The following is a 54,017-nucleotide window of genomic DNA, read 5'->3' on the forward strand; positions in this document are numbered from 1 at the left end:
GCCGGCCAGGAGCGGCAGCGCCGACGGCGGCAGCTGCACCATCAGCCCCTGGTCGAAGCCGTGGTAGACGCCCACGCTGCCGACCAGGGCGAGCACCAGCGACAGCGCCCAGCTCCGGCCCGCGCGCCACTTGAGGTGGAACATGAGGAACGCGAACACGCTGATCTGGTAGCCGGCCAGGTCCATGACGGCCGCGAGCACCACCAGGCTGCCGAGCACGGCGGCGGCGTGGCCCACGTCGGTGCGCTCGGCCGGGCCGTCCTCGCCCGCGCGGGCCCGCCTCGTCTGGGCGGCCCAGGCCAGCGCGAGCAGCCCGAGCGCGATGGCCAGCACGAACGGGAAGAACCCCGGCCCGGGACCGAACGAGGTCCACAGGCCGAGCCCCAGGGACTCGACGGCGACGTAGAACGAGAGCGCGACGAGGACCACCTGCGCGCCCGCTGTCAGCCTCGCGCTGGAAGCTCGCGCGGCCGTGACCTGATCGTTCGGGGCGGGGGGATGCTCGGCGAACGCCTGTTCATGGCTCATGGGGGTGTGGCCGCCTTCCAGTCTTTTCACACAGTGAAAAGTCTTTCCATTTCATGACAAGCGTGCTGGGAGGCGTGCGGACATGTCAAGGGTTACGCGGAGGTTTCCAGTGATGACCGGAAGGTGACGTACCGGATCAGGCGACGGAAAGGGCCGCCCAACTATTCATTGAATGTATAGTTCCGATCATGTCCACAGCTCATGTGATGCTCGGGCTGCTCGCAGAGCGCCCGAAACACGGCTACGAGCTCAAGAAGGAGCACGATCACCGCCTGGCCGGCGCCAAGCCGCTGGCCTACGGGCAGGTCTACGCCACGCTGCAGCGGCTGGAACGCGACGGCTTCGCGGAGGTGGCGGAGACCCAGCAGGAGGGCGGCCCCGAGCGGACCATGTACGCGATCACCGGCAGCGGCCGGGAGGAGCTGGCCCGGTGGCTGAACACCGTGGAGCCGCCGGCGCCGTATGTCGCCAGCTCGCTGTTCGCCCGGGTCGCCGTCGCCGGACGCGGTGCCGACGGCTACCTCCTGCGGCAGCGCGAGGCGCATCTGGCCCGCATGCGGGAGCTGACCGCCGCGAAGGCGGCCGGCCCGCCCGCCCAGGTGCTGGCGGCCGACTTCGCGCTCCAGCACCTCGACGCCGACCTGCGCTGGATCGAGACCGCACTGTCGCGGCTGAAGGAGAACAACGATGCTTGAGGCCAGAGGCCTGACGAAGTCGTACGGCAGGACCAGGGCGCTGACAGGCGTCTCCCTCCAGCTCGCGGAGGGCGAGATCCTCGCGGTCACCGGGCCGAGCGGATCGGGCAAGTCGACGCTGCTGCACTGCCTGGCCGGGATCGTCCGCCCGGAGTCCGGCGAGGTCGTCCTGGACGGCAGGCGGATCGACACGCTGGCCGAGGCGGAGCTGACCAGGCTGCGCCGCGAGAGCTTCGGCGTGGTCTTCCAGTTCGGGGAGCTGGTGCCCGAGCTCACCGCGGCGGAGAACGTCGCGTTACCGATGCTGTTCAACCGGCACGGCAGGCAGGAGGCGATGAACGCCGCGGCCGACATGCTGGCCCGGCTGGAGGTGTCCGACTGCGCCGATCAGCGGCCCGGCGAGCTGTCCGGGGGCCAGCTGCAGCGGGTGGCCGTCGCGCGGGCGCTGGTGACCGGCCCGCGCGTGGTCTTCGCCGACGAGCCCACCGGGGCGCTGGACACCCTCGGCGGCGAGCAGGTGATGAGCGCGCTGCTGGGCGCGGCCCGCGCCGGCGGCACCGCCGTGGTCCTGGTCACCCACGACAACCGGGTGGCGGCCTACGCCGACCGCGAGATCGCCCTGCGCGACGGGGCCGTGCTGACGGGGATCAGCCAATGATCACCGTCATGCGCATGCTGAACAGGGGGCGCTCGCGAGCCGAGCGGGCCCGCGCCTGGCTGGTCGCCGCCGGCGCGGGGCTGGCGACGTTCCTGGTCTGCACGGCCGTCAGCCTGGCCGACCTGCGGGACGAGGGCGGCTCGCTGACCGGGCTGGCCCTGGCCCTGCTGGCGCTGCCGGTCGCCGGCCTGGCGCACCAGTCCAACCGGCTCGGCTCGGCCACCAGGGAGCGCCGCCTGGCCGGCCTGCGGCTGGCCGGGGCCACGCCGGGCGACGTGCGCCTGCTAGGCGCCCTGGAGGGCGGCGTGTCGGCGCTGGGCGGCTCGCTGGCCGGCGCCGCGGTCTACGTGCTCACCCATCTCTCCGGGCCGTTGATCCAGGTGCCGGTGGTCATGGCCGTGATGGCGCTGGGCGGGGCCCTGTCGGGGGCACGCGCCGGCCGGCACGTCGTCAGCTCACCGCTGGGCCTGGTCCGCCGTTCGCCCCTGCGGGGGCCGAGAGTGGTGGACCTGCTCCTGGTCGTGGCGGGTGTGGGCCTGTTCGCTCTCGGCGGCGTGACGAAAGGCGGCTTCCCGCTCGCCGGGAAGTACGGGGCGGCTGTGGCCATCACGGCCGGGGTGGTGCTCATCCTGTTCGGGGTGACGCTGGCCACGACGTGGGTGATCAGGGCGTACGCGCGCCGCACCGGCCGCCGGGCCGGCTCCCCCGAGACGCTGCTGGCCGCGCGGCTGGTCGAGGCGGACCCGAGGGCCTGGGCCAGGGCCCTGTCCGTGGTGGGCCTGACGGTGTTCTTCGGCGCGGGCGCCGGCGCCCAGCAGGCGGGCATCGGCTACTCCCACGCCCATGCGCTCGTCGACGCCGCGCTCCTGGTGGCCCTGGTGACGTCGGCGGCCGCCCTCGTGGTCCACCAGGCAGAGGAGCTGCTCGATCACCGCCGCTCGTTCGCCGCACTGGCCGCCTCCGGGGTGCCGGAGCGGGCGCTGGGCGGGGTCCTCGTCCGGCAGGCGGTCATCGCCGCGCTGCCGATCTGCGTCGTGGCGGCGGTCGCGGGAACCGCGGTGGTGATCGTGCCCCTCGCCGGCATCTACCAGGTGGGGTGGCTCGGCTGGGCGGTCGGCAGGGCCGTGGCCATGGCGGGCATCGGGGTTCTGGCCGCGGTGCTCGTGGCCCTGGCGGCACGCCCGCTGCTGCGCGACACGCTCCGCCTGGAGCGGCTGCGCGCCTGACAGAGGCGCCGGCCCTGCTGCCGGGGGGACCCGCCGGATCCCCGGGCACCCGGCCCGGGGGTCCGGCGCGCCGCGTCAGCGTTCGCTGGAGGCCGCGCGGTAGTGCAGGTCCTGCACGTACGGCGTCGCGCTGATCGCGTACGGCGAGACCACCTTCGCCACCACCGCCGAGCTCCTGGTGACCGAGGCCGAAGCGGTGCCCGCCTTCAGCGGGAACGTCCTGGCGGACACCCCGGCGGGCGCGTCGTAGGTCTGCGTCGTGCCGCCGATCGTGACGGACACCTTGCCCGCCGCGGTCAGCATGGTGAGCACCTCGACGGTGTCGCGGGCCGCGGTGCTGCCGGCGCGCAGCTTCATGAGCTTGGTCTGCGCGTACGACGGCTCGGCCGCGACCGGCTGGACCCGGTGGGTCAGGTACGCCGCGTCGTTGGTGATCTTCGGGCAGCCGAGCTTATAGCAGGTCAGGTAATAAGCGTTGATATCCAGATACGTCCAGCCGGCGTTCCTGGAGGGGGCGAACTGGGTGTTCTCCGAGTAGTCGTTCCAGGTGGTGAGCTGCACCCACTCCGCCTTGCCGTCGATGGCCCCCTTCCAGGTGGCCCGCAGGTTCTCGGTGTTGCCCGCCTCGTCGAAGACGCTCTGGTTGGGACGCTCGTCCTGGACGGACACCGGCTGCATCCAGATCTTGCCCATGCCGTGGGCGCGATCGATGTTCGCCTGCAGGCCGGCGTTGGCGGCGGGGCTGCGGCTGCCCCAGTTCGAGAATCCGTAGCTGATGGAGGCGAAGGCGTCGCGGTACCTGTTGAAGTCGACGAACGTGGGCACCAGCGCGACCTTGATGCCGTGCTGCGTCTCCATGGCCTTCATCCAGTCCGACCACCAGGCGGGGGTGCGGGCCTCGGCCTTGAAGGGCGCGACGACGAGGCGGCCGTCGGTGAGCCGGTGGACCGACTTCGAGGCGGCCAGCTTGGCCATGGCGGTGGCGAAGGCGGCGCTGTCCACCGAGGACAGGCCGTTCATGTCCGGCATGAGCACGATCGTGAAGCCGGGGTCCACGGCCTCGGCCGCCTTGACGAGGGTCTGCACCCGCGTCCACTGCGCGCTGGTCACGGAGAGGATGTCGACGGTGAAGCCGTCCAGGCCCGCGGCGATGGCCTGCCGCACCTCGGTCTTGAGATCGGCCAGCGCGTAGTCGCCCGAGATCGGGTCACGTCCCAGCGGCCGGTCGCGCAGCAGCCCGCCGTAGGCGGCGTGCTTGCCGCTCTCGCCGTCCGGCTTGAGGTAGTTCCTGGCGTAGTAGTCGCCGGCCGGAGCCTGGTTGTCGAGGGAGATCGGATAGGGGCTGAAGTAGTGCGCGAACACCTTCTTGGCCGAGGCCCGCAGCGCCGCCGTGCTCGCCAGGGTGAACGGCAGGGGCCCGTCGGTCTGCTCGTCCCCGCTGCCTTCGGTGTAGGTGACCGTGAGTTTCGGTCCGCGGTTCCCGGTCTCGCGCGAGGACATCAGTACGGTCGTGGTGGCGTCGGTCCCGGTGAGGGCGAACGCGTACGTACCGTCGCCCTTGACGGCCGACGAGACGTCCAGCTTGGCCGTGGCGCCGGTGGTGAAGCCGGTGTGCGAGCCGATGACCGGCGCGCTCAGCGCCGGACGGGTGTCCCAGGTGGTGGCGGCCTCGCTCCAGGCGCCCGTCACCGGGCGGACGGAGACGGTGGTGTCCGTCGTTCTGGCCGAGACCACGTCCAGGGTGACCTTGACGTCCTCGGCGTCCTGCGGGATTCCGGTCACCTCGAAGCGGGTCAGTGCGGCGCGCTGCCCCGCGGTGGCACTGCCGCACGCGGTGCCGCAGACGCTCATCCACGTCGCGGTCGCGAAGCTCTTGGCCGGCTCGGCCTGGCTGACGAACACGTCCTCCACCGCGGCGAACGTCACGCTGACGGGGGCGGCTGCGGACGCCTGCGCGGGGGCCACAGCGGCTGCCGCCAGCATGGCGACGCCCGCCGCCGCCCCCGATAACGTCCGAGATCGGTTGGACATGAAACTCCCTTGCCTTACGGTACGGCCCCGCCCAGGCGGGGCCAGCTTGCACGGCCAAGGATGGATCATGCTCAAGCGTCGGATCCACGCTTTCCGGATAACTCACAGGTGCCGGACAGCCGACTGCGTCCCTTTCTCCTCGCGGGAGACGGGACGCAGTCGGCGGCGAGCCGCTTCGCTTTGCGGACCGGCAGTCCGCCCGGAAGCGTCAACGCCGATGTAGGGACATCGTGCCGAGCATGACGCAGGCCAGGCCGCATGCGACGATGACGATCCCCGTGATGACATTGTTGATGATCGTGCCGGCGCTGGCCGCGTGCGGGGGCAGCACCCACGGGGCGATGATCGTCCACACTCCGATGACCGGTACGACGAACGCCAGTCCGTGGATCCGGCCGTACGCCGAGGCTATCCCGGCCGCCAGCAGCGCCAGGGCGATACCGGTGATCAGATTGTTGACGGTCAGGGTCGAGCGCCCGAAGAATCCCACCACCCATGGCGAGATGGCCAGATAGAGGCCGCTCAGGAACGTCAGTCCGCTGACGGACTGCCCCGACCGGCTCTGCGCAGCCATGTCGTATTGAGCTCGCAGGGCCGCTATGTCCGGGTGCTGCCCCATATCGAGTTTCGGATGGAGTGGACTGTCAGCCATGTCCCACACCACCTTCCCCATACCGCGTGGAGGTTTGAATACGTAACCCCTTCCCCCACGGTCACGCCAACGCGCCCACCCCGGTCAACCTTTCCCCAAATCGCTTGGGGCGGCTATGACGGCGAGCAGCAACCGTCCGCGCAGGCGTCCGGCGCGGCGCCGGCGGGCACGGCGCAGCAGGCGTCCCCGCGCCAGGCGTCGCGCCCTTCCTTGACCGCGACCGCGGCGATGACCAGGGCGGCAACCGGGTCGGCCCAGGACCAGCCGAAGGCGCCGTTGAGCGCGAGCCCGGCCAGCAGCACCCCCGACAGGTAGGTGCACAGCAGGGTCTGCTTGGAGTCGGCCACGGCCGAGGCCGAGCCCAGCTCACGACCGGCGCGGCGCTGGGCGTACGACAGGAACGGCATGACGGCCAGGGACAGGGCGGCCAGGATCAGGCCCGGGGTGGAGTGTGCGGCCTCCCCCGCGCCGAGCAGGGCGCGCACGGCGTCGACGGTGATGTAGGCGGCCAGGGCGAAGAAGGAGACGGCGATGACGCGCAGCGCGGCCCGCTCGCGACGTTCGTGGTCGGCGGCGGAGAACTGCCAGGCCACCGCGGCGGCGGAGGCGACCTCGACGATCGAGTCCAGCCCGAAGCCGATGAGCGCCGTGGAGGAGGCGACGGTCCCCGCGGTGATGGCGACGACGGCCTCGATCACGTTGTACGTGATGGTGGCGGCGACCAGCAGCCGGATCCGGCGCCGGAGCGCGGCGCGGCGGGCCGGCGCCGGGCCCAGGTGCTGTGCGGTCACGACCCGGACTCCCCCACCTGGGCGGGGCGCAGGGTGACGGCGTGGCCCGTGGCGGCCAGCAGCTGCTCGGCGGAGGCCAGCAGGTCCATCAGCTCGGGCCGGGTCAGGGAGTAGAACGACTGGCGGCCTTCGGCCCGGTAGTCCACCAGGTCGCAGCCGCGCAGGCAGGCCAGGTGCTTGGAGACCGTGGACTGGGCCAGCCCGAGCTCGGCCGTCAGGTCCACCACGCGCGCCTCGCCCCTGGCCAGGCGCTGCACGATGCGCAGCCGGGTCTCGTCGGCCAGCGAGTGGAACAGCGACGCCGCGGGAGGGACCCCGGCGGCGATGTCGGCGCTGACACAGCGGCCACCGTCACTAACAATCGCCATATGGCGATGATAGCGCATAACCGCGATCATGCCGCCCGGGACATCCCCAAAGGGCCGTGGCCGGCTTGGGCCGCCCGGCCGCGACGCCCGTGACGGCGGGAGGAAGCGGCCCTGGTGGGCAGGGGTTCCCCATGCCGGAACTCCCCGACGTGGAGGGCTTCCGCCAGGTGCTGTCGGAGCACACCGGCGAGCCGATCAGGGCCGTACGCGTTCGCGACCCCGGGGTCCTGCGCGGCGTCGGCGCCGGGCGGCTGGCCGCCGCGCTGCGCGGACACCGGTTCGAGCGGCCGCGGCGGCACGGCAAGTGGCTGATCGCGCCCGCCGGCGGGCCGGTGCTGATGCTGCACTTCGGCATGACCGGCTCGCTGTCCTGGCACTCCCGCCAGGAGCCGTGGCACCGGCATGACCGTGTCGTCTGGCAGTTCGACGACGGCGAGCTGCGCTACCGCGACATGCGCAAGCTGCAGGGCATCCGCCTCGCCGACGACGAGGCCCAGGCCGGGCGGGTGCTCGGCGGTCTCGGCCCGGACGCGCGAGAGGTGTCGTACGCGTGCTTCGGCAGGCTGCTGTCGGGCCGCCGGGGACGGCTCAAGCCCGCGCTGATCGACCAGGCGTTCCTCGCCGGCCTGGGCAACCTGCTCGCCGACGAGATCTGCTGGCACGCCGGCGTCAACCCCCTGCGTGCCGCGGGAGATTTGGACGAGGCCGAGCGCGCCGCCTTGTACCGGGCGATGCGCCGGGTCCTGCGAGTGTCGATCAAGGCCCGATGCGTGCCCGCACGCGACACCTGGCTGACCGGGGCCCGCGACGAGCGCGGCGGCCCCTGCCCGCGCTGCGGCGCCCTCCTGTCCCGCCGCCGCGTCGCCGGCCGCACGACCGTCTGGTGCCCGGGCTGCCAGCCTCTTTTGCGGCCAAGCTGATCGAGTTCGTCGGCGACTCCATCACCGTCGGCACCACCACCCCCAAGAACGCCCTGACCGCGGACGGCTGCGTCGGCCTGGAGGCGCGCTTCCCCCAGCTCAACCCCAACGCCGCCACCCCGGACTGGAACTTCTCCCGCTACCAGGCCGACGCGGGGCGGCGATCTTCGCGCTGGAGACCTTCACCCGGCGGTACGCCGCGCAGACGCGGGCCGCGGTCACCGCCCGCAACTCCGCGGGCGACGCCAAGGCAGTACGATCGTTCGTACTCTTTATCCGGTGGCGTATAGTCGGTGAGAACAGACCTCCCCCCGTGAGGGCGCGGCGTGCCGTGCCGGAATCGAGGGGTTATGGCTCGTGAGGCAGGTCCCCGGCGTCCCGCGACCCCGGTCCCGCGGGTCGCCGTGACGTTGACCGTCAACGACGTCGACCATCGGCTCGACCTGGACCCCCGCGTGACCCTGCTGGACGCGTTGCGCGACAGGCTCGGGCTGACCGGCACCAAGAAGGGCTGCGACCAGGGCGCCTGCGGCGCGTGCACCGTGATGGCGGACGGCCGGCGGGTCCTGTCCTGCCTGACCCTGGCCGCGCAGTGCGAGGGCCGGGCGATCACCACCGTCGAGGGCCTCGCGACCGGCGGTGTCCTGCATCCGGTGCAGGAGGCGTTCGTCCGCCACGACGCCTTCCAGTGCGGCTACTGCACCTCCGGGCAGATCATGTCGGCGGTGTGCCTGCTCGCGGAGGGGCGCGCGGGATCCGACGCCGAGATCCGCGAGTTCATGAGCGGCAACCTGTGCCGGTGCGGCGCCTATCCCAACATCGTCGCGGCGATCCGCGAGGCCCGCGACCGGGTGGGGGCGGGTGGCCGCGATGCGTGAGTTCGAGTACGTCAGGGCGGGCGAGGTGGACCAGGCCGTGGCGACGGTGACCGCCGATCCCGCCGCGTCCTATCTCGCCGGCGGCACCACCCAGATCGACCTGATGAAGGACGGCGTCCTGGAGCCCGACCGGCTGATCGACATCACCCGGTTGCCGCTCGGCGGCATCCACCGCGACGGCGACGTGCTGCGCGTGGGCGCGCTGACCACGATGGAGGAACTGGCCGCCGACCCCACGGTGGCCGAGCGCCTGCCGTTCCTGCGCGAGGCGCTGCTGCTGGGCGCGTCCGTCCAGCTGCGGAACATGGCCACGATCGGCGGGAACCTGTTGCAGCGCACCCGCTGCCGCTACTTCCGCGACCCCACCGTCCCGGCGTGCAACAAGCGCCGCCGCGGTTCCGGCTGCGCCGCGCTACGCGGGGCCGCCAGGATGCACGCGATCCTGGGCGCGAGCGAGCACTGCGTCGCCCTGCACGCCTCCGACATGGCGGTGCCGCTCGTGGCCCTGGACGCGGTCGTCCACCTGCGCGGGACGGGCGGGGAGCGCTCGGTTCCGCTGACCGGGTTCTACCGCGTTCCGGGGGACACGCCCGACGTGGAGAACGTGCTCGCGCACGGCGAGCTGATCACCTCCGTGGACGTCCCGCTGCTCGCGCCGGACGCGCGTTCCACCTACCTCAAGATCCGCGACCGGGTCTCCTACGAGTTCGCGCTCACCTCCGCCGCCGTGGCCCTGCGCCTCGACGGCGGCCTGATCGGCGAGGCACGGGTCGCCCTGGGCGGCGTCGGGACGATCCCGTGGCGCGCGCCCGAGGCCGAGCGGGTCCTGCGGGGAGCGCCGGCGAGCCTGGAGGTCTTCACCGCGGCGGCCGAGGCCGCCGTCTGGGACCCGTTCACCGTGGAGGGCACCGCGTTCAAGGTCGAGCTGGCCAAGCGCACCCTGGTGCGCGCCCTGCGAACCGCCGCCGGAGGTGCGAGATGACGACCGTCGAGCAGGCCCGCCTGGTCGGCGAGGGAGTGGACCGGGTCGACGGCCCCCTGAAGGTCACCGGCGCCGCGCGCTACCCCAACGACTTCGGTTTCCCCGAGCTGGCGCACGCCGCGCTCGTCCGCAGCACCGTGGCCGCCGGGCGGATCAGCCGGCTCGACACGAGGGCCGCCCAGGACTCGCCCGGCGTGCTGGCGGTCATCACCCACCGGAACGCCCCCACGCTGGGACGAGCGCCCGACACGTTCCTGTCGGCCCCGCCGCCGCCGTTGCAGGACGACCGGATCCTGCACTACGGCCAGTACGTGGCCGTGGTGGTGGCGGGCACCGCCGAGGAGGCGACGGCCGCGGCCCGGCGGGTCGAGGCGGAGTACGAGTCGACCGAGCCGGTTCTCGACCTCCACGACCCCAGGGCCGAGGTGCTCACCGACCCGTTCGAGACGGACTCCAGCCGCGGCGACGCCGAGGCCGCCCTGGCCTCGGCCGAGGTGACGTTCGAGGCGACGTACACCACGGCCGCCAACACCAACAACCCGCTGGGTCTCTTCACCACCGTGGCCGCCTGGGACGGCGACGCCCTCACCGTCCACGACTCCACCCAGTGGCCCGGCGGCCTGCGCGCGGCGCTCGCGCGGGTGTTCGGCGTCCCGGAGAGCGGGGTGCGCGTGCTGGTCCCGTTCGTCGGCGGCGGCTTCGGGGCGGGGCTGCGCGTGTGGCCGCACGTCATCCTGGCGGCGCTGGCCGCGCGTACGGTGGACCGGCCCGTCAAGCTCGTGCTGACCCGCCCGGAGATGTTCACCGGCATCGGCCACCGCACGGCCACGGAGCAGCGGGTCAGGATCGGGGCCACCCGCGACGGGCGGCTGGTCGCGCTCGGCCACGAGAGCACCTCGACGCTGCAGATGGAGGGCGACAACTTCGAACCCTGCGCCTCCGGTACGGCTTACGCCTACGCCTGTCCCAACGTCGCCACGCGTGACCGGCAGGTCCGGCTGAACGTCACCTGGTGCAACTCGATGCGCGCGCCCGGCGAGGCACAGGGGAACTTCGCGCTGGAGTCGGCCATGGACGAGCTGTCCTACGAGCTCGGTATCGACCCGCTCGAGCTGCGGCTGCGTAACTACGCCGAGATCCACCCGCAACTCGGCCTCCCGTGGTCGAGCAAAGCCCTGCGCGAGTGCTACGAGGTCGGTGCCGAGCGGTTCGGCTGGTCGCGCCGCCCGCCCGAGCCCGGCTCGATGCGCGAGGGCGACTGGCTGATCGGGTACGGCCTGGCCGGCGTGTCGTTCTTCTGGTTCCAGAAGCCGTGCCAGGCGACCGCGACGCTGCGCGCGGACGGGACGGCTCTGGTGCGCAGCGCGGTGACCGACATCGGAACCGGCACCTACACGGTGATGACCCAGCTGTCGGCCGAGCTGCTCGGGCTGGACCTGCCGCGCGTCACCTTCGAGCTCGGCGACACCGAGCTGCCGCCGGGGGTCGTGGCGGGCGGCTCGGGCCTGACGGCCGGTCTCGGCAGCGCGATCCACGCCGCCTGCCGCAACCTCGTACAGGCCTTCCTGGACACCGTCCGCGACGATCCCACCTCTCCCCTGGCCGGGTGCGCCGCCGGCGAGGTCAGCGTCGGCCGCGGCCGCATCCACCGGACGGGTTCGCCCGAGTACGGCGAGTCCTACACCGACATCCTGGCCGCGCACGGCCTCCCCGAGCTGAGCGCCCGCGGCGCGAGCGCCCCGAACGACCCGCAGGAGCTCGGCCTGGCGCCCGCCGGGGCCTTCGGCGCGCGGTTCGTGGAGGTGCGGGTCGACCCGGAGCTCGGGCTGCTGCGGGTGGCCAGGGTCGTCTCGGTGATCGACGCCGGCCGGATCCTGAACGAGAAGACGGCCACCAGCCAGATCATCGGCGGCACGGTCGGCGGTATCGGCATGGCCATGTTCGAGGACACGATCACGGATCCGGGATCCGGGCGCATCGCCAACGCCACCTTCGGCGACTACCTGATCCCGGTCAACGCCGACGTACCCGACATGCAGGTGGTCTTCGTCGGCCGGCCCGACCGGTTCAACCCCATCGGGGTCAAGGGCGTGGGCGAGATCGGCCTCGTCGGCATGGGCGCGGCCATCGCCAACGCGGTCCACCACGCCACCGGCAGGCGCATCCGCTCGCTGCCCATCACGATCGACCGGCTCCTCTGACGCCGAGCCCCCACCGCGACGGCCGGGACGCTGGAGTCGGATGCCGAGCCCCCTCCGGCGCTCCCCGCCGCGACGGCCGGGACGCTGGAGTCGGAGCCGCGGCCCAACGCGCGGGACCGGCGATCGCGGTCGCTCAGGCGCCGGCCGGATCGTCGTCGAAGCTGGCGTAGTAGGCGGCGGCCATGTCCTCGTCGCCGTGGCCCTGGGCGGCGGCACGGTCGAAGCGTGCGGCGCCGGCGGCGGCGACGTCGAGGCGGACGCCGTGCTGCTCCCCCGCCTCGACGATCAGGTGGGCGTCCTTGGCGGCGGTGGTGACCGCGAAGCTGGGCGGTGTGAGGCGGCCCTCCAGGACCAGGCCGGTCTTGACGCGCAGGTAGCCCATGTCCAGCGGGCCGCCGTCGATGGCGTCGAAGAAGCTCTGCGGGTCCACGCCCAGCGCCTTGGCCAGCGCCAGGACCTCCCCGGCCGCGTTGGTGGCGGCGAGGACCCAGCTGTTCGCGACGAGCTTGAGCCGGGTGGCGCCGGCGTCCGCGCCGTCCTCGCCGGTCCACACGGTGCGGGCGCCGACGGCGTCGAACACCGGCGTCACGGCCTGCCGGCTCTCGCCGGGTCCCGCCGCCAGGACGAGCAGCTGCCCGGCCTCGGCGGGCTGGCGGGTGCCGAGGACGGGCGCGTCGTAGAAGGCCAGCCCGTGCTCGCGGGCGAAGGCGGCCAGCTCGGCGATCGCGTCGAGGCCCGCGGTGGTCGACTGCACCCACGCGGTGCCCGGGCGCAGGGCGGGCGCGGCCTGCCGCATCACCTCCAGCACGGCGGCACCGTCGTAGAGCATGGTGAGGACGACGTCGGCGTCGCGCACGGCGTCGGCGGGGGTGCCGGCGATGTGCACCCCCTCGGCGGCCAGCGGTTCGGCCTTGTCCCTGGAACGGTTCCAGGCGTGCACGGTGTGCCCCGCACGGGCGAGGTTGCGAGCCATCGCGGCCCCCATGATCCCGGTGCCCAGAACGCTCACGGTGAGGTTGTCGGTCATGGCGTCGCCTTTCTTCCTGGTGGTGTCCTCCACCAGCCATGTCTACCGCGCCGCCTCGTTCACCTGCGCGGCGCCCTTGCTCGGGCTCTCCCGCCGCCCGGATCGCGGATCCCCTCGACGCCCCCTCGCCGGGCACACCGCCCCGGGACACCTGGCCGGCCGTGATGGCGCCGTACGTGCCGGGCTCGTCCGGGGTGAGGATCTCCAGGTGCCGGACGTCGCGGAGCGGGCGCACCCAGCGATCGCGCAGGAACCGCAGCCGGGCCTGCTTGACCTGCGCCCCGAGGGCCTCGTGGAAGTCCAGGGCGGCGTCGACGGCGAGGATGGGCGCGACGTTCGTGGTGCCGGAGTGGACGCGCGAGCGGATGTCGCCGTCGGCGTAGGTCTCGTCGGCGTCGAGGTCGGGGAGGGTGAAGTCGAGCTGCCCCCAGGAGTGGGCGGCGTCCACGATCACGTCGACGCCCCGGCCGCGGGCCATGGACACGATCCGGCGTCTCGACACGGTCATGGAAGACTTCACCACCTGACATCAATGGGATGGGAGAATCCCCAGCGTGGGGCCGGCCTGCCGTGGCTGCTCCTGGCCGTCGCGGGGCTGGCCTCCGCCGCGGCCGTCAGGCGGCTGGACCGGCGCGGCCGGCTCGCGCCCGCCTGCCGGACCGCGTCGGCCGGCGACCGGCCGCAGGCGGCATCGGGGCGGTAATCTGCTACCCGGCGCGGAACATGGGCAGGGGGCGACGGTGCAGCTCGGCAACCTGGAGCGATCGGTCATGGAAGCTCTGTGGGAGCATCCGGACGGCCTGTTCGCCCACGTCCTCGCGGCCCGCCTGCCGTCGCAGCCGGCCACCACGACGGTGCTGACCGTCCTGATGCGGCTTTCCCACAAGGGCATGGTCTCCCGCGAGCGCGTCGGCCGGGCACACCTTTACAGGGCCACCGCCGGCAAGGACGCGTTCGTCGCCGAGACCATGCGCGCCGCGCTGGACGAGGCGGGCGACGTCGCGGCGGCCGTGCAGCGCTTCGTCGGCACGGTGACGCCGGAGGTGGCCGCCGCCTTGCGCGAGGCGCTGGGCGAGCGGGACGGATCCGCGCCGTGATCGCCTGGCTGGTCGCGGCCGGGGTCGCGCTGCTGCCGGTGGCGCTGGGCGACCGGGCCGCGCGCAGGCTGGCCGGGGCGGCGTGGACGCACCGCTGCCCCCGCGCGGCGCTGACGCTGTGGCAGGCGATCGGGCTGGGCGCCGGCCTGGGCGCGGTCGGTCTCGGGCTGGTGGCCGCCGTCGCGCCGCTGGCCGCGGTGTTCCCGCACGGGGCGCACACGCTGGCAGGCCAGCTCGTCGGCGGGCATGGCCTCGACGGGCTCGGGCCGGTGCAGCTGCCGGCCCTGGCCTGGTCCGCGGGCCTGATGAGCTGGCTGCTCATCCACACCGTACGCACCACCACCAGGACGATCCGCGAACGCCGCCGCCAGCGCCTGCTGGTCGACGTGGTCGCCGACCACTCCCCGGCGCACGACGCCTACGTGCTGCCCGTGGCCGAGCACGTCGCCTACTGCGTGCCGGGCCGGCACCGGCGGATCGTGCTGAGCCGGGGCACGCTGGAGCTGCTGACCCCGCAGGAACTGCAGGCCGTTCTCGGGCACGAGCGGGCGCACGCCCGCGGCCGCCACGACCTGGCCCTGCTCCCCTTCGTGGCGTTGACGCACGCCTTCCCCTGGCTGGCCTGCGCCCGCACGGCCCGGCAGGCGGTCGCGGTGCTGGTGGAGATGATCGCCGACGATCACGCCAGCCGGGCGCACGGCACGCTGCCGCTGGCCCGCGCTCTCGTCCGGATGGCGGCCTCCGCGTCGGGCCCGGGGCCCGCCTCGTTCGCCCTGGCCGACGCCGGCGTCATCGAACGCCTGCAGCGGCTGCTCAGCGAACGCCGGCCGCCCCGCTGGGTGCCGGCCGCCGCCTACTCGACGGCCGGCCTGCTGCTCAGCGGCCCGATGGCCGTACTGATCGCACCGCTGATCTGCGTCACCTTCTGACGGCGGGGCCAGGCGCCGGCCGCATCGCGGCGGTGGCGGGATGGCCGGGCGCCGCGCCCGGCCATCCGGCTCGCCGTCAGCGCTCGATGAACACCGGGTTGGAGTAGAACCACAGGTCGGCCCACGGGTCGGAACCCTTCGGGTCGGGCTGGGGCTCGAGCTCGTCGGTGTTGGTGCCGCGGACGCGGACGTACATGGGGCCGTCGATGTCGCGCAGCGTGTGACGGACGACGATCTCGTCTCCGTCGCGCCGCCACTGCCGGGGGCCGTAGCGGGCCTCGACCTTGGTGGTGGGGTTGGTGTCGGAGGAGCGGTCCTTGGCCGGGCCGGTGACGCGGCCGGTGATGATGTCGACGCGGTTCACCTGGGGGCGCTCGCCCTTGGCGTTGGCGTTGCGGGGCACGCGGAAGCGGACCTCGACCTCGGCGTCACGGTCGCGGCCGCGCAGCGTGAGGGTCTCGCCGACGCTGACGGTGTTGCCCACGGCCTGGCCCTGCGCCTGGCCCTGCGCCTGCCCGGCGCGGGAGAGCGTGAGGTCGAGCTGGTCGATCAGGTCGCCGATGACGACGAAGATCCGGCCGGCGCGCAGCCCGTCGAGGATGTCGGCGTAGTCCCAGCCGGCGTGCACGTACGTCTTGGAGTACTCGCCCGGCCAGAAGTCGCTGCCGCCGTCGCTGTAGTGCCGGTGGGAGTCGGACGTGGAGGTGATCCACCAGCGGCGCCCCTCGCCGAGCAGCGAGTCCCACAGGCCGCCGAGCCGGGCGGTCATCTGGTCGAAGCCACCCATCGTGGGGTAGTTACCGTAGCCGCCGCGCTCGCCGTCCGGGTCGATGGTGCCGTCCTTCCTGAGCGTGCCGGCCTGGTGGCCGGGGGCGCCCTCGAAGCCGTGCGCGATCTCCGGCGCGGTGTCGTTCCAGTTGCGGAACTCCGCGGGGGTGTCCTGGCCGTAGACGCCCAGCCCGGAGGCGGAGCGGGCGGGGTGGTTGGCGAACAGCAGCGGCTTGTGCGGGAGCTGCCGCATCACGCGCAGCGCCTCCAGCATCTTCTGCTCGGTGTCGAACGACGGGTCCGCCGGGAACGGGTCGCGCTTGGAGAAGCGGCTCTCGAGCTGGAACAGGAGGTCGCGCTCGCCGGCCACCTTCGGGATGATCAGGCTGGAGTGGTCGGCCGCGGGCGTGTCCAGCTCCATGCCGTAGAACTGCAGCACCCGCGGCACCGACTGGCGAGCCTCCAGCAGGCTCGGGTACCTCTGCTCCGCGTCCAGCTTGGAGTGCAGCGGCCCCCCGTGGTCGGTCGACACGATCCAGGCGAGCCCGAACTGCTGCGCGTGCGTGGCGTTGACCGACAACGGGTAGATCGCGTCCCCGCCGATGATCGGTTTGGGCGGGGTGGTGGAGTTGTCGTACCCCACGCTGAACTCGCTGTGCACATGGTGGTCGCCGGGCAGCCAGCGCCGGCGGCCCGCGCCGGGTCGCCGGTCGTCGGCCCACGCCGGACCGGTCAGGCCGCCGACGGCGACCGCGCCGACCAGCCCGCCGGTGACGGCGAGCAACCGCCGTCGTGTCACGAGCTCGTTCTCTGCAGAAGCGGACATCGAGGATGGTTCCTCTCAAAAGGGCGCTATACGTCCGCACGAGTCCATCCATCACACGTGACACGCCATCAACGGATCCTCGGCCCGGAGAAGAACAGTCGGAGACCGGCGACTGCGCGACTCAGGTCTTCCCGAAGGCGGATTTGGCGGTCTACGTTCTCCTATGCCGCCGATTCGGGCAGAATGCACGGATTCCTGCGAGTAAAAGGAGCTTGTATGCGCATCACCTCGCGCCGAGGTGCGTACCGCGTCCTCACCGTGGCCGCGGCGCTCGTCTTACCCCTCGCGCTCGTCCCCGCCGCCGCGCAGGCGGACCCGGCACCGAACGCGGCGCAGAAGAAGCTGATCGACTCCATCACCGCGCCCGCCGTCAAGAAGCACCTGCAGGCCCTGCAGACGATCGCCGACGCCAACGGCGGCAACCGGGCGGCCGGCACGAGCGGGCACGCGGCCTCGCGCGACTACGTCGTCGGCAAGCTCAAGAAGGCCGGCTACACCGTGACCGTGCAGCCGTTCGACTTCGCCTACTTCGAGGAGAAGTCGACCGCCCTGATGGAGCGGACCTCCCCCAACCCGCGGGTCTTCGCCCCGACCCCGCCCGACGGCTCCTCGACCGGCGAGTTCGCCACCATGAACTACTCCGGCTCGGGTGAGGTGACCGCGACCCTGCAGAACGTCGACCTGGTCCTGCCGCCCGGCCCGACGCCCAGCAGCTCGAACTCCGGCTGCGAGGCCGCCGACTTCGCCGGCTTCACCCCCGGCAACATCGCCCTGCTCCAGCGCGGCACCTGCGACTTCCTCGTCAAGGCGAGCAACGCCCAGGCCGCCGGAGCCGCCGCCGCGATCATCTTCAACGAGGGCCAGCCCGGCCGCACCGACACGCTGCTCGGCAATCTCGGCGAGCCCGTGTCGATCCCCGTCGTGGGCACCAGCTTCGCCGTCGGCCAGGAACTGGCCTCGGCCACCACCGTGGTGCATCTCAAGACGGACACCGTCAGCGAGATCCGCACCACCCACAACGTGATCGCCGACTCCAAGTGGGGCGACCCGAACAAGGTCGTCATGTCCGGCGCCCACCTGGACTCCGTACCGGCCGGGCCGGGCATCAACGACGACGGCTCCGGCAGCGCCGCGACGCTCGCGGTGGCCGAGGCGCTCGGCAAGGTCCCCACCCGCAACAAGCTGCGCTTCGCCTGGTGGAGCGCCGAAGAGCTGGGCCTGGTCGGCTCCACCTACTACGTGGACAACCTGCCGGCCGCCGAACTGGCCAAGATCAAGCTGTACCTCAACTACGACATGGTCGGCTCCCCCAACTACGCGTTCAAGATCTATGACGGTGACGACAGCGACGGCGTCGGCTCCCCCGCCGGCCCGCCCGGATCCGACGAGATCGAGAAGCTCTTCGAGAAGTACTTCGACACGCTGCGCCAGGGCCACAACGGGACCGACTTCGACGGCCGCTCCGACTACGGGCCGTTCATCGAGACCGGCATCCCGGCGGGCGGGCTGTTCACCGGCGCCGAGGGCATCAAGACCGCCGAAGAGGCCGCGCTGTTCGGCGGCACCGCGGGCGAGCCGTACGACCCCTGCTACCACCAGGCCTGCGACACCATCGCCAACATCAGCGACAAGGCGCTCGCGCTGAACACCGGCGCCATCGCCACGGCGACGGTGGTGTACGGCTTCACCTCCGACCTGCCCGGCCCCGACACCCGCGCGGCGGCCACCACCAAGCGCGCCGTCACCAGCGCCGGCGCCGACATCCACGGCCGGTCGAAGCGCTGAGCGTAAGGATCTGCCCTGACCCGGCACGCCGGGTCAGGGCCGTCCCCAGGTCGAGCGAGATCGACCTGGGGACGGCGTGGCTGTGGGCGTTGGCGAGGTCCGGCTTGTGGCTGCTCGCGACGGGATGCCGTCACCGAGGCTTCGGAGGAGCGGTGCTGCCGCGGACGATGAGCTCCGTGGCGAATTCGACGCGGTGCCGCGGCAGCGGTGCGCCCTGGGCGAGCGCCACCACCATGCGGGTGGCCGCCATGGCCATCTCGGTGAGCGGTTGGCGGATCGTGGTCAGCGGCGGGACGGCCCAGCGGATCGACGGCAGGTCGTCGAAGCCCACGACGCTGAGGTCGTCCGGGATGCGCAGCCCGAGCTCGTGAGCCGCGCGGTAGACGCCCAGGGCCTCGCCGTCGTTGCAGGTGAAGATGGCGGTGGGCGGGTCGGGCAGGCGCAGCAGCCGGTGGGTGCAGGCCAGGCCGTCCTCGATCTGGAAGTCGCCCCGGCAGATCAGCTCCGGGTCCACGGGCACGCGCTCGGTGTCCAGGGCGGCGCGGTAGCCGTCGAGCCGCGCCCGGCTGGACAGGGCGTGGTCGGGGCCGGTGATGATGGCGATCCGGCGGTGTCCGAGCTCCAGTAAGTGCCGGGTGGCCGAGAGCCCGCCGGTCCAGTTGCCCGCGCCCACGGACGGCACCCGGTGACCGGGCTCGCCGGTCGGATCGAGGAGGACGAGGGGGATCTCGCGGCGGGCCAGCCGCTCCCGCTGGAGGTCGGTCAGGCCGGAGAAGACGGCGATGACGCCGGTCGGGCGGTGGCTGAGCACGCCCTCCAGCCAGTCGCTCTCCGGGACGTGGCTGCCCTGCAGCTCGGAGACCGACACGGTCAGCTGGTGCTCGCGCGCCACCTGCCCGACACCCCTGATGATCTCCGTCGGGTATTCGCCCGCGAGCTCGTGGAAGACCAGCTCCACCGCGGCGGCCGGGTCGACGCGCCGCCGCTGCCTGCGGTAGCCGTGCTCGCGGATGAGGCCCTCGACCAGCGCGCGCGTCTCGGGCGCCACCGCGGAGCGGCCGTTGACCACTTTGGAGACGGTCGCCGCGGACACACCGGCGAGCTGGGCCAGCTCCGCCAACGTCAGCGGCTGCGCGCCGGACGACTCCCCGGTGGCGGTCATGGCCGTTAGTTTAACGGCAAAGGTCCGGGGCGATCTTGGTGAAGCGCGGTGTGGCGGGGTCACGCCGCGCCGCTGACGCATTCTGGAAATGTAGAGGAAGTTCTCAGGCAATCGGCAGGGTGGCACAGCACGATACGAGACGAAGCCGCGTGAGGGACAGGGGGACGTAGTGGCCGAGGCCAAAACTCAGGAGCCGGAGGCCCGGCTGCTGGTGGTGGAGGACAAGCCGGACATCCTGGAGTTGATGTCGGCGGCTCTCCGCTATGCCGGATTCGAGACCATGAGCGCGTCCAACGGGACAGATGCCGTGCAGTTCGCGCGGCGCCATCGGCCCGACCTCATCGTGCTGGACATCCTGCTGCCCGACCTCGACGGTTTCGAGGTGATCCAGCGGCTGCGCGGTAGCGGCGACCAGACGCCGGTGCTCTTCCTGACCGCCCGTGACGCCGTGGAGGACCGGCTGAAGGGCCTGAGCCTCGGTGGGGACGATTACGTCACCAAGCCGTTCAACCTGGACGAGGTCATCGCCAGGATCCGCGCCGTGCTGCGGCGCATGCGGGGCGGCGCCGCCCGGCCCTCGCCCCGGCTCACCTTCGCCGACATCGAGCTGGACGAGGAGAGCCGCGAGGTCCGGCGGGCCGGGCGCGACATCCCGCTGTCGCCGACCGAGTTCGAACTGCTGCGGCTCCTCATGTCCAACGTCGGCCGGGTGCTGTCCAAGCGGCAGATCCTCGACCAGATCTGGCACCACGACTTCCGCGGCGACGCGGCGATCGTGGAGAAGTACGTCTGCGCCCTGCGCCGCAAGGTCGACAACGCCGAGCCCGGACTGATCCACACCATTCGCAGCGTGGGCTACGTACTGCGCCGGCCCGCGTGACGGTCAGCCAGTCGTCAGGACGCATCCGGCCAAGCGGTCAGGGCGTGCAAGGCCAAGGGCGTCACGATGACCCGCCGGGCAACGGCGGCGCGTGGAAGGGCCGCCACCGAGCGGTCAGGAAATGGTCAGTCGCCGCGCAGAGCGCGAAGAGCCCCGGTTGGTTCCATGGCCCGCATGAGAGATCCCGACCTGCTCCGGCGCCGGCTTCTGCAGACCGCGACCCTGGCCTCGGCCGCGGTCGTCGTCGGCGCCGAGACGTCGCGGAGCCGCGACGTCACCCAGACCACCCCCGAGACCACCCCCGAGTACGGTCCCGCCTCGGCGCCGTCGCGTGCGCCCGGCCCCCCGCTGGCGCTGCGCAAGTTCGCCGACCCGCTACGCGTCCCGCCTGTCCTGCGTCCCCGTGGAGACGGGGCGCAACTCACGGTACGGCTGCGCCCCGCGCGGGTGCGGGTGCACTCCCAGCTGCCCGAGGTGCCGATGTGGACCTTCGACGGCCACTTCCCCGGCCCGACCATCGAAGTCTCGAAGGACCAGCTGATCAGGGTCACCTGGAAGAACGAGCTGAGCGGCACCATCCCGCTGGTCGCCGTCGAGGTGCCGCCGGGCGACGCCGAGCGGCCGAAGAACCACCCCGGCCGCGACGGGGCCGACCCGGTCGAGGCCCTGGCCACGCTGCCGCCGTGGGCCGCGGTCCACCTGCACGGCGCCCATACGGGCGGCGGCAACGACGGCTGGGCCGAGAACGCGGTGCTGCCGGGCGCGGCCCAGCTGTCGGAGTACCCGAACTCCCAGCCCGCCACGACGCTGTGGTACCACGACCACGCCATGCACCTGACCCGCTACACGATCATGGCGGGGCTGGCCGGGTTCTACCTGATACGCGACCGCGAAGAGGAGGAAGCGCTCGGCCTGCCGTCCGGCACATACGACATCCCGCTCATGCTGTGCGACCGCAACCTGGACACCGACGCCGACGGGCGCCCCGCCGGCCGGTTGCTGAACAAGGTCGTCCTGCGCCGTACCGAGCCCAAGGTGATCAGTGAGTTCACCGGGCCGTACACCATGGTGAACGGGGTGATATGGCCGTACCTGGAGGTGAAGCCCCGGGCCTACCGCTTCCGCGTCGCCAACGTCTCCAACTACCGGACGTTCCGGCTGATGCTGCTGGACGAGGACGGCAGGCCCGCCATGGACGCCGTCCGGCTGGTCGGCACCGATCAGGGCCTGCTCAAGGCGCCGGTGACGGCGACGGACGCGATCGCGCTGGCCTCGGCCGAGCGGGCCGACCTGGTGATCGACTTCAGCGGCCTGCGCGGCCGGAAGGTCCGCCTGGTCAACGTCCCGCCCGGCGGCGAACCCGGCCAGGCCGACCCCGACGGCGACGTCCCCGAGCCGGACGTGATGCAGTTCCGCGTGGGCGGCGGGTTCCCCGTCGCCTTCTGCACGCCGAAGCGCTCCTCCTCCTTCCGCCGCCTGACCGAGGCCGACGTGCCCGCGGACGCGCCCAGGCGCTGGGTGGTGATCCCGCCGCCGGGAGCCTACCCCGGCCAGCCCGTGAACACCCTGTGGGAGATGGAGGAGGCTGAGCCGGCCTCCCGCGCCGCGACGCCTGCGGGCGTCATTCAGGTCGCGATGGCGGACGGCCACGTACGAACCCTCCGCCGGGCCGCCCAGGCGTACGCCGACCGGACCGGCGTCATGGCGGCGCTCGGGCAGTGGGAGAGGTGGCACTTCCTCGCCCTGACCCGCGAGGTCCACCCGATGCACATCCATGGGACTTCTTTCCAGGTGCTGAGCCGGTCACGCGTCGACCGCGGCGGCTACGACGACTCGACGGGCGGCACCACGACACCGCTCAAGCAACTCGGAGAGGAGCCGCTGGCCGCCTGGGAGCAGGGCTGGAAGGACACGGTGACGGTCACCGGAGGGCAACTGGTGACGGTGGCCGCCCGCTTCGACCACCCCGGGAGGTTCGTCTACCACTGCCACCTCCTGGAGCACGAGATGGACATGATGCGGCCGTTCGTCGTCATGCCGCACCACATCATGATGCTGCAGCATTGACACCATGGGGCTATTGCCAGGCATCGTCCGGCGGGCCGTCGCCGAAACCCCCCTGCGGACCAAGCTCGTCGCCACCGTGGTGCTCATCGCGGTGGTGTCGCTGGCGGCCCTCGCCATCGCCAGCCTGTTCCTCATCCGGCAGCACCTGCTGAACCGGGTGGACGAGCAGCTGATCTCGGTGGCCGAGCAGACCAGGAACCGGGTGTGGGGCGGTGGGAAGGGCGGCGGCCGCGGCGTTCAGATCGCCGGCGACCACACGATCACGGCGCGAGTGCCCAGCGACATCCTCGCCCAGGTGCGCCGGCCGGACGGCACGCTGGTGGCCACCACCCCGCTCGAGGACGTCAAGGGTCCCGGGCCCCGGCTGGACGCGACGGTGCCGGCCGCGCCCCGCGGCATCCCCTTCACCGTCCTGGACGAGGCGGGCGTCGGCCACTGGCGGGTGGTGATGGTGCCGCTCGGCGCGGGGGAGACCGACCTGATCGCGGCCACCAGCCTGGCGGCGGTGGGCGCCACGCTCGACGACTTCATCGTGATCGAGCTGGTGCTCGGCGGCGTCGTGCTGGTGGCGGTGGTGGCGGCGGGCGTGCTGATCGTACGGGTCAGCCTGCTTCCGCTGGCCCACATGGAGCGGGCCGCGCACACGATCGCCGCCGGCCACCTCTCGGCGCGTGTCCCCGACTACCCGCCGCGCACCGAGGTCGGCAACCTGGCGCGCGCGCTCAACACCATGCTCAGCCAGATCGAGGCCGCGTTCACCGCGCGCACCCATTCGGAGAACCTGCTGCGTCAGTTCGTCGCCGACGCCGGCCATGAGCTGCGCACGCCCCTGACCGCGATCCGCGGCTTCGCCCAGCTCTACAAGAACGACCCCAGCCGCGGCGAATGGCTCGTCGACCGCATCGAGCGGGGCGCCGTGCGGATGAGCCTGATGGTGGCGGACCTGCTCCTGCTCGCCCAGCTCGACCAGCGGCGCCCGCTCGACCGCAAGCCCATCGACCTGCTCAGGCTCGTGCTCGACGCCGTCCACGAGGTGCGCGCGGCGGCCCCGGACAGGGAGGTGGATCTGGACATCCAGCCCGACGCCGCCTACCAGGTGCTCGGAGACGAGGTCAGGCTGCGCCAGGTCCTGGACAATCTGCTGACCAACGCGCTCAGGCACACCCCCGACGACAGCCTGATCGAGGTCAGGTTGCGCGGCGGCGAACTGCGGCAAGCGCCGGCGGCGGCGATCGAGGTCACCGACCACGGCCCGGGGCTCTCACCCGAGCAGGCCGAGCGCGTCTTCGAACGCTTCTACCAGGTCGATCCTTCGCGCTCCAAGGGCGGTGGCAGCGGGCTCGGGCTCGCGATCGTGGCCGCTCTGGTCGCCGCGCACGACGGCAGCGTGGAGCTCGAGACCGCCCCGGGCCGCGGCGCGACGTTCCGCGTGCTGCTCCTGCTGGAGGAGTAGCCCCCGCCGGCGAATGTGGTAGGTGATCGGTCAGGTCGCCCGCCTGCAGCGGTCAGCTTCGCCGCCCAGATTGGTCCCGTACCCGAAGGCGAGTGTCCTTCGGGCGGAGGTGATCTGAAGTGTTCGCTCACCGCGCCGCGCTCGTCCTCGGCGCTCTCACACTTGCCGCGGCCCTGGCAGGCTGCTCGGCCGGCCAGGCGGAGCCGCAGGTCGCGTCGCTGCGTAAGTCCGGCGACGCGTCTCCCTCGGCCTCTGCCGGCGCCACCATGAACCAGCAGGACGCCCTGATGCAGTGGGCCGCCTGCATGCGCCGGCACGGTGTGGCCGTCAAGGACCCCGGCACGACCACGGGCCCGCTCATTCCCCAGGGCGGGGTCGGCTCGCAGACCTTGCAGCGGGCGCAGCAGTCGTGCCGCTCCTACCTGCAGGCCGCGGGAGGCAATCAGGACGAGGTCGGCGGGCCCGCCGCTCTCGACAAGTTCCTGGAGCTCGCCACGTGCATGCGCGAGCACGGCGTGCAGGACTTCCCCGATCCCGTGCTCGACGCGAACGGCTCGGTCACGTTCAACGGGAAGATCGACAGGAAGGCCCCGCACTACCAGGAGGCCTCCGACGCCTGCAAGGGCAAGCTGCCCTCCTCGGGCACGTGGGGAGGCTCGCGATGAGGCGCGTCGCCGTCATCGCCGTCGCCGTCGCGCTGGCCGCCGGAGGCGGAGCCATGGCGGTCGTCCTGTCAGGCGGCCTCGCCCTGCCCGGCTCCGGCGCCCCGGCGCAGGCGACCGGCGCCCGGCTGCCCGCCACCGCGGCGGTCAAGCGCGGCGACCTCGTCGACCAGCAGACGGTCTCCGGCACGCTGGGCTACACCGGCGAGCGCACCGTGCCCAACAACGCGGCGGGCACGCTGACCTGGCTGCCCCCCGCGGGCCGGCTGATCGGCCGGGGCGGGACGCTCTACGAGGTGGACCGCCGTCCCGTCGTACTGATGTACGGCACGACCCCCATGTACCGCACGCTGGAGTACGGCGTGTCCGACGGCCCTGACGTGCGGCAGCTGGAGGAGAACCTCAAGAAGCTCGGCTACGGCGACGGCCTGACCGTCGACGGCCACTTCAGCCCGACCACGTCCACGCGCGTCCTGGAGTGGCAGGCTGACGAGGGGCTGGCGGAGACCGGCACGGTGACCTCGGCCGGCGTGGTCTTCCTGCCGGGCAAGGTGCGGGTCAAGCAGGTCGGCGGCGCGAGCGGTGACCCGTCGCGGGCCGGCAAGCCCGTGCTGACGGTCACCGGAACCCGGCGAGTGGTCCATGTCGACCTGGACGTCGCCGACCAGCAGCTGGCGCGCAGGGGCAGATCGGTCACGGTCGAGCTTCCGGGCGGCGCCTCGGCCAAGGGGAAGATCTCCGAGGTCGGGACGGTGGCCCAGCTGCCGAGCGCGAGCGGTCAGCAGGCCGACCCGCAGGACGCGACCATCACCACCGAGATCACGCTGAGCGATGCCAAGAAGACGCGCGGCCTCGACCAGGCCCCGGTCAGCGTCGACCTGCAGAGCGAGACGCGCGAGAACGTGCTGTCCGTGCCCGTCGAGGCGCTGCTCGCGCTGCGCGAGAGCGGCTACGGCGTACAGATCGTCCAGGACAGCACGGTTAAGCTGGTGCCGGTCCAGATCGGCATCTTCGCCGGCGGTCGGGTCGAGGTGAGCGGCGGCGGGCTGGCCGAGGGAATGAAGGTCGGGGTGCCCACGTCATGACCCTCGTCGTCGACCTGAAGGACGTCGTCAAGCGCTACGGCGGCTCGGTGACGGCGCTCAACGGGGTGTCCCTGCGGATAGCGGCGGGCGAGATGGTGGCCATCGTCGGCCCGTCCGGCTCGGGCAAGTCCACACTGCTGCACATCATGGGCACGCTGGACCGGCCCACGTCCGGAACGGTCAGGATCGTGGGCCGCGACGTGGGCGCGCTGCCGGACCGCAGGCTCTCGGCGCTGCGCGCCCGCCGCATCGGGTTCGTCTTCCAGCAGTTCCACCTGTCGCCCGGCCTGTCGGCCGTCGACAACGTGGCGGACGGCCTGCTGTACGCGGGCATCTCCCGGCGTGAGCGCCGCCAGCGCGCGGTGCGGGCGCTGGAACGGGTGGGGCTCGGGCACCGGTTGGAGCATCGGCCGTACCAGATGTCGGGCGGCGAGCAGCAGCGCGTCGCCGTGGCTCGTGCGGTGGTCGGCGAGCCGCCGCTCCTGCTGGCCGACGAGCCGACCGGCAACCTGGACTCAGCGGCGGGGGGCGAGGTGCTGGAGCTCCTGCACGACCTGCACGACGCCGGGACCACCGTCGTGATCGTCACTCATGACGCCGAGGTGGCGGAGATGGCCCAGCGGCGGGTGCGCGTCCGGGACGGGGCCGTGCTCAGCGAGGGGAGCGACTCGTGACGGGTGACGTTCCGCAGGACACGATGCGCCCGGCCAGGCTCACCCCCGGCGACGTCCTGCGGGTTGGCGCGGCGGGCCTGCTCGGCCGGCCCACAAGGGTCGTGCTGTCGGCCCTGGGCATCGCGATCGGCATCGCCACCATGATCGCTGTGGTCGGCATCTCCTCCTCCAGCCAGGCAGAGCTGCTGCGGCAACTCGACCGGCTCGGCACCAACCTGCTGACGGTCAAACCCGGCCAGAGCGTCTTCGGTGACAACGCCAGGCTACCGATCGAGTCGGTCAGCATGGTCCGCGGCCTCGCGCCGGTCCACGCGGTCAGCGCCACGGGCACGGTCTCGGCCACGGTCCGGCGCACCGACAGGATCCCCGCTGACCACACCGGGGGGATCTCCGTACGGGCCACCTCGCTGGATCTGCTGAACACGTTGCAGGGCAAGGTGGTCAGCGGGAGCTGGCTCAACCCCGCGACCGAGCGGTATCCCTCCATGGTCCTCGGCGCGGTGTCCGCGCGGCGGCTGGGCATCACGCAGGCGGGTACCCGGGTCTGGGTAGATCACCGCTGGTTCACCGTCGTGGGCGTCCTCGACTCCCTGGACCTGGCGCCCGAGATCGATCGCAGCGCGCTGGTGGGCTGGCCGGCGGCGCAGAAGCTGTTCGGGTTCGACGGGCACCCGACCATGATCTACGAGCGTTCCTCCGACGCCGCCGTCGCCGACGTGGCCGCCGTGCTGGCCAGAACGGTCAACCCGGAGAATCCGGAGGAGGTCGAGGTCAGCCGTCCCTCCGACGCGCTCGCGGCGCGTACGGCGGCGGCGGGCGCGTTCACCGACCTGCTGCTCGGCCTGGGCGCGGTCGCGCTCCTGGTGGGCGGCGTCGGCATCGCGAACACAATGATCATCTCGGTGCTGGAGCGGCGAAGAGAGATCGGGCGGCGGCGGGCCGTCGGCGCTACCCGCGGCCAGATCCGGCTGCAGTTCCTCACCGAGTCGCTGCTGCTGTCCGGGCTGGGCGGAGTGGTGGGCGCGGTCCTCGGGGCGGCCGTGACCTTCGCCTACGCCGCCACGAACCATTTCCCTGCCGTAGTGCCACCCTGGGCCTTCGCCGGCGGGCTGGGCGCTACGCTCGTGATCGGGATGATCGCCGGGATCTACCCGGCGGTCCGGGCGTCGCGGCTGTCGCCGACCGTGGCGCTGGCGGCCACCTGAAAGAGCACGGCCGGCCCCGGTCCGGCAACCCGCAGCCGGCCGTGCCCGATCCGTCGGCGGGCGGGCGTGAGCCGCTGAAGGGCCGGCGGGTTCCAGGTGGGGACATGGTGAGCACCGCGACGTCGTGCCAACAAAACCCGCATGAGGCTCATCCAACAGAGCATGCAGCGATTCAAACGTGCCGGATCGGCGATGACGGCGGCCGCACTGCTGACCTTGGCCGTGTGCGGCCTCCCGGCGTCCAATGCGGCCACCGCGGTCAGCGCGCAGGGCGCGACGACCACGAGCATCGGCTTCGCGGCGGCCTCCGCCCGCGGAGAAGCGTCGGCGCCCAAGCGCTGCCGCACCGACGCCCTCTCGGCGCACCTCGGGCGGCAGGATCCGGGGGCGGGAAACGTGTACGCGCCGCTGGTGCTGACCAACACCTCCGCCCGGACGTGCTGGGTGTACGGCTTCGTCGGGCTGGTCATGTTCGACGGCAACGGCGATGCCTTGCGTACACGGGTGCGCAGGGAGAGCGTCCGGCCCCAACGGGTGGTGCTGAAGCCGAACGCCTCCGCCCATGCCCGGCTGCACTGGGTGATGGTGGAGACCGGGGCCGAGAAACGATGCCCGGCCTCGGCCCGCCTGATGATCATCCCGCCGGACGAGGTGGCCCACCTGGAGATCCCGTTCACGGCGAGGGCGTGCGACGACGGCCGCATCGACGTCCGGCCGCTCGCCCCGGGCGCGCGCCCCTGACCCCTCCTCGGGGCCGGCTGTTCACCCTGGGGGCCAGTGTCGGCCGCCGCCGCGCGAGTGAAGCATCCGCCGTGACCGCCGCACCACTCACCCCCGACGACCCTCCCGTCCCGCACGCCTCCCCCGGCGTGCCGGTACGACGTACCGTTCGGAGCGGTTCACGCCGCTTCTGCGGCTTCTCCGGCTTGCTGCAGGCCGGGGTGGCGGCGCTGGCTGGCCAGCAGGTGGCCGATGCCGACGATGCCCACGACGGGCCACTCCACGATCTCCAATATCCCCAGAGAGACCAGGACCGCGTAGAAGGCGAGGTGCTGGGGCTCCGGCAGGGGCACCGTACCGACCACGGGCAGGGCGATCTGCCTGCCGTGCTCGCTCTTGGTGGGCTTGTCGACCATGATGTCCCCTCCTTCGGTCAACGACTCACCTGCCCTCCGCCGGACCCGGTAACCCGCTCAGCCCGGCAGGGTCTCCCCGCCGATGGGGGCCAGGACCTCGCCCGTGTAGTACGACGAGAGGCGCCCGGCCGCGAAGAACACGTACGACGGGGCGATCTCGTCGGGGTCGGCGGCCCGCTGCATCGGGACCTGCTTGCCGAACTGCTCCACCTTCTCCTCCGGCATGGTCGCCGGGATGAGAGGGGTCCAGACGGGGCCCGGGGCCACCGCGTTGACCCTGATGCCGCGCTCCACGAGGCTCTGCGCCATCGAATAGGTGAAAGCGTTGATCGCGCCCTTGGTCGTGGCGTAGTCGATGAGCGCCTTGTTGCCGCGCAGCCCGTTGACCGATGACGTGTTGATGATCGCCGAGCCCTCGCGCAGGTGGGGCAGCGCCGCTTTGGTGATGCGGAAGTAGCTGTGGATGTTGACGTCGAAGGTGTGCTGCCACTGCTCCTCGGTCAGCACCTCCAGCGATTCGACGGGCTGCTGGTAGGCGACGTTGTTCACCACGATGTCGAGGCCGCCCAGTTCCGAGACCGTCCGCTCGACGACGGAGGCGCAGTGGTCGCGGTCGGCGAGGTCGCCCGGGATCAGCACACATCGCCGATTTTCCGCCTCGACCAGTTTCAGCGTGTGCGCGGCGTCCTCGTGCTCGCTCAGGTACGCGACGGCGACGTCAGCGCCCTCCTTGGCGAAGGCCACGGCCACCGCCCGGCCGATCCCGGAGTCGCCTCCGGTGATCAGGGCGCGTTTGCCTTCCAGCAGTCCGCTGCCGGTGTAGTGACGCATCTCGTCACGCGGCTCGGGCTCCATGCGGTCGGTGTGTCCGGGGTATGGCTGTTGCTGTGCGGGTGGCGTACTGTCCGGTCGTTCTGGCATGGCTCGCGCATGCCCGAACTCACCCGGGATTAACGTCCGGGAATCGCGGCGATGTGCGGTCGTCCCGCAGCGCCGACTCGATCTGCCTGGCCAGGGCGAGTGTCTGTGCCGGGCTCAGCGCCCTCAGGCCGGTGGCGGTCACCTGCACCTCGGGTCCGTCCTTGCGCCGCTTCAGGGTGATCTTCACATCGGTCCTGCGGTACCGCAGCCAGGCGATCACCATGCTCGCCACGGCCGCCACCACCTCCGGCGCGTCGGCCAGCACCTGCACCGCCTCGGCCACCGGCCCCAGCGCCCCGTCGGGAGGCGGCTTCTCGACCAGCCGGAGCGCGGCGCGCAACTCGGGCTCCCGGCGCAGCCAGGCGTACAGGTCCCGCACCTCGTCCGGCGAGTCCGCCACCAGCAGCGCGCCCCAGTCACCGCCGCCGTCAGGTCGTTGCGCCATCATGGCCCCTTCCAGGCTCGCGTGCGCGGCCCCCGCACCACGACCGGTATCCGGATATCGCCCCGCCCGGGCGCTTCGCTACCGGCGGGCGGGGCGCGGGACGGTCCCGCAGGCTCGTCATGGGGCAGCCGGACGCCGCCGCCGTCGCGAAGGACCTGGCCGAACTGCGGGCACGCCGCCACGAGTACACCGAAGAGGAGTACCGGGCCCGCCTGGCGCGCCTGCCCGGCCGGTTCGACATCGAGGTCGAGGCCACTCCCGGCCACACCGTCGGCTCCAGACCAGGAGCTTGCGGGTCTCGCCCTGGTGGACGACGGGAACGATGACGTGCATCTGCCCTTCGGTGTGGCCGGGAGCGAGACGCCGCCGCCCAGTACGCCGTCTCCGCCGACGACGTTCAGGGCCTGGCCGGTCTGGAGGGCGCGGACACCTTCATCAACACCCACGCCTACCAGGGCGGCGTCTTCAGTCACCTACGCGCCCTCAAGGCGATCAGGGGTCAGCGCGCCGGCCGACCCGGAGCGTGGCAGGTCAGGGGCCAGCGCGCCGGTCGATGCCGAGCGTGGCGACGAGATCTTCGTGGAGTTCGAACCAGACCCGATGGCAGGAGTCGACGTCGGTGCGGTCGACCCAGTCGCCCTCCCCGGCCCGGGCGCGCACCAGGGCCGCCGTGAATCGCGTGTCGTACCCGCAGAACCGGGTCAGGACCCTCCCGAGCCGGTCCACGAGCGGCGCGAGTGCGCGGTCGATGCCCGTGAGCTCGTAGAGGATCCGGGCGTCCCAGGCGAAATCGGAGTGGTCGTTGACGGCGAGCCGGTCGCCGCCGGCCGGCCGGAGCTGCCAGTCGGTGCAGGCTCGTAGCAGGAGGGCGTTCAGCGGGAGGAACTCCCGGTAGACGTCATGGACCTCGTCGGCGCCGCCGACGCGGGCGAGCTCGGCCGCGAGCCGGCGCTCGTTCTCGGCCCGGCCCGATTCGGTCAGCGACCAGCCTTCGGTGCCGGCGAAGGCGGTGTGCTGAACCCAGCCCCGCGCCTCGGCGTCGAGCAGCGCCTCTTTCGTCTCGGCCGCGTCGAGCCCGTACCGGCGGGCGATCACCGGGGTGTCCCCGAACCCGGTGATGCGTACGGCGTGCAGGACCAGCAGATCGAGCGGCGAGTCCCGCGTCATGAGGCGTCGTCCTGCCGGGCCGCCAGGCGGTTGAAGTGCTGCTGGCACGCCTGCGGCGAGTTGAACCCCATCGCCTGCGCCATCTGCGCCCACGTCAGCCCCGCGCTCCGGGCCATGAACAGCAACCCGGACTCGAGCCCTTCGACCTCGGCGCGCGCGGCGGGCAGGAGGGAGAGCGCGCTCAGGATGTCCTCCGGGCCCAGGTCGGTGTGGCGCCAGACGGCGAACTGCAGGAGGTCGACCGCCGACGGCGGGGCGGGATGGGGCCGCCACGGGCGGGCGTCGAGCGCATCCGCGCCCAGGCCCAGAAGACGCTCACTCGCGTCCTGCTCACGCCGGGCCTGGACGTGGTCGGCGTCCCGGGTGTGAGCGATGTCGTCCTTGCGTACCATGCGACTCATGATGCAGAATCAACAAAACGTTGTCAATAATTTGTTGAAGGGGCCGAACGGTTGATCACACCCCTGGCGGAGGCCGTCTCCGACACGTGCGGAGGCAAGGCGGGCGCGCTCGGCGCGTTGCTCCGCGCGGGCCTGCCGGTTCCCGACGGCTTCGTGCTCTCGTACGCCGCCTACCTCGCCGCCGTCCGCGACCTGGACCTCGGTGGATCGGACGATCCCGACGCGATGCGGCAGGCGATCGAGGCCCGCCCGGTCCACGCCTCCATGATCGACGCGCTGGGGCGGGCGCTCGACGGGCTCGGCGATCCCCCCGTGGCGGTGAGATCGTCGGCGTCGAGCGAGGACACCGGTCAGGCCTCGGCGGCCGGCCAGCACGAGAGCTTCCTCGCCGTGCGCGGGGCCGCCCAGGTCGCCGATGCCGTACGCGCCTGCTGGGCCTCGCTGTTCTCGCCACGCGCCATCGACTACCGCCGCGACGACCGGCCGCCGGACGGCCTGGCGATGGCCGTCATCGTCCAGCGCCATCTGGACGCCGAGGTGTCCGGGGTCATGTTCACCCCCGCGGACGCGTACGGCACGACCGAGATCGAGGCGTCCTGGGGCCTCGGCCCCAGCATCGTCGGGGGCACGGTCACCCCCGACGCCTACCGCGTCGCCGGGGACGGCTCGGTCACCCGCACCATCGCCGACAAGCGGACCCGCCTCGACCGGCACGGCACGCGGCTCGTCGTTCGCGACGTCCCCACCTCTGCCCGGGCCCGGCCGGCGATCGACGACGCGACCGCCGCGCGGCTCGCCGGGCTGGGCGGACAGATCGCCGCCGTACTCGGTGGACCGCAGGACGTCGAGTGGGCGATCGCCGTCGGCCGCACCTGGATCCTGCAGGCCCGGCCGGTCACCGCCGCGCCCCCACCCCCGCCCCCGCCCCCGCCTTCCGGCGCCCTCACCGGGACGCCGGGCAGCCGCGGGAGCGTGACGGGCACCGCGCGGATCGTCCGCGGCCCCGGCGACTTCGCGCGCGTCCGCCCGGGCGACATCCTCGTCTGCCCCTTCACCGACCCGGCGTGGACGCCGCTGCTGCGCATCGCCGCCGGCGTCGTCACCGAGACCGGAGGCGTGCTCTCGCACGCCGCGATCGTCGCCCGCGAGCTCGGCATCCCCGCCGTTCTCGGCGTCCAGGACGCGACGACCAGGCTCCACGACGACACCGTCATCACCGTGGACGGCGCCACCGGCGCGGTCACGGCGACGGACGCCTGACCGATCACCTCACCGGAAGGAGACGGGAAACGGGCCCGTACGGGCGCCGCCCCTCACCACACATGGCAACTCGACACCTCTACCTGGCACGCCACGGCGCGGCCGACGCGTTCGGGAAACTCACCGACATCGGGCACCAGCAGTCGAGCCTGCTGGGCGAACGGCTCGCCGGCATCCCGGTCGACGCCGTGTGGCACTCCCCCCTGCCACGCGCCACGGCGAGCGCGCACGAGCTCGCCCGTCATCTACCGGACGTCCCCGTGACCGAGGCCGCCGAGCTCATCGACCACGTCCCCTACGTTCCCGGCCCGGCCGAAACGCCCCCGTCCTGGGCCGGCTTCTTCGACGGCTACGACGAGGCGGAGGCGGCCTCCGGACAGAGGCTCGCCGAGGCCCTGGTCGCCCGGTTCGCGAACGTCCCCGGCCATGGTCCCCGGCCCGACACCCACGAGGTCCTGGTGACGCACGCCTACCCGATCGCGTGGCTGGTCCGGCACGCGCTGGACGCGCCGCCGTCCCGGTGGCTCGGGCTGGAGAGCGCCAACACCGCGCTGACGGTCATCGAGTACCGCGACGGCCTGCCGCCCACGATCGTGATGTTCAACGACATGAGCCACCTGCCGCCCGGCCTGCGCTGGACGGGGTTCCCCGGCAGCGTGCGGCCGTAGCGACAGACGATCGACCCTCTTCGCGATAAATAATTCTTCGCCAATTAGCCGCTGTCAACGCGGCCACCCAGGCAAACAAATTCGCTTGACAGGAGTGGCGGTCCAGTTTCAGAGTGTCCGTGGCGCTTGGTAGCGAAAAATTTTCTCACACGAAGGGTCGGCCTGTGATGACCGATCACGTCACGGACGATCGTTGGACTCTCGGAGTGCTGATACGGACCTGGCGCGAGCAGGCACTCCTGACGCAGGACGAACTGGCCCACCGGGCGGGGCTCAACGCCCGTACCATCCGCAGGCTGGAAGCCGGCGAAGCGCATCGCCCCCGCGGCACCTCCATCTCCACGCTGGCCGAGGCGCTGGGGCTGGACGCCGCGGAGCAGGCGCGCCTGGTCACGGCGGCGCTCAGGACCTCCACCCGGCCGGCGCGCGCGGGAGCGAGCGGGCCGCCGCGCGCGACGACGGTGCCGTGCCAGCTCCCCACCGGCACCCCGCATTTCGTCGGCCGCCGGAAGGAGCTCTCCCAGCTGGACGGCGCGGCGGGCGGACCGGCCGCGGCTCCCAGGGTGCTGGCCGTCCTCGGGGGCGCCGGGATCGGCAAGACCGCGCTGGCCGTCCACTGGGCGCACCGCGTCGCGGGCCGCTTCCCCGACGGTCAGTTGTACGCGAACCTGCGCGGATTCGAGCCGGGCGCGCGGCCCGCCCACCCCGCCGAGGCGATCCGGGGCTTCCTCAACGCGCTGGGCGTTCCCTCGCGCCGGATCCCCGCCGGCACGGACGCCCGGGCCGCGCTGTTCCGCAGCACGGTGAACGGCAGGCGGCTGCTGATCGTCCTCGACAACGCTCGCGCCGCCGGCCAGGTCCGGCCGCTGCTGCCGGGCGCCGGGGGCTGCCTCGTCATCGTGACCAGCCGTGACCAGCTGACCGGCCTGGTCGCGGCGGGCGCCGCCCCGATCGTCCTGGACCCGCTGCCGACCTCGGACGCCGTACGGCTGCTGGCCCGGCGGCTCGGCCCCGCCCGCGTGGCGGCATCGCCGGAGGCCGCCGGCAGGATCGCCGCGCTGTGCTCGGGACTGCCGCTCGCGCTGGCCGTCGCGGCGGCCCGCGCGTCGACCCATCCGGGTTTCAGCCTCGACGACCTGGCCGCGGAACTGCACGGTGCGGGCAACCGGCTGGACGCGCTCGCCGACGAGGATCCGTTCGCCGACGTCCGGACTGTTCTGTCGTGGTCCTACCGCACCCTCGGAGCCGAGGCCGCCCGCGCGTTCCGGCTGCTGGGGCTGCACCCGGGACACCACATCGGCGTCGCGGCGGCCGCCGATCTGTGCGGCCTGCCGGTACGCCGGACGCGCGCGCTGCTGGCGGAGCTGCACCGCGTGCACCTGATCGCCGAACCCACTCCCGGCCGGTACGCGCAGCACGACCTCGTCCGCGCCTACGCCGCCGAGCTGGCCGAGACCCACGAGTCGCCCGCGGAACGCCATGAGGCCGAATGCCGGCTGTTCGACCACTATGTCCGCACCGCCGCGAGCACCGGACGCTTCTCACACTGCGGATAATTCTGCTTTATCGGCCCGTGCCATCGAGAGGAGCCGGCATGTCATCCAGTCCGCCGCGCGGCGACGTCATCCAGCGGATGCGCGAGTTGCTGCCCACGATGCCGGAGGCCCAGCGATCGCTGGCCGAGCTGGTGCTGGACGATCCGGCGGCCGCGGCGCGGATGACCATCGTGGAGCTGGCCGAGCAGTGCGGGGTGTCCACGGGCACGATCACCCGCTTGTGCCGGGCGCTGGACCTGGACGGCTATTCGGCGTTGCGGATCGCGCTGGCCTCCGACAGCGGGCGGGCCGATGTCCGGGGCACCTGGGCCGCTCACATCGGTACGGATCTGACCAAGGGCGACGACATCCGCCATGTCGCCAACGTCATCTCGGCCAACATCGGACACGTCGTCGCCGAGGCGCTCGCCCGCCTCGACCTGGACCTCGTCGAGCGGGCGGCCGGCCTGCTGGCCGCCACCCGCCGCGCGGTGATCTACGGGATCGGCGGCAGCGGGGCGACGGCCATGGAGTTCCAGCAACGGCTGTACCAGATCCGCGTGCCCGCGTGGACCTACACGGACGTGCACGTCGCGCTGACCGGCGCCGCGTTGATGGGACGCGGTGACGCCGTGGTCGCCATCTCGCACACCGGACGGACGCAGGAGGTGTGCGACCTGGTCACGGAGGCCCGCTCGCGGGGCGCGACGACGATCGCCATCACCAACGACCTCACCTCCCCGCTCGCCGGCCGGGCCGACCTGGTGCTCGCGACCGGGGTGCGCGAGCTGGGCTTCAGCACCGAGACGATCCTGGCCCGGCACGCCCAGCTGGCGGTGCTGGACGTGCTGTACATCGCCATCGCGCAGCGCACGTACGAGCAGACCAGGGAGGCGATAGCCGTCACGACGAAAGCGGTGAGCTCGCACCAGCTCGGCGGGGCGGGCGACACCGCTTCCGGGCCGCGCAGAGACCTCTAGCGGCGGGAGCCCCCGCCGGCGTCCGCAGCAGCATGCCCGCCCGCAGCTCGTCGGCGCGCACCCGCTCCCCGCGCTCCGCCACCCACAGCGGGTGGTTGTCCGTGGCGACCAGCACGCCGCCGGCCACGCTGATCCTGACCAGGGTTTTGGCCCCGGCGCTGGCGAGCGTGCCCACGACCGGCTGCGGGCCGCTCTCCCCCGTCTCGGGGTCGGTGGCCAGGACGCGGTCGCCGACCTTGACGTCCTCGATGGGCTTGTCCGTGCCGTCGGCCATGCGGACCCTGGTGCCGGGCAGGAAGCTGCTCCGTGCGGCAGTCAGTGCCGACGCTCTCCAGAACGTCGTCGCCGTACCTGCCGAACCGGACGAACTGGGTGCCGCCGAAGACGCGACACCGACACCTTGGTGCGGTCGGTGCCGTAAGAGCGTCACCGTGGCCCGTGTGGCGACACCTGGGCGACGGCGAGCGTGGCGGGGGCCGTGACGGTACGGGCGGGTTTCGGGGGTGTCTCCGCCCTGGCGGGGCTGGTGGCGCCGGGAATGAGCCCGGCGAGGAATTCCAGTGCGGCTTCCCCGGGCAGGTGGGCTTGACTCTGACACCGTGTCAGGCGGCACGGTGCGGTCATGTCTGTCATTTATGTCGGCTCCGGGCCGTACTGCTACGCCAACTCCCTCGCCATGCTCCTCGGTGACGAGGCGCCGCCGCCGGCCGTGATCGAGGTCCTGACGGGCTCCCCCTACGGCATGGAGCTGATCGGCGGGCGCCTTCCGCTGTTCGACCCGTTCGGCTGGGATCCCGGGATCGGGCTCGACGCCGCGATCGGCCTGCTCGGCTGGGAGTGCGAGAGCGTGGACGGGGGGACGGCCGCGGCGGCGCTCGACCGCCTGCGCCGGGCCTGCCAGGACGGTCCGGTGCTGGCCGGGCCGCTCGAGCTCGGTCTGCTGCCCTACCAGCCCGGGTCCGGCAAGGCGATCGGCGCCGACCACTACGTGGTGGTGCTGGAGGTGGACGACGGCACCGTGCTCGTACACGACCCAGAGGGCTACCCGTACGCCACGCTGCCCGTCGACGCCTTCGCCGAGGCGTGGCGCGGAGAGCTGATCTCCTACCTGCGGCGGCCGTTCCGGATGCGGTACGGGTTCACGCGGCGGGAGCCGGTCACTCCGGAGGAGGCGCTGCGCCGCTCGCTGCCCGCCGGGCTGGCCTGGCTGGCCGGCCGGACGGACGTGGAGGTCCCGCCCGGGACGCTGGGGCAGGGGGAGGCCGCCGAGCGCACCGCCCGGCTGGTCGAGGAAGGGCTGGATCCCGAGGTCAGGATGTTGTGGCAGGAGTTCGCGGTACGGGTGGGCGCCCGCCGCCTCAACGACCTGGCCGCCTGCCTGTCGTCCCTCGGCCTCGACGCGGGCGCGGCCGTCGCCGTGGAGCAGGCCCGCATCGTCGGAGGGTTGCAGGGGCCGCTCGTGTCGGGCGACGACGTGGCGCTCGCGGCCGGCCTGCGCCGGCTGGCTCCGACGTACGAACGGCTGCGCGCCGCCCTGATCGCCGGCGAGGGGGCGTTCCCGGGATCTGGAACGCCCTCGTGAAGGGTTGACCGCGCTCCTACTGCTGCGGTGTCGTCGGCTCCCTTGGTCGCGTGCTGCCCTCACCAGTCCGACAAGAACCGCCTCACATTCCGGGGGGTTGTGCTGTCGGGATCAGTGAGACACCGTCCGGCAGGCGGACAGCGGCCACCGGCGGATCGCCTCCGCGGGCCGTCTCGTGGTCCCCACCAGGTCCTCGCTCAGATGGAGAAGGGAAACCTCGCCATGTCCACACCCGAACACCCCAGCACCCTCAACAAGGTCGTCGTCATCGGCGGCGGTTACGCCGGGACGCTGGCGGCCAACCATCTGCGGATGCGCGCCGACGTCGGCATCACCGTGGTCAATCCCCGCCCGGAGTTCGTGGAACGAGTCCGGCTGCACCAGTTCGTGGCCGGCACCAGGGAGGCCACGGTGGACTTCGGCACGCTGCTCGGCGAGGGCATCCGGCTGGTCGTCGACAGCGCCACGCACATCGACACCACCACCCGTACGGTGCGGCTGGCGTCGGGCCGGGCGCTGGACTACGACTACGTCATCTACGCCGTCGGCAGCACCGGGGCGATACCGTCCTCGGTGCCCGGGGCGGCCGAGTTCGCGTTCGACCTCGCCGAGTTCGAGCCCGCGCAGCGGCTGCGTGCCAGGCTGGCGGAGCTGCCCCTCGATGCTCCGGTCACCGTGGTCGGCGGCGGGTTGACCGGCATCGAGACGGCCGCCGAGCTGGCCGAGCGAGGGCGCGCGGTCACGCTGGTGTGCGGCCGGGCCCTGGCGCCGTCGTTCGGCGCGCCCGCGCGCCGGGCCATGTCCACGTGGCTGTCCCGGCACCGGGTCGAGGTGGTGGAGGACGACATGGTGCGCGAGGTCCGGCCGGACGCGGTCGTCCTCGCCGGCGGTGGGGTACGCGCGAGCGCGCTGACCATCTGGGCGGGCGGTTTCGGCGTGCCGCGGTTGGCGGCCGCGAGCGGGCTGCGTACCGACGAGCTCGGCCGGCTGCTCACCGACGAGACGCTGACCAGCGTCGATGACGACCGCATCGTGGCGACCGGCGACGCCGCCGCGCCGTCCGGCCGGCCGCTGCGGATGAGCTGCTACGCCGCCGGCCCGCTCGGGGCGCAGGCCGCCGACACCGTGCTGAGCCGCATCGCCGGGACCGAACCGGCGGTGATCAGCCTGGCCTTCTCGGGGGCGTGTGTCAGCCTCGGCCGGCGCACCGGCATCCGGCAGCTCGCCCGCAAGGACGACACCGCCGTGAACCTCTACGTCGGCGGCCGCATGGGCGCGGCGATCAAGGAGGTGACCTGCAACTTCGCGGTGAAGAGGATCCGCCGGGAGGCCCGGAGGCCGGGTTCCCTCATCTGGGTGAAGGGCGGCCCGCGTCCCGAGCAGCCGGCCCCCGGTCCGCGAGGGGTCACGACCCCGTGAGCCCCGGCGAGCGGCCGGATCGCGTCCGGCCGCTCGCCGGGGCTCAGAGCCGGTTCGTGTCCGGCTGCTCGCGGGAACTCAGCAGCCGGGTCGTGTCCGGTGCCGGTCGCCCGCCGGCTCCTGCCGATCGTGCGGGCGGGGGCGGGTCGGCGCCGGGCGCGGCCTTATGGGGCTGGGCGGCCCAGCAGGTGGTCCGCCCGTTCCGTACGCAGGTGAAGCGCCGTTCGGCCCTTACGCTGCGTCGACACGAGACCCGCCCCGCGCAGCGCGCCCAGATGCTGCGAGACCGCGCTCGGGGTGATGCCCAGGCGGGCGGCCAGGGCCGCGGTCGTCCGGGGTTCGGCCAAGGCGGCGAGCAGCGCCGTCCTCGTGTGCCCCAGCACCGGGGCCAGGCCCGCCAGTGCCGGCGGGGGCTGCTCCCAGAGCAGGCCGACGCCCACCGCCGGGTAGCGGATCGACGCGGCGGCGACGGGGGACTTGTCGACGCCCACGTTCGGCCAGTTGAAGATGCTGGGCAGCAGGACCAGGCCCTGCCCGCCGGTGTCCACCGTGTAGACGGCATGCGAGGTGCGCCGGCCGTGCACCACCAGCTGGCCGCCGTCCCAGGCGATGTCCCGGTGCAACTCGGCGAACAGCGCCTGCACCCCGCCGTCCACCAGGGTGAGCGCCCGCTTGGCGACGTCGGCGTCCAGCACCGCCTGCATCCGGCCCCACTGCGGCGCGATCAGCAGCTCGTGGCAGCGGTGGAGCGCCTGCGCCAGCCGCGGCAGCACCGATGCCGGCTCGGGGACCTCCTCGGCCGGCACGCCGGCAACCGCTCCGTACTCGCGCCGGAAGAAGTGCTCCTCCGTGGCCCGCAGCAGCTCCAGCTCCATGGCCAGGGAAGGCAGCCGCTCCTGCGGCACCGGGAACAGGAACGACGGCATGGGTCCCGCGACGAGCGCCCGCAGCAGCGGCAGCTCGCGCTCGTCCGCGATCAGCGGGCGTGCCCCGCGCACCCAGGGCCGGTGCACCGCGTGCCCGCCCGTGCCCAGCAGGATTCGGAGCGCGAGCACCGTCTCTCCCAGCGGTGAGACGGCGAAGCGCACTCTGGCCACCGACGCCGCGGTGAACCTGATCTCGACCGCCATCCGTCCCGCCCATCATGTAGCCGTGGCTAAACGATAGCCATCACCGCCGCCGCCCCCCAGGCTGCGGGGCATGGAATTCCTCACCTCGTACGACGGCACCAGGCTGAGCTACCACGTGTCCGGGGACGGCGCGCCGGTGGTCTGCCTGCCCGGCGGGCCGACGGCCGCCGCCTACCTCGGGGACCTCGGCGGCCTGTCCGCGCACCGGCAGTTGATCATGCTGGACCCGCGCGGCACCGGCCGGTCCGCCAAACCCGGGGACGCCGCGTCGTACCGCTGTGATCGGCTCGTCGCCGACGTGGAGGCCCTGCGCGTACACCTGGGGCTGGACCGGATGGACCTGCTCGCGCACTGCGCCGGCGCGAACCTGGCCGCGCAGTATGCGACCCGCCATCCGCGGCGGGTCGGCAGACTCGCGCTGATCACACCGAGCGTCCGGGCCGTCGGCATCGCGATCTCAGGTGACCTCCGGCGCGAGACGGCTCGGCTGCGCCGGGACGAGCCGTGGTTCCCGGAGGCGTACGCGGCCCTCGAAGCGATCGTGGCGGGCCAGGCCACGAACGCCGACTGGCAGGCCATCGCGCCGTTCTCCTATGGCCGGTGGGACGAGGTGGCGCGGGCCCATCACGCGGCGGACGCGGAGCGGCAGGACCCGGAGGTCATGACGGCCTTCGGCGCCCAGGGCGCCTTCGACCCGGACGCCACGCGCGCCGCGCTCGCCCGGTTCGCGGCGCCCGTGCTGCTGCTCGCCGGGGAGGTGGATCCGGCAGCGCCTCCTGCGGCCATGGCCGAGTTCGCCGGGCTGTTCCCGGACGCCGCACTCGTCGTCCAGCCTGGAGCCGGGCACTTCCCATGGCTCGACGACGCCGGCCGGTTCAGGTCCACCGTCGCGGCGTTCCTGGAGTAGGTGACGACCGACCCGGCTGGCGTCAGGGGCCGGCCGGGACGAGGGCGGTTGCCGTACCGTTCAAGGTGAGCCTGAGGATCGGTGCGATGGTGCCGCCGAAGCCGGCTCGCGCCTGCGCGGCCTGCGCGGATCGGAGATCCACGCCCGGGACCGATCGGTAGTTGGCGAAGCTGACCACGTGGAGGTCCGGCAGCACCAGCCAGGCGTAGGCCTGGTCCGGTTCGGCGCGGGGGTTCCGGAGGACGAGCCCGGACCCGTTGAGCGGCTCGTACGGTCCCGTCAGGCTGGGGGCGGCGAAGCCGTAGAGCCCGGTGGGCGCCGAGCCCTCCGGGTGGAAGCTGTGGCGCTGGGTGGAGAAGAAGAGGTAGTACCACGACTCGTGGACGATGATGTGCGGCCGTTCCAGCTCGTGGTTGATGCCCTCGGCCACGACCAGGGGCGGCAGCAGGGACCAGGCGCCGTCCCGGGCCTCGGCCAGGGCGATCGCGCCGCCGAACCGGTCGGCTGCTGCGACGGACGCGGCGATGAGCAGGTATTCGCGCCCGTCCGCCGGATCGCGGAACCAGCCGGGATCGCGAAATGCCCGGATACGTCCCGGCGCCCCGGTGATCTCCTCGGCCGGCAGGTACATGCGGCCGTCCGAGCGCAGGAGCTCACGGTGCTCGGCGCCGGGGTCCAGCAGGATGCGCCGGCCGTCGGCGACCAGGGCGGGGCGGGCCTCGACGACGCGCTGCCGGAACGTCGGGGGCGTCTCTCCTCGCCGTCCGGCGGCCGTGTAGAACACCGACACGGTGTCGTCGGGGCGGCGGATCGCCGATCCCGACCATTCGCGGCTGCCCGGCGAGGCGCCGTCGGCGAACGCGTGCCCCAGGTCCGTCCACCTGTCGCCGTCCTTGGCGAGCAGCCGGATGCGGGCCCGGTCGTGGCGCTCCTCGGGGTGGCCGAGGATCGGCGCCGACAGCGCCATCCACAGCTCCTGTCCGCTGATCACGCAGGTCGAGCCGTCCTCCTCCTGGACGGGCCACAGGTCCCACAGGTCGTGGTCGGGCAGGATCCGGGGCATGGCCGCGGGGTCGATGACGGGTGCCGTGGTCGCGGCGGCGTCGGCGAGCAGCTCCAGGTGGTTCCGCGTCCAGCGCGCCGGTCGGCCGGCGCTCATGCGGCTCCCCACCCACGGCGCGGGCCGGGATCCGCCGGATCCGGCGCGGCGTTCAGTCGCCCTGGTGTGGGCATGCGTACAACCTTCCTTTCAGCGGTGGTGTCGCGCTCATGGCCGTCAGCCCTTCAGCGAGCCCTGGAGCAGGGCCTTGACGAAGTGCCGCTGGAAGATGAGGAAGATCACGAGCGTGGGGGTCAGGATCAGCAGCGACCCGGCGCACAGCAGCGGGATGTCGGTCCCCCACTGCCCCTGGAAGGCGCCCAGGGCCCCGGACATGGTGCGCTTGGCCGGGTCGTCGACCAGGACGATGGCCAGCAGGAACTGGTTCCAGGTCCACAGGAACAGCAGGATGCCCAGGGACGAGATCGCCGGCATGGCCAGGGGGACGTGGATGCGCCGGAACAGCTGCCAGACGTTGGCCCCGTCCATCCGCGCGCTCTCCGACAGCTCGCCCGGCATGTTGACGAAGTGCGCGCGCATCCAGAAGACGGAGAACGGCATGAACAGGCCGATGAGCGGCAGGATGATCGCCCAGCGGGTGTTGAGCAGTCCCATGTCGCGGATCTGGTAGTACAGCGGCGTGATGATGCCCTCGAAGGGCAGGGTCAGGCCGAGCACGAACAGCAGGAAGATCACGCGGCCGCCGATGACGCGCAGGTGGCCGATGGCGAAGCCGGCCATCGTCGCCAGCACGATCGAGATCGGGACCACGCCCAGCACGATGAGGACGCTCGACTTCAGCAGCTCGCCCATGTTCGCGGCGCGGAAGGCGGCCAGGAAGTTGCCCCACTGGGGGTCGGCCGGCCAGGCCAGCCCGGCCGGGTAGGTGCCCGACGGGTGCAGGGCGGTGACGAACAGGCTGAGGAACGGCAGGATGGTGATCGCCATCATCGCGATGAGCAGCAGCCTGCCGGTCCAGGACTCCCGCCACGAGGTGATCATCGGTTGCCCTCCTTGGTGAACCACTGGATGGGAAGGGCGCAGGCGATCACGAGGACCATGAGCACCAGGGCCAGGGCCGAGGCCATGCCGACCTCGCGTTCGGAGAAGGCCAGGTAGTAGATCTGCAGGCCGGGCACCATGGTCGTGTTGCCGGGGCCGCCCTGGGTGGCGATGTAGATGATGTCGAAGCTGGCCAGGGCCGCGATCACGGTCACGGTGACGCAGACCGCTATCTCCTGCCGCAGGCTGGGGACGGTGATCGAGACGAACTCCCGCCACGGGCCGGCGCCGTCCAGCCGGGCGGCCTCGTACAGCGCCGGGTCGATCTTGCTCATCCCGGCCAGGAGCAGCAGCGTGCACAGGCCGAGGAGCACCCAGGCGCCTATCATCCCCACCGCCGGCAGGGCGGTGGAGAAATCGCCCAGCCAGGCGCGGGTGATCCCGCCGAGGCCGACGAGCGAGAGCAGCTGGTTGATCACGCCGGTGGAGGCCAGCAGCCAGCTCCAGGCGATGCCGGCGGCCACCAGCGGGATGACCTGCGGCAGGAAGAGAACGGTCCGCGCCACCAGGGCGAGCCGGCTTTCGGCGATGCGCCGGATCGTGGCGGCGATGGCCAGGCCCAGCAGGACCGGGAGCGCGCTGAAGAAGACGATGAGCTTGACGGCGTTGATCAGCGAGTCGTACAAATCCGGGTCGGTGAAGACCTTCCCGAAGTTGGCCAGACCGACCCAGGTGGACGGCCCGATGCCGTCCCACTCGTACAGCGAGTACTGGAACGTCAGGGCGATCGGGCGCAGGACGAAGACCGCGTAGAAGGCGAGCGCCGGCGCGACGAACAGCCAGCCGACCAGGCCGCGCGCGTCGCGCAGCCGGGCCGCGGGCCGCCGCCGGTGCGGGGATCGGGCCCCTGCGGAGCGGGTCACCACCTGCTTCAGTTCCCTTCGAGCTGGGCGGCGTAGTCGGCCTGGACCGCCTTCAGCAGCTCCTGCGGCTTCTGCTGTCCGGCCACCAGCTTCTGCAGCTGGGGCGTCCAGCTCTTGGCGTAGATGGCGCCGGTGGCGTTGGCGATGAAGTCCATCGCGCCGTTGTCCTTGGAGATGTCCGCTCCGGCCGCCAGCGTGGCGGCGGTGACCTTGTCCGCGGCCACCTCGGGCATGTACGCGTCGGCGGGACCCATCGGACGCGATCCGCCGACCTCGACGCCGATCTCACGGGCCCGCTTGTCGGTGGCCACCCAGTTGAGGAAGAAGGCGGCGCAGTCGGCGTTCTTGGCGTTCGCGGCGATCCCGAAGGTGAGGGGCGCCGACATGGCGGCCCGCTTGCCGCCCTGCTGCGCCGGCGGCATCAGGGAGAAACCGACGTCGCCCGGCATCTGCTTGTCGAGGTTGCCCGACTCCCAGTCGCCGTTGAACATGAACAGGCCCTGGCCGTCGATGAAGCGGCTCATCATCGTCGCGTAGTCGACCGCGTTGACGTCCTTCTGGAAGTATCCCGCCTTGATCCACCGCTCCAGGTGCTGGACGGCCCGCAGGTTCGACGGGGTGTCGATGGTGGCGCCGGGCTTCTGGAAGATCCAGTCGTTGATGGGGGCGGCCGGGCCGTAGGAGGCCATGAGGTCCTGCAGCGGGAACGCCAGGCCGCCGGTGGCGCCGCCGTTGAACTGCACGATGGGCGTGATGCCCGCCTTCTTGGCCTTGTCGAGCAGCGCGTCGAGCTCGGCCAGCGTGGCGGGCGGCGCGGACATCCCGATCTTCGCGGCGAGCTTCTTGTTGTAGAAGATCCCGGTCATGCTGGAGTTGAGGCCCATGGCGTACAGCGAGCCCTCGCCGCGCGGCCGCCCGCCGGGGCCGAGGCGCAGCTGCTCGAGCTGCGAAGCCGGCCACTTGTCCCAGCCGAACACCTTCGCGTAGCCGTCGAGGTTCTTCAGCAGGTTGTCCTTGACCAGCTCGGAGACCTGGGGAAGGCGCATCAGGTCGGGCGGGTTGTCCGCCAGCACGCGCGGGGCGTTCTGCGTGATCACCGCGAACTGGTCCTCGCGGATGTTCCACGTGACGTTCGGGTGCTGCTTGGTGAACTCGGTGGTCAGCGCCTTGGGCAGCGGGAAGCCGGTCTCGAAGTAGCCGTTCATCGTGATCGGCGCCGTGCCGCAGGTGGGCGCCGCGGACGGGGCCGACGCGCTGGTGGCCGCGGGCTGCGGGCTGTTGCTGCCGGGAGCCGCGCAGGCGGCGGCCAGCGTCCCCATGGCGATCACCAGCGCGGCCCCGGAGCGACCTCGACGAGCCATGTGCATCTCCTCTGTTGCCTGGGACAATCGGCACGGGCTGATGTCCCGACTCCGTTGCTAAATCGGGTTAGCGCCCGTTAGTCTCACGGTGCGCGTCGCGCGATGTCAACCCCCCGTAACGCACTCTTGACGATCGGAGGTTCTGGGTGAGCCCACGACGGGTCACCTTGGCGGATGTGGCCAAGGCTGCCGGTGTCTCTCGCACGACCGCATCGCTTGTCCTGTCCGGCCGCGGGCGTGAGCTGCGCATCTCTCAGGACGTCGAGCAGCGGGTGCTGAAGGCGGCCGACGAGTTGCAGTACCGGCCCAACATCGTCTCCGTCGGCCTGCGCACGGGCACCACCCGGACGATCGGCTTCATCTCCGACACCGTCGCCACCTCGCGGCTGGCCGGTGACATGATCAAGGGAGCGCTCGAGGCCGCCCGTGACCGCGGCTTCATGCTGTTCATCGGTGAGACCGAAGGCGACGCCGAGCTCGAAGGCCTCCTGCTGCAGGCCATGCAGGACCGCCAGGTGGACGGGCTGGTCCTGGCCTCGATGTTCACCCGGACCATCAAGGTGCCCAAGCCCATCACGGCCACGCCCGCCGTGCTGCTCAACGCGCTGCCCGAGCAGCCCACTCCCCTGCCCGCCGTCCTTCCCGACGAGGTCGAGGCCGGCCGCCGCGCCGCCCGCATCCTGCTCGAGGCCGGCCACCGCGACGGCATCTACCTGATCGGCGCCGGTCCGGGCCTGCGGGACGTGCCCGCCGAGAGCCTCGCGGCGGTGGAACGGCTCGTCGGCATCCGCGAAGCGCTCGGCGAGATGGGGGTCACGGTGGCGGGCGCTCGCACCTGCCCCGACTGGCAGCCCGAATACGGCCTGGCCGCGACGCGCGACCTCCTGCGCACCGCCCGGCCGCGCGCGCTGATCTGCTTCAACGACCGCATCGCCATGGGCGCCTACCAGGCGCTCGACGATGTCGGGCTCAAGGTGCCCGCCGACGTCTCCATCGTCTCCTTCGACGACCATCCGATCGCGTCGTGGATGCGTCCCAAGCTGACCACCGTGGCGCTGCCCCACTACGAGCTGGGCCGCAAGGCCGTCGACGTGCTGTTCACCGAGATCGACCGCGACCGCGCGGACAGCGACCGGGTGGGCGAAGTGCACCGGGTCCCGATGCCCGTACGCGGCCGCGAATCCGTCGCACCGGCCGCCCCGGAGCCCTGACCGCGGCGGGCGTGGACGAGCGCGGCGGCCGCACCCCCCGACAGCAGGGGCCGTGCCGCGGACCCCGGGGTCAGCCGAGAACGATCGTGGTCAGGGCGCGCGGACGGAGCGGGATCGCCCCGTCCGTCACGGGGACGGGGCCGAGTGAGGCGTCCTCGTCGGTCAGGTAGGCCGCGACCTCGCCGCCCACCCCCTCCCAGGTCACGGGGGCCATGCCAGTGTTGAGGACCTCGACGACCCGGGAACCGTCGGGGTTGCGGAACGCGGACACCTTCAGGGCGGGCTTCGTGACCGCCGTTTCGAGCCTGACCGCCCCGGGCCTGACGAACCGGCTGTAGGCGGCCAGCGCCCACAGCCGCTTGGAGACCCGGTAGGTCTTGGCCGCCTCGTCGATCAGCAGCAACGCCCGGGTGTTCCCGGTGGAGGCGCCCAGCCAGTACAGATAGCCGGAGACGTGGCCGAGGGTGAGCGCGTCGTGGACGGCCAAGGCGATCGTGAAGCCGTCGGAGCCGCTGCCGTCGTACCAGTTCTCGTTCCAGCTGGTGCCGTTGGGATGCCACTCCGACATCCACGTCGGCCGTTCCGTCGGCAGCGGGGAGTCCACGGGGGTGGCGTAGCTGTGCCCGGTGTGGACCTTCACCCAGCGGCGGGCCTCGGCGTCGGCCTCGATCGCGGCCGTGTACGCCCTGGCCTCCGTCCAGCCGACCGACTCGCAGCACACCAGCCGCACGCCCGAGGCGATCGGCCCGAGCACCTTGACGAACTGGGCGGCCTCCTCGGGGGTGAAGCGCATGGAGGCGTACGGGGCCGTCCAGTCGGGCTCGTTCGCGAACCCCAGGTCGGTGATCTGAATGCCTTCCTTGGCGTAGAACCTCGTGTACTGCATCAGGTAATCGGCGTAGGCCCGCCGCCACTCCGGCTTGAGCCTGCCACCGTTCCGATCCTGGCCGGTGTCCTTCATGTAGCCGGGCGCGCTCCAGGCGACGGCGAAGAAGCGTCGCACGCCGTACTCCTGCGCGGCCTTGGCCAGCCACACCTGGCCGTTGTCGTCGCCGTCCCAGACGTACTCGGGCGGGGCGTCCGGGCCGCCGGGGTCCTCGGGCTGGATCGACACCATCTCGTCGTACGGGCTCCCGGCCGGGGCCGAGCCGATGCCGAGGCGCAGGATGCTCAGCCCGGCGCCCTTCTCGCGGCTGAACCACAGGTCGAGGATCTCTCGCTGCCTGTCCTCCGGGAGGGCCCTGACCAGTTCGTTCCGCCGGAAGGCCATGGAGACCCCGAACCCGTCGATGGTCTGGTGCCGGACTCGATCGTCGATCGTGATCGCCGGTGGATCGGCCGACCGGGGTTCGTTCATCACTGGAACTCCGAGCATGTGACTGCGACGGGCTTGCTGGCAACCATCCTGCCCGACCCCCGGAGCCGGTGCGGCCGCACTATTAGTGATCGATCACTCTAGCATCAACGCTAGGCTGTCCCGCAAGGAGCGAGGAAAGGGGGTCCCCTTGGGCGAGTCCGAGACGCCGCGCGTCACGATCCACGAGGTGGCCCGGCGTGCGGGCGTTTCCCACCAGACGGTCTCTCGCTACTTCCGCCACAACGAAGGCCTGAAGCCGGAGACCCGCAGGAAGATCGACCTGGTCGTCCAGGAGCTCAACTACCGGCCCAACCTGGTCGCGCGCTCCATGCGCACGCGGCGCACGAACCGGCTGGCGATCGCCCTTCCCGCCTCCACCTACCTGTGGCCGGTACGCCTGCTCCAGGCCGCCTCCATCACCGCTCACGCCGAGGGCTTCCAGCTGGAGGTCGTCAGCATGGAGGGCGACGCCCGCGCCAGGGCGGAGCGGATCCTGGAGCTCGCGGGCTCGGGGCAGGTCGAGGGCATCCTGTCCTTGACGCCCCTCGAGATCGGCCCCGGGGCGTCGCCGGTCCCCATCGTCGTCACGGGCGACTACGACGACAACCTCCGCAGCGTCAACGAGCTCGCGGACGCCTCTCCGGTCCGCGAGATCATCGAATACCTCGCATCGCTGGGGCACAGGGTCTTCTTCCACATCGCCGGCAAGCAGAGCTTCGCCTCCGCCCGCAATCGCAAACTGCTCTACGAGGAGACGATCAAGCACCACGGGCTCACGTCGTACGGCATCGCCCTCGGGGACTGGAGCCCCCAGTCCGGCTACGACGCCGTCCGGGGCCTGCCCGAAGGGAGCGGCGTGACCGCCATCGTCGCCGCGAACGATCACGTGGCCATGGGCGCCGTACGAGGAGCGCTCTCCCGGGGCTGGCGCGTTCCCGGTGACGTCAGCGTGTTCGGCTGGGACGACGAGGAACTGGGGCGCTTCGCCACCCCGTCGCTCTCCACGGTGGCCGTCGATCGCGAGGTTCAGGGGCGGGAAGCCATGGCCAAGCTCATCGCGGAAGTCCGGGGGGAGCCGGTGCCGCAGTCCCCCTCACGGTCGATCAATCGCGTGATCGTGCGCGAGACGGTGGGACCACCCCCCGGCGGCCTCCCGGACCAGGATTAACCTCTCGTTATGGGTACGCCGCCCCCGCCGAGAACGAGGCCGCCACGCCCCAGGAGAGCGCCGAACCCGACGAGGGCACCAGCGAAGACGAGCAGGGCCAGGAGTCCGAGGCCGAGGACGGCAACGACGACCAGGCCGAGGCTGAGGACGGCCAGGACGACAACGGCCAGGAGGCCGGTTCCGAGGCTCAGGAAGGCAAGCAGGGCCAGGCCGGCGACCAGAACGAGCAGGAGGGCAAGGGCGACGCCGCCGAGCCCGAGGACGACTGAACCGAACGCCGGGCGCCCCGTGCCGGGGTGCCCGGCCCGGTCGTGAGCGTACGGTGCCCGACAGGAAGATCTTTACCTGTTTTCGCGCGTTCGGAGTGTGCCCGCAGTGGCGGGCGCGACATCATGCCACATGCCGAACGCGCAGCTCAGGAGCCGATTTCCCGCCGAAGTAGGGCGTAACGGGTTGCTGGTCATCGCGGCCCGCGCACTGCGGACCTTCGGGTACGGATGCACCAGCGTGCTCCTGGCCGAGTTGCTCGCCCAGGACGGCGACGCACCCTGGCAGACCGGCCTGCTGCTGGCCGTGGCCGCCGCCGGTTCGGTGTTCGCGAGCCTGATGCTGGGCCTGTTCGCCGACGTGTGGGGACGGCGGCGAACGCTGATCGCGTGCGGCTGCCTGATGGCGGTGACCGGCGTCGTGTTCGCGCTCAGCGAGTCCTACCCCGTGCTGGTCGCCGCCGCCTTCATAGGGACGATCTCGCCCTCCACCAACGACAACACCCCGTTCTCCGGCGTGGAGCAGGCGATCCTCGCCCAGAGCTGCCCCCCGGCCCGCCACACGGCCATCTTCACCTGCTACAACGTCACCGCCATGGCATCCGGCGCGCTGGGCGGGCTGGCCGCCGCCGCCCTCGGGCTCCAGACGTGGACCTCGGCCCCGGACGCCGCCTTCGCCCTGTACGCGGTCCTGGCGGCCGGCACCGTGACGCTGTTCTGGCGCCTGTCGCCGCAGGCCGAGGCCCCCGGGACCGTACGACCTGACCGGAGCGGGCACCGCGGGCGGGTGCCGGGCCAGGTCCGGCTGCTGGCCGGGCTGTCCGCCCTGGACGCCCTGTCCGGCGGGCTGGCCGTGCAGGCCGTGCTGGCCTGGTGGTTCGCCCACCGCTACGGCGCCACCACCACGCAACTGGGCCTGGTGTTCTTCGCCGCCAACCTGCTACCGGCCCTGGCCCAGCTCACCGCGCCGCTGCTGGCGCGCCGGCGCGGCCTGCTGGCCACCATGCTCCTCCCGCACACGGCGGCCAACCTGCTGCTGGCCTGCCTCCCGTTCGCCCAGAACCTCGCCACCGCCGTCACCCTGCTGCTGCTCCGCCAGACGGTCTCCAAGATCGACGTACCGGCCCGCCAGGCCTTCACGGCCGCGGTCGTCCCCTCCGCGCACCGCACGGCCGCCGCCAGCCTGACCAGCCTGGCCCGCAGCGTCGCCGTCTCGGCGGCACCCCTCGCCGCCACCACCCTGCTGACCGGCACCCTGGCCGCGCTGGGAGCCCCGCTGCTGCTCGGCGCGGCCCTGGGCCTCGGCTACGACCTCGCCCTCTGGCGCGCCTACCGGGGCGCGCCCCTGCCCGAAGGCTGAGCGGCCGCCCAGCCGGTCCGGGTCACAGGAGGCGGCGGACGAGGGGCGGCCTGGTCCGGGTGAGCAGCGCCGCCGCACTCGCCAGAACGGGCAGCCCCACCACCACGGCGAGGAGAAACGGCCACGGTATCGCGATCGTGGCGGGATCTCCGGCGCCGTGCGTCGTCATCGGCCGGGTCAGGGCCAGGCCCGTCACCGTCCCCGCGAGCAGCCCCACCAGCGCGCCGAGCCCGGCGATGTAGAGGGCCTGGCCGGCCACGAGCACCCGCATCATCCTGGGCGGGGCGCCGATGGCCACCATCGTCGCCTGCTCGGGCCGCATGTCGGCGGCCGCCAGGCGAGTGGCGGTCAGCGTGCCGCCGACGACGAGGACGAGGGCGCCGCCGAGCCAGCCCCACAGGCCGGGCTCGGGCACGTTGCGATAGCCCTCCTCGGAGGCGACCGTGACCCGTGGGGTCACCTTGGCCAGATCACGCCCCAGCGTCGAGCCCGCCGACGGCCGGTACATGGCGTAGAGCTGGCGCTCCGCCGTCGCGAAACCGGCCTGCTCCACCAGGGCACGCGGCAGCAGGGCGCCGCCCTGGTGCTCGTCCGCGGGTGTGGCCAGCACCGCGGGCACGTCGAGCCTGCGCGCGGGGCCGGACGTGGAGCTCGCCCGCAGCGCGAGCTTGCCGTCCCGCAGCGCGGCCGCGTCGAACACCACGGCCTTGCCGCTCGCCAGCGCCGCGGCCGCCCGCGGATCATGGCGCCCCTGCAGGAGCGTGAGCAGGCTCTGGTCTCCGATGGCCGCCGTACGGCGCGTTCGGATGCCGTTCCATCGCACCGTGTACCGCAACGCGTAGCGGTGGCCCTGGGCGTCCCTCGCCTGGTAGCCGGCGGCCAGCGGCACGCCCGGCAACTGGCGGGCGGCTTCGGCGCGGAGCCTGCTCCAGGCGGGGTCGCCGATGTTCCCGGCCCAGATCGCCAGCATGCCGGTCGGGCGCGCCGAGGTGTAGGCGTTGCGCTGGTCCATGTACTCGCTGTAGGCGCCGATGCCCAGCGCCACGACCGCGGCCGTAACCGCCATGACGGCCGCCACGGCGCTCGCCGTACGGGATCGGTGGCGGACCGCGTCACGTACGGACAGCCGCAGCGGGAGCCGCAGCCGCGCGGCCGGCCGGCCCGTGGCGCGGACCAGCCACGGCGTCAGCACCACCAGCCCGAGCAGGACCAGCACCGCGGAGGCGAGCACCCACGCCGAGCCCGGCTGGCGCCGCGCCACCACGGTCGCCGCCAGCCCGGCCAGCACCAGCGCTGCCCCTACCAGCGGCCATCCCGGCCGGTCGGCCACCGCGGGCGCCCGGCCGGCCAGCACCGCCGCGCTGTTCTGCCGAGCCGCCTGTACGGCCGGCACCAGCGCCGCCACGATCCCGGCGAGCAGGCCCAGCGCGGCGACGGCCAGCACCGGCGGCCACGGCACCTCCGGCGGGCCGGAAGTGCCTCCCCATCGGGCCACGATCGGGGCGCCGAGCGTTCCCGCCCCGATGCCCAGCACCGTCGCCACGAACGCGGCGGCGCCGCCGAGGACCAGCCCGTCGGCCAGCACGATCGTCCGCAGCTGCGCGGCCGACCCGCCCTGGGCGGCGATCTCGGCCAGTTCCCGGCGCCGCCTCCTGAGCCCGACCGCGAAAGCGGGTCCGGCCAGCAGCACAGTCTCCAGCACCACCATGATCACCATGGTGCCGACCCCGACCGTGTTCTGGACGTCGGAGGCCGGGGCACGAGCCCACGAGCGAGGGTCCGTCATCATGGCGCGCGAGGTGACGTACAGTCCGGCGCCGTTCAGCGCGGACACGCCGGTCCAGGACACGGGCGCGGCGGTGTCGGCCAGCCAGCCGGTGCCGTGCTCGCCCGGGGACCAGAACTCCTCCACCGACGCCAGCGGGAGATCGGGGCCGACGACCTGCCGGAGAGAGGGCCGGAACGGGTGCTCGACCACGCCCACCACCGTCAGCGGCGCCGCGCCGGACGGCCGCAGCTGATCGCCGGGCCGCAGGCCGAACGCGGAGGTCACCACGGCCTCGCGGGCGGCCGCGGGCAACCTGCCCTCGCTCAGCGTCCACATCCCCTTGGTGAGGGGATCGCGCAGGTCGGTCCTCAGCGCCTCGACCCGCTCGCCGCCCAGTTGGAGCACACCGGTATCGAAGGGGATCAACCGGGTGCCCGGTCCGAGCAGCGCCCCCACTTCGGCGGCGCTGCGCCCGGGCGCGGTCGCCCCGTCGCCGCCCGTGCTCCAGCTCGTCCCGTTCGGCCGCTGGCGCAGCACCGTACCGTCGGGTACCCGCATGAGGCGGGCGTCGGCCGCGCCGAACTCGGCCACCAGCCCCTCCCGCGGGCTGACGTTCATGGTCGCGTTGAGGGTGAGCACCGCCGTGATCGCCAGGACCGGCAGGCCGATCATCACCATGATGAGCGCGCTCCGCCCCCTGGCACGCCACGCGGTGCGGCGGGCGATGCGCAGCGCGACCGGAACGGCGCTCATCGGGCACTCTCCAGCGGCACGTCCGTGGAGTCCGCGACCATCCCGTCACGGAGGAACACCACCCGATCGGCCCAGGCGGCGTAGCGCGGCTCGTGGGTGACGAGCAGCACCGCCGCGCCCGCGTCGCAGCGGGCGCGTAAGACCTGCAGGATCTCGTCGCCGGTGCGGGTGTCGAGCGCACCGGTCGGCTCGTCGGCCAGCACCAGGCGGCGCTCGCCCACCAGGGCGCGGGCGATCGCCACCCGCTGGCGCTGGCCACCGGACAGCTCGTCGGGGAAGCGGTCGGCCAGCTCTTCCACGCCGATCTCCGCCAGCACGACCATGGCCTCCTCGCGGGCGCGGCGCGGGCGCACGCCGTCGAGCTCGCGCGGCAGCATCACGTTCTCCACCGCCGTCAGCGACGGGATCAGGTTGAGGTCCTGGAAGACGTAGCCGACGCTGCGACGCCGTAACGCCGCCAGATCGCGTACGGCGGCCAGGTCCTGGTCGTCGATGTGCACCGTGCCCGACGTGGGCCGCTCCAGCCCGCCCACGAGGTTGAGCAGGGTCGACTTGCCCGACCCGGACGGGCCCATGACCGCGACCAGCTCCCCCGCGCCGACCTCCAGGCTCACGCCCTTGAGAGCGTGTACGGCTGTCGCCCCTTCG

Annotated in this window: 53 protein-coding genes (2 of these 53 cut by a window edge); 31 read left to right on the forward strand and 22 right to left on the reverse strand. The window is 72.6% G+C overall.

Annotated elements, in window-relative coordinates:
- On the reverse strand, positions 1-558 hold the 5' portion of the coding sequence (locus HD596_RS55085; protein WP_185077370.1) for a tripartite tricarboxylate transporter TctB family protein. 12 nt of this gene lie to the left of the window's left edge; 558 of the gene's 570 nt are visible here — the first part of the coding sequence; its start codon is at positions 556-558; its stop codon lies off the left edge, out of view.
- A 158-nt stretch (positions 559-716) separates the two neighbouring features.
- Between HD596_RS55085 and HD596_RS55090 the strand changes: the two genes are divergently transcribed.
- From HD596_RS55090 to HD596_RS55100, 3 genes are read left to right on the forward strand one after another with little or no spacing between them, the layout of a single operon-like run.
- Positions 717-1,223, forward strand: a complete 507-nt coding sequence (locus tag HD596_RS55090; protein ID WP_185077371.1) for a PadR family transcriptional regulator — start codon at positions 717-719, stop codon at positions 1,221-1,223.
- Positions 1,216-1,881 (forward strand): ABC transporter ATP-binding protein, encoded by a 666-nt coding sequence (locus HD596_RS55095; RefSeq protein WP_185077372.1) that lies wholly within the window; start codon positions 1,216-1,218, stop codon positions 1,879-1,881. The genes HD596_RS55090 and HD596_RS55095 overlap by 8 nt, the downstream gene beginning before the upstream one ends.
- On the forward strand, positions 1,878-3,107 hold the full coding sequence (locus tag HD596_RS55100; protein ID WP_185077373.1) for a hypothetical protein: 1,230 nt from the start codon (positions 1,878-1,880) through the stop codon (positions 3,105-3,107). Before HD596_RS55095 ends, HD596_RS55100 begins: the two co-directional genes overlap by 4 nt.
- Before the next feature lie 75 nt (positions 3,108-3,182).
- Here the strand turns inward: HD596_RS55100 and HD596_RS55105 are convergent, their stop codons facing one another.
- The 4 genes from HD596_RS55105 to HD596_RS55120 form a co-directional block, all read right to left on the reverse strand.
- Positions 3,183-5,138 (reverse strand): glycoside hydrolase family 71 protein, encoded by a 1,956-nt coding sequence (locus HD596_RS55105; protein ID WP_185077374.1) that lies wholly within the window; start codon positions 5,136-5,138, stop codon positions 3,183-3,185.
- Between the two features lie 208 nt (positions 5,139-5,346).
- On the reverse strand, positions 5,347-5,790 hold the full coding sequence (locus tag HD596_RS55110) for an SPW repeat protein (RefSeq protein ID WP_185077375.1): 444 nt from the start codon (positions 5,788-5,790) through the stop codon (positions 5,347-5,349).
- Positions 5,791-5,903: 113 nt separating this feature from the next.
- Positions 5,904-6,581 (reverse strand): cation efflux transmembrane domain-containing protein, encoded by a 678-nt coding sequence (locus HD596_RS55115; RefSeq protein WP_185077376.1) that lies wholly within the window; start codon positions 6,579-6,581, stop codon positions 5,904-5,906.
- Positions 6,578-6,949, reverse strand: a complete 372-nt coding sequence (locus HD596_RS55120; RefSeq protein WP_185077377.1) for an ArsR/SmtB family transcription factor — start codon at positions 6,947-6,949, stop codon at positions 6,578-6,580. Before HD596_RS55120 ends, HD596_RS55115 begins: the two co-directional genes overlap by 4 nt.
- 131 nt (positions 6,950-7,080) lie before the next feature.
- Here HD596_RS55120 and HD596_RS55125 point away from each other — a divergent pair, with 131 nt between their 5' ends.
- From HD596_RS55125 to HD596_RS55145, 5 genes are read left to right on the forward strand one after another with little or no spacing between them, the layout of a single operon-like run.
- Entirely contained in the window at positions 7,081-7,869 is a 789-nt protein-coding gene (locus HD596_RS55125) for an Fpg/Nei family DNA glycosylase (protein WP_185077378.1), read from the forward strand.
- Positions 7,833-8,159 (forward strand): hypothetical protein, encoded by a 327-nt coding sequence (locus HD596_RS55130; RefSeq protein ID WP_221520053.1) that lies wholly within the window; start codon positions 7,833-7,835, stop codon positions 8,157-8,159. Before HD596_RS55125 ends, HD596_RS55130 begins: the two co-directional genes overlap by 37 nt.
- Before the next feature lie 60 nt (positions 8,160-8,219).
- Entirely contained in the window at positions 8,220-8,747 is a 528-nt protein-coding gene (locus HD596_RS55135) for a (2Fe-2S)-binding protein (protein WP_185077379.1), read from the forward strand.
- Entirely contained in the window at positions 8,740-9,729 is a 990-nt protein-coding gene (locus tag HD596_RS55140; RefSeq protein WP_185077380.1) for an FAD binding domain-containing protein, read from the forward strand. The genes HD596_RS55135 and HD596_RS55140 overlap by 8 nt, the downstream gene beginning before the upstream one ends.
- Positions 9,726-11,930 (forward strand): xanthine dehydrogenase family protein molybdopterin-binding subunit, encoded by a 2,205-nt coding sequence (locus tag HD596_RS55145; protein ID WP_185077381.1) that lies wholly within the window; start codon positions 9,726-9,728, stop codon positions 11,928-11,930. Before HD596_RS55140 ends, HD596_RS55145 begins: the two co-directional genes overlap by 4 nt.
- Before the next feature lie 133 nt (positions 11,931-12,063).
- On the opposite strand, the gene HD596_RS55150 is transcribed toward HD596_RS55145, so the two are convergent.
- The gene (locus tag HD596_RS55150; RefSeq protein WP_185077382.1) at positions 12,064-12,957 is read right to left on the reverse strand and encodes an NAD(P)-dependent oxidoreductase; all 894 of its coding nucleotides are present in this window, start codon (positions 12,955-12,957) and stop codon (positions 12,064-12,066) included.
- Here HD596_RS55150 and HD596_RS55155 point away from each other — a divergent pair.
- From HD596_RS55155 to HD596_RS55165, 3 genes are read left to right on the forward strand one after another with little or no spacing between them, the layout of a single operon-like run.
- Positions 12,956-13,660, forward strand: a complete 705-nt coding sequence (locus HD596_RS55155) for a hypothetical protein (protein WP_185079481.1) — start codon at positions 12,956-12,958, stop codon at positions 13,658-13,660. The two genes, HD596_RS55150 and HD596_RS55155, sit on opposite strands and share 2 nt — an antisense overlap.
- Positions 13,661-13,697: 37 nt before the next feature.
- Entirely contained in the window at positions 13,698-14,054 is a 357-nt protein-coding gene (locus tag HD596_RS55160; RefSeq protein ID WP_185077383.1) for a BlaI/MecI/CopY family transcriptional regulator, read from the forward strand.
- Positions 14,051-14,983: a M56 family metallopeptidase gene (locus HD596_RS55165; RefSeq protein ID WP_185077384.1), complete on the forward strand. Its 933-nt coding sequence runs from the start codon at positions 14,051-14,053 to the stop codon at positions 14,981-14,983. Before HD596_RS55160 ends, HD596_RS55165 begins: the two co-directional genes overlap by 4 nt.
- A 76-nt stretch (positions 14,984-15,059) precedes the next feature.
- On the opposite strand, the gene HD596_RS55170 is transcribed toward HD596_RS55165, so the two are convergent.
- Positions 15,060-16,577: a CehA/McbA family metallohydrolase domain-containing protein gene (locus HD596_RS55170; protein WP_185077385.1), complete on the reverse strand. Its 1,518-nt coding sequence runs from the start codon at positions 16,575-16,577 to the stop codon at positions 15,060-15,062.
- Between the two features lie 216 nt (positions 16,578-16,793).
- On the opposite strand from HD596_RS55170, the gene HD596_RS55175 reads away from it, so the two are divergent.
- On the forward strand, positions 16,794-18,362 hold the full coding sequence (locus HD596_RS55175; protein ID WP_185077386.1) for a M28 family metallopeptidase: 1,569 nt from the start codon (positions 16,794-16,796) through the stop codon (positions 18,360-18,362).
- 130 nt (positions 18,363-18,492) lie between these two features.
- Here the strand turns inward: HD596_RS55175 and HD596_RS55180 are convergent, their stop codons facing one another.
- The gene (locus tag HD596_RS55180) at positions 18,493-19,524 is read right to left on the reverse strand and encodes a LacI family DNA-binding transcriptional regulator (RefSeq protein ID WP_185077387.1); all 1,032 of its coding nucleotides are present in this window, start codon (positions 19,522-19,524) and stop codon (positions 18,493-18,495) included.
- A gap of 169 nt (positions 19,525-19,693) precedes the next feature.
- Between HD596_RS55180 and HD596_RS55185 the strand changes: the two genes are divergently transcribed.
- The 8 genes from HD596_RS55185 to HD596_RS55220 all read left to right on the forward strand — a co-directional run bounded on the left by HD596_RS55185 (position 19,694) and on the right by HD596_RS55220 (position 28,291).
- Positions 19,694-20,404 (forward strand): response regulator transcription factor, encoded by a 711-nt coding sequence (locus tag HD596_RS55185; protein WP_313047165.1) that lies wholly within the window; start codon positions 19,694-19,696, stop codon positions 20,402-20,404.
- A gap of 174 nt (positions 20,405-20,578) precedes the next feature.
- Positions 20,579-22,471 (forward strand): multicopper oxidase family protein, encoded by a 1,893-nt coding sequence (locus HD596_RS55190; RefSeq protein ID WP_185077388.1) that lies wholly within the window; start codon positions 20,579-20,581, stop codon positions 22,469-22,471.
- Between the two features lie 4 nt (positions 22,472-22,475).
- The gene (locus tag HD596_RS55195; protein WP_185077389.1) at positions 22,476-23,924 is read left to right on the forward strand and encodes a sensor histidine kinase; all 1,449 of its coding nucleotides are present in this window, start codon (positions 22,476-22,478) and stop codon (positions 23,922-23,924) included.
- Between the two features lie 119 nt (positions 23,925-24,043).
- Entirely contained in the window at positions 24,044-24,589 is a 546-nt protein-coding gene (locus tag HD596_RS55200) for a hypothetical protein (RefSeq protein WP_185077390.1), read from the forward strand.
- Complete coding sequence (locus HD596_RS55205; RefSeq protein WP_185077391.1) at positions 24,586-25,671, forward strand: peptidoglycan-binding protein; 1,086 nt, start codon at positions 24,586-24,588, stop codon at positions 25,669-25,671. Before HD596_RS55200 ends, HD596_RS55205 begins: the two co-directional genes overlap by 4 nt.
- Complete coding sequence (locus tag HD596_RS55210) at positions 25,668-26,345, forward strand: ABC transporter ATP-binding protein (RefSeq protein ID WP_185077392.1); 678 nt, start codon at positions 25,668-25,670, stop codon at positions 26,343-26,345. The genes HD596_RS55205 and HD596_RS55210 overlap by 4 nt, the downstream gene beginning before the upstream one ends.
- A 23-nt stretch (positions 26,346-26,368) precedes the next feature.
- Complete coding sequence (locus tag HD596_RS55215; RefSeq protein WP_185079341.1) at positions 26,369-27,550, forward strand: ABC transporter permease; 1,182 nt, start codon at positions 26,369-26,371, stop codon at positions 27,548-27,550.
- Positions 27,551-27,712: 162 nt separating this feature from the next.
- A complete protein-coding gene (locus HD596_RS55220; RefSeq protein ID WP_185077393.1) occupies positions 27,713-28,291 on the forward strand; it encodes a DUF4232 domain-containing protein in 579 nt (192 codons plus the stop codon).
- A 158-nt stretch (positions 28,292-28,449) separates the two neighbouring features.
- Here the strand turns inward: HD596_RS55220 and HD596_RS55225 are convergent, their stop codons facing one another.
- The 3 genes from HD596_RS55225 to HD596_RS55235 are packed head-to-tail and all read right to left on the reverse strand — an operon-like array spanning position 28,450 to position 30,055.
- Positions 28,450-28,686 carry a hypothetical protein gene (locus HD596_RS55225; protein ID WP_185077394.1) on the reverse strand — a complete coding sequence of 79 codons (237 nt, stop codon included), beginning with the start codon at positions 28,684-28,686 and terminating at the stop codon, positions 28,450-28,452.
- Between the two features lie 57 nt (positions 28,687-28,743).
- Positions 28,744-29,607: an SDR family oxidoreductase gene (locus tag HD596_RS55230; RefSeq protein WP_185077395.1), complete on the reverse strand. Its 864-nt coding sequence runs from the start codon at positions 29,605-29,607 to the stop codon at positions 28,744-28,746.
- A gap of 19 nt (positions 29,608-29,626) precedes the next feature.
- On the reverse strand, positions 29,627-30,055 hold the full coding sequence (locus HD596_RS55235; RefSeq protein ID WP_185077396.1) for an effector-associated constant component EACC1: 429 nt from the start codon (positions 30,053-30,055) through the stop codon (positions 29,627-29,629).
- A gap of 116 nt (positions 30,056-30,171) precedes the next feature.
- On the opposite strand from HD596_RS55235, the gene HD596_RS55240 reads away from it, so the two are divergent.
- Positions 30,172-30,378, forward strand: coding sequence for a hypothetical protein (locus HD596_RS55240; RefSeq protein WP_185077397.1), 207 nt, complete (start codon positions 30,172-30,174; stop codon positions 30,376-30,378).
- A 205-nt stretch (positions 30,379-30,583) separates the two neighbouring features.
- On the opposite strand, the gene HD596_RS55245 is transcribed toward HD596_RS55240, so the two are convergent.
- Both HD596_RS55245 and HD596_RS55250 read right to left on the reverse strand, forming a co-directional pair.
- Positions 30,584-31,219: a transcriptional regulator gene (locus HD596_RS55245; RefSeq protein ID WP_185077398.1), complete on the reverse strand. Its 636-nt coding sequence runs from the start codon at positions 31,217-31,219 to the stop codon at positions 30,584-30,586.
- Positions 31,216-31,611, reverse strand: a complete 396-nt coding sequence (locus HD596_RS55250) for a DNA-binding protein (protein WP_185077399.1) — start codon at positions 31,609-31,611, stop codon at positions 31,216-31,218. Before HD596_RS55250 ends, HD596_RS55245 begins: the two co-directional genes overlap by 4 nt.
- A gap of 60 nt (positions 31,612-31,671) precedes the next feature.
- Here HD596_RS55250 and HD596_RS55255 point away from each other — a divergent pair, with 60 nt between their 5' ends.
- The 4 genes from HD596_RS55255 to HD596_RS55270 all read left to right on the forward strand — a co-directional run bounded on the left by HD596_RS55255 (position 31,672) and on the right by HD596_RS55270 (position 36,063).
- Positions 31,672-32,880, forward strand: a complete 1,209-nt coding sequence (locus HD596_RS55255) for a PEP/pyruvate-binding domain-containing protein (protein ID WP_185077400.1) — start codon at positions 31,672-31,674, stop codon at positions 32,878-32,880.
- Between the two features lie 62 nt (positions 32,881-32,942).
- Positions 32,943-33,548, forward strand: coding sequence for a histidine phosphatase family protein (locus tag HD596_RS55260; protein WP_185077401.1), 606 nt, complete (start codon positions 32,943-32,945; stop codon positions 33,546-33,548).
- 206 nt (positions 33,549-33,754) lie between these two features.
- On the forward strand, positions 33,755-35,104 hold the full coding sequence (locus HD596_RS55265; RefSeq protein WP_221520055.1) for a helix-turn-helix domain-containing protein: 1,350 nt from the start codon (positions 33,755-33,757) through the stop codon (positions 35,102-35,104).
- Between the two features lie 38 nt (positions 35,105-35,142).
- Positions 35,143-36,063 (forward strand): MurR/RpiR family transcriptional regulator, encoded by a 921-nt coding sequence (locus HD596_RS55270; protein WP_185077402.1) that lies wholly within the window; start codon positions 35,143-35,145, stop codon positions 36,061-36,063.
- Here the strand turns inward: HD596_RS55270 and HD596_RS55275 are convergent.
- Entirely contained in the window at positions 35,987-36,337 is a 351-nt protein-coding gene (locus HD596_RS55275) for a Hint domain-containing protein (RefSeq protein ID WP_185077403.1), read from the reverse strand. The two genes, HD596_RS55270 and HD596_RS55275, sit on opposite strands and share 77 nt — an antisense overlap.
- A 348-nt stretch (positions 36,338-36,685) precedes the next feature.
- Here HD596_RS55275 and HD596_RS55280 point away from each other — a divergent pair, with 348 nt between their 5' ends.
- Both HD596_RS55280 and HD596_RS55285 read left to right on the forward strand, forming a co-directional pair.
- A complete protein-coding gene (locus HD596_RS55280; RefSeq protein ID WP_185077404.1) occupies positions 36,686-37,645 on the forward strand; it encodes a YobF C-terminal domain-containing protein in 960 nt (319 codons plus the stop codon).
- A 222-nt stretch (positions 37,646-37,867) separates the two neighbouring features.
- A complete protein-coding gene (locus HD596_RS55285; RefSeq protein WP_185077405.1) occupies positions 37,868-39,064 on the forward strand; it encodes an NAD(P)/FAD-dependent oxidoreductase in 1,197 nt (398 codons plus the stop codon).
- 164 nt (positions 39,065-39,228) lie between these two features.
- Here the strand turns inward: HD596_RS55285 and HD596_RS55290 are convergent, their stop codons facing one another.
- On the reverse strand, positions 39,229-40,194 hold the full coding sequence (locus HD596_RS55290) for an ArsR/SmtB family transcription factor (protein ID WP_185077406.1): 966 nt from the start codon (positions 40,192-40,194) through the stop codon (positions 39,229-39,231).
- A gap of 70 nt (positions 40,195-40,264) precedes the next feature.
- Between HD596_RS55290 and HD596_RS55295 the strand changes: the two genes are divergently transcribed.
- Positions 40,265-41,101: an alpha/beta fold hydrolase gene (locus HD596_RS55295; RefSeq protein ID WP_185077407.1), complete on the forward strand. Its 837-nt coding sequence runs from the start codon at positions 40,265-40,267 to the stop codon at positions 41,099-41,101.
- A gap of 22 nt (positions 41,102-41,123) precedes the next feature.
- Here HD596_RS55295 and HD596_RS55300 read toward each other — a convergent pair whose 3' ends face one another.
- The 4 genes from HD596_RS55300 to HD596_RS55315 form a co-directional block, all read right to left on the reverse strand.
- A complete protein-coding gene (locus tag HD596_RS55300) occupies positions 41,124-42,260 on the reverse strand; it encodes a glycoside hydrolase family 68 protein (RefSeq protein WP_185077408.1) in 1,137 nt (378 codons plus the stop codon).
- A 117-nt stretch (positions 42,261-42,377) separates the two neighbouring features.
- Positions 42,378-43,202 carry a carbohydrate ABC transporter permease gene (locus HD596_RS55305; RefSeq protein ID WP_185077409.1) on the reverse strand — a complete coding sequence of 275 codons (825 nt, stop codon included), beginning with the start codon at positions 43,200-43,202 and terminating at the stop codon, positions 42,378-42,380.
- A complete protein-coding gene (locus HD596_RS55310; protein WP_313047177.1) occupies positions 43,199-44,125 on the reverse strand; it encodes a carbohydrate ABC transporter permease in 927 nt (308 codons plus the stop codon). Before HD596_RS55310 ends, HD596_RS55305 begins: the two co-directional genes overlap by 4 nt.
- An 8-nt stretch (positions 44,126-44,133) precedes the next feature.
- Complete coding sequence (locus HD596_RS55315) at positions 44,134-45,486, reverse strand: ABC transporter substrate-binding protein (protein ID WP_185077411.1); 1,353 nt, start codon at positions 45,484-45,486, stop codon at positions 44,134-44,136.
- A gap of 176 nt (positions 45,487-45,662) precedes the next feature.
- Here HD596_RS55315 and HD596_RS55320 point away from each other — a divergent pair, with 176 nt between their 5' ends.
- Entirely contained in the window at positions 45,663-46,697 is a 1,035-nt protein-coding gene (locus HD596_RS55320; protein WP_221520056.1) for a LacI family DNA-binding transcriptional regulator, read from the forward strand.
- Positions 46,698-46,767: 70 nt separating this feature from the next.
- On the opposite strand, the gene HD596_RS55325 is transcribed toward HD596_RS55320, so the two are convergent.
- Positions 46,768-48,054: a glycoside hydrolase family 30 protein gene (locus HD596_RS55325; RefSeq protein ID WP_246555483.1), complete on the reverse strand. Its 1,287-nt coding sequence runs from the start codon at positions 48,052-48,054 to the stop codon at positions 46,768-46,770.
- A 148-nt stretch (positions 48,055-48,202) separates the two neighbouring features.
- Here HD596_RS55325 and HD596_RS55330 point away from each other — a divergent pair, with 148 nt between their 5' ends.
- Both HD596_RS55330 and HD596_RS55335 read left to right on the forward strand, forming a co-directional pair.
- The gene (locus HD596_RS55330; RefSeq protein WP_185077414.1) at positions 48,203-49,222 is read left to right on the forward strand and encodes a LacI family DNA-binding transcriptional regulator; all 1,020 of its coding nucleotides are present in this window, start codon (positions 48,203-48,205) and stop codon (positions 49,220-49,222) included.
- 399 nt (positions 49,223-49,621) lie between these two features.
- The gene (locus HD596_RS55335) at positions 49,622-50,848 is read left to right on the forward strand and encodes an MFS transporter (RefSeq protein ID WP_185077415.1); all 1,227 of its coding nucleotides are present in this window, start codon (positions 49,622-49,624) and stop codon (positions 50,846-50,848) included.
- Positions 50,849-50,870: 22 nt separating this feature from the next.
- Here HD596_RS55335 and HD596_RS55340 read toward each other — a convergent pair whose 3' ends face one another.
- Both HD596_RS55340 and HD596_RS55345 read right to left on the reverse strand, forming a co-directional pair.
- Positions 50,871-53,369, reverse strand: a complete 2,499-nt coding sequence (locus HD596_RS55340) for an ABC transporter permease (protein WP_185077416.1) — start codon at positions 53,367-53,369, stop codon at positions 50,871-50,873.
- Positions 53,366-54,017, reverse strand: partial view of an ABC transporter ATP-binding protein gene (locus HD596_RS55345; RefSeq protein WP_185077417.1) — the 3' portion only. Its footprint extends 41 nt past the window's final position; only the last 652 of its 693 coding nucleotides appear in the window; its start codon lies beyond the right edge, outside the window; its stop codon occupies positions 53,366-53,368. The genes HD596_RS55340 and HD596_RS55345 overlap by 4 nt, the downstream gene beginning before the upstream one ends.

The sequence above is a fragment of the Nonomuraea jabiensis genome, assembly GCF_014204795.1.
Classification (GTDB): Bacteria; Actinomycetota; Actinomycetes; order Streptosporangiales; family Streptosporangiaceae; genus Nonomuraea; species Nonomuraea jabiensis.

Bases quoted from the DNA above. Each gene is read 5' to 3' on its own strand.
- HD596_RS55090 (WP_185077371.1), top strand. From the start codon at position 717: ATGTCCACAGCTCATGTGATGCTCGGGCTGCTCGCAGAGCGCCCGAAA.
- HD596_RS55095 (WP_185077372.1), top strand. From the start codon at position 1,216: ATGCTTGAGGCCAGAGGCCTGACGAAGTCGTACGGCAGGACCAGGGCG.
- HD596_RS55100 (WP_185077373.1), top strand. From the start codon at position 1,878: ATGATCACCGTCATGCGCATGCTGAACAGGGGGCGCTCGCGAGCCGAG.
- HD596_RS55105 (WP_185077374.1), bottom strand. From the start codon at position 5,138: ATGTCCAACCGATCTCGGACGTTATCGGGGGCGGCGGCGGGCGTCGCC.
- HD596_RS55110 (WP_185077375.1), bottom strand. From the start codon at position 5,790: ATGGCTGACAGTCCACTCCATCCGAAACTCGATATGGGGCAGCACCCG.
- HD596_RS55120 (WP_185077377.1), bottom strand. From the start codon at position 6,949: ATGGCGATTGTTAGTGACGGTGGCCGCTGTGTCAGCGCCGACATCGCC.
- HD596_RS55125 (WP_185077378.1), top strand. From the start codon at position 7,081: ATGCCGGAACTCCCCGACGTGGAGGGCTTCCGCCAGGTGCTGTCGGAG.
- HD596_RS55135 (WP_185077379.1), top strand. From the start codon at position 8,220: ATGGCTCGTGAGGCAGGTCCCCGGCGTCCCGCGACCCCGGTCCCGCGG.
- HD596_RS55140 (WP_185077380.1), top strand. From the start codon at position 8,740: ATGCGTGAGTTCGAGTACGTCAGGGCGGGCGAGGTGGACCAGGCCGTG.
- HD596_RS55145 (WP_185077381.1), top strand. From the start codon at position 9,726: ATGACGACCGTCGAGCAGGCCCGCCTGGTCGGCGAGGGAGTGGACCGG.
- HD596_RS55155 (WP_185079481.1), top strand. From the start codon at position 12,956: ATGGCGTCGCCTTTCTTCCTGGTGGTGTCCTCCACCAGCCATGTCTAC.
- HD596_RS55150 (WP_185077382.1), bottom strand. From the start codon at position 12,957: ATGACCGACAACCTCACCGTGAGCGTTCTGGGCACCGGGATCATGGGG.
- HD596_RS55170 (WP_185077385.1), bottom strand. From the start codon at position 16,577: ATGTCCGCTTCTGCAGAGAACGAGCTCGTGACACGACGGCGGTTGCTC.
- HD596_RS55175 (WP_185077386.1), top strand. From the start codon at position 16,794: ATGCGCATCACCTCGCGCCGAGGTGCGTACCGCGTCCTCACCGTGGCC.
- HD596_RS55180 (WP_185077387.1), bottom strand. From the start codon at position 19,524: ATGACCGCCACCGGGGAGTCGTCCGGCGCGCAGCCGCTGACGTTGGCG.
- HD596_RS55190 (WP_185077388.1), top strand. From the start codon at position 20,579: ATGAGAGATCCCGACCTGCTCCGGCGCCGGCTTCTGCAGACCGCGACC.
- HD596_RS55195 (WP_185077389.1), top strand. From the start codon at position 22,476: ATGGGGCTATTGCCAGGCATCGTCCGGCGGGCCGTCGCCGAAACCCCC.
- HD596_RS55205 (WP_185077391.1), top strand. From the start codon at position 24,586: ATGAGGCGCGTCGCCGTCATCGCCGTCGCCGTCGCGCTGGCCGCCGGA.
- HD596_RS55210 (WP_185077392.1), top strand. From the start codon at position 25,668: ATGACCCTCGTCGTCGACCTGAAGGACGTCGTCAAGCGCTACGGCGGC.
- HD596_RS55215 (WP_185079341.1), top strand. From the start codon at position 26,369: ATGCGCCCGGCCAGGCTCACCCCCGGCGACGTCCTGCGGGTTGGCGCG.
- HD596_RS55220 (WP_185077393.1), top strand. From the start codon at position 27,713: ATGCAGCGATTCAAACGTGCCGGATCGGCGATGACGGCGGCCGCACTG.
- HD596_RS55225 (WP_185077394.1), bottom strand. From the start codon at position 28,686: ATGGTCGACAAGCCCACCAAGAGCGAGCACGGCAGGCAGATCGCCCTG.
- HD596_RS55230 (WP_185077395.1), bottom strand. From the start codon at position 29,607: ATGCCAGAACGACCGGACAGTACGCCACCCGCACAGCAACAGCCATAC.
- HD596_RS55235 (WP_185077396.1), bottom strand. From the start codon at position 30,055: ATGATGGCGCAACGACCTGACGGCGGCGGTGACTGGGGCGCGCTGCTG.
- HD596_RS55240 (WP_185077397.1), top strand. From the start codon at position 30,172: ATGGGGCAGCCGGACGCCGCCGCCGTCGCGAAGGACCTGGCCGAACTG.
- HD596_RS55245 (WP_185077398.1), bottom strand. From the start codon at position 31,219: ATGACGCGGGACTCGCCGCTCGATCTGCTGGTCCTGCACGCCGTACGC.
- HD596_RS55250 (WP_185077399.1), bottom strand. From the start codon at position 31,611: ATGGTACGCAAGGACGACATCGCTCACACCCGGGACGCCGACCACGTC.
- HD596_RS55260 (WP_185077401.1), top strand. From the start codon at position 32,943: ATGGCAACTCGACACCTCTACCTGGCACGCCACGGCGCGGCCGACGCG.
- HD596_RS55270 (WP_185077402.1), top strand. From the start codon at position 35,143: ATGTCATCCAGTCCGCCGCGCGGCGACGTCATCCAGCGGATGCGCGAG.
- HD596_RS55275 (WP_185077403.1), bottom strand. From the start codon at position 36,337: ATGGCCGACGGCACGGACAAGCCCATCGAGGACGTCAAGGTCGGCGAC.
- HD596_RS55280 (WP_185077404.1), top strand. From the start codon at position 36,686: ATGTCTGTCATTTATGTCGGCTCCGGGCCGTACTGCTACGCCAACTCC.
- HD596_RS55285 (WP_185077405.1), top strand. From the start codon at position 37,868: ATGTCCACACCCGAACACCCCAGCACCCTCAACAAGGTCGTCGTCATC.
- HD596_RS55290 (WP_185077406.1), bottom strand. From the start codon at position 40,194: ATGGCGGTCGAGATCAGGTTCACCGCGGCGTCGGTGGCCAGAGTGCGC.
- HD596_RS55295 (WP_185077407.1), top strand. From the start codon at position 40,265: ATGGAATTCCTCACCTCGTACGACGGCACCAGGCTGAGCTACCACGTG.
- HD596_RS55300 (WP_185077408.1), bottom strand. From the start codon at position 42,260: ATGAGCGCCGGCCGACCGGCGCGCTGGACGCGGAACCACCTGGAGCTG.
- HD596_RS55305 (WP_185077409.1), bottom strand. From the start codon at position 43,202: ATGATCACCTCGTGGCGGGAGTCCTGGACCGGCAGGCTGCTGCTCATC.
- HD596_RS55315 (WP_185077411.1), bottom strand. From the start codon at position 45,486: ATGGCTCGTCGAGGTCGCTCCGGGGCCGCGCTGGTGATCGCCATGGGG.
- HD596_RS55325 (WP_246555483.1), bottom strand. From the start codon at position 48,054: ATGAACGAACCCCGGTCGGCCGATCCACCGGCGATCACGATCGACGAT.
- HD596_RS55335 (WP_185077415.1), top strand. From the start codon at position 49,622: ATGCCGAACGCGCAGCTCAGGAGCCGATTTCCCGCCGAAGTAGGGCGT.
- HD596_RS55340 (WP_185077416.1), bottom strand. From the start codon at position 53,369: ATGAGCGCCGTTCCGGTCGCGCTGCGCATCGCCCGCCGCACCGCGTGG.